This window comes from Candidatus Chryseobacterium colombiense (assembly GCA_029203185.1).
GTDB lineage: Bacteria > Bacteroidota > Bacteroidia > Flavobacteriales > Weeksellaceae > Chryseobacterium > Chryseobacterium colombiense.
The window spans coordinates 2,537,547-2,595,217 of the sequence record CP119310.1; the positions used below are offsets into that span (position 1 = coordinate 2,537,547).

The following is a 57,671-nucleotide window of genomic DNA, read 5'->3' on the forward strand; positions in this document are numbered from 1 at the left end:
CTGTCCGATCTTTCCTTTCACTCCTGCGCCATAACGAAGTGGTGCTACAAAAATCCTGGAATTTTCAAACCAGTAATCAACTGATTTTTGATATCCTAAAATCTGAAATTTATCGGAATGGTACCGTTGTTTTAAATCTTCAGGAAAATCAGGGCCTAAAACGAATACCTTAATATTGTGATTCTTTTGCCAAACCAAAGGCATAATGTTTTCATGCAAAAATTTCACCGCATCAATATTGGGTAAATGATTATATCCGCCAATGAAAAGTATACCTTCCCTTTGTAAAAACTCTACAGCATTAGTAGCATTTACAGGCTTGTGAATATTGCTTACCGTGAAAATTTTATCATATTTCACTCCGTTTTTAGAAACCGTATTTTTTTCTTCGTCGCTTATGGAAAGAACCGCATCAGAAGTATTCATTCCGAAATATTCTTTTTCTTTAAAGAATTCAATTTCCTTTTCTCTTTCTTTTGTGATTACATCAATATAATTGTTCTCTCTTTCCATTCTAAGGTAATGAAGATCAACCATATCGTACACAATTTTCTTCCCAGAAATTTTATTTTTGATTTGACTGTACCAATAATCAAAACCGATAGGACGGAAAATCCAAATGATATCAACAGAATGAATTGCTCCTTCAATTTGATTAACAACTTTTACGATCTTATCTTTTGGAGTAACATAATCCATACAAACCTGTACTCCGATTGATCTGAAAAACTTCACATAAGAACGGTCGGTTAATTCGTCAAAATGTTTTACTGCCAAAATAATTCTGTGTCCATTTTTCTGAAGAATTTTTACAATTTCCAAAAACCTTCTCGATCCTGAATCCTGATCTGGCTTTGGCATATTTTCTTCCAGAAAAAGGAAATTAGGCTTTTTGATTTCATTGGTAAAGTTATTATCCCATTTTTCCAGAAAAGTTATCTTATCTTTTGCAAAAAATTCTTTTTCTATATTCGAAATATTTTCAACATGAACAATTTCTGAAAGAGGCTGATAATAGGTATCTAGTTTTTGTTCATTTTTTAGTCTAAGGCATAAATCTGCAACTCCTGAATCAACAGATAAGAACGCTTCATCCAGAAGATTAATATTTCCTTCCGCATTTAATCTGCTAAATAATAAACTGTTTCCTGAGGAGCAGTCTGCTTTTCTCAGATAATCATATTGAGGAGTGTCAATAGCCTCACCTTTGCCAATATTTACAATTTCTGATTTTTTTAAAATAAGGCATCCAGCTTCTTGTAATGTATTATCTCGCGAAACAATTTTTGACCCTACAGCTCCCGCATTTTCTTTTGTTTTAAAAATCTCTAAGAGATGAGACAAATAATTCTCCTGAACCTCAACATTGCTATTCAACAAATAAATATATTCAGCTTTTGCAGACTTTATCCCTTTATTGATATTCTCTACAAAACCTAAATTTTTGTCACTATTAATAATTGTCAATCCAGGAATTCCTTCTAAAAATTTTACTGTATTTTCCGAATTTTCATTATCGACAATAATAATTTCTTTAGAAATATTTTTATCATATTGATCGACTGTGTAAAGGCAATTTAACGTTTGTCTGATTGAATCTGAGAAAAAAATGACAATGGAAACTTCAGGGCTTTTGGAAATTTCAAAATTAAAAGAATAGTTTTCAAAAAATTTTAATTCAAAATTATTAATCTTAAGCTTTCTTTTATTTCTAATAAAATTTCGGTCCTTGATTTTATTTTTAAAAAACCTTTTAATTCCCATTTTTAATTTATTATTTTGTCGTGCCTTTATTTTTTAGGGAAACGAAATTAAGCATTTTATTACAAATTACTTGGAAATTAGTTTTTCTAAAAGCTACACCAAAAAGAAAAGGTAATTTCAAATTACAATAATATGATAAACTTTTCCGATAAAAAATTACTCTTCTTTTTTCCAGAAAATCCATTTGCCAAACGTGCCGGAAATGTTTTACGCTGCCATACGAATCTTATGCAGCTAAAATCGTTAGGTTTACATATAGATCTTGTAGGTATAGAAGATTATTATAAAAGTTTCGGAGATTCTTATGATAGTATTGATAAAAATATCATTGATGATGTTCTTATTCTGAAAAGCCATCCAGCTAAAAATAAATTATCTTCAGCGCACTGGAAACATAAATTCTTAAGAAAATATGGCAAAAAATATAATAACAGTCCTTTTCATACGCAATATTTTCAAGATACTTTTAATGCTTTTGTTGAAAAGAAAAAGTATGATTATGTTATCATTAATTATGAAGGATGGACGAATCTGATCAGAAATACAGATTTAAAAGGAGCAAAAACAATTGTCGACACCCATGACTGGATAACTTTAAATGAATTTTATTCCAATAAAAATCTAGATCTTGTCGGTAAGAAATTCGGAGAAGAAATTGTTAATTTATCTTTTTATGATAGAGTTGTCACTATCTCGAACGACGAATATTCTGTTTTTAAAAACTTTTTAGGAGATAAAGTCGTCAATATTCCTCCAAGCTTTCCGGAAAACTTTGAAAATAAAAATCTGGAGAAGAAATATGACCTTATTTTTGTAGGATCTGATAATCCGTTCAATATAGAAGCTATTAATTGGTTTATAGATAAAGTATTGCCTCATATTTCAAATACAATCAGCATCTGCATTATTGGAAGAGTGTGTAAGCATGTTCCTGACAGAGAAAATATTGAGAAAGTTTTTTTCGCTGATGATTTAAAAGATTATTATTCCCGAAGCAAAATAGCGATCTGTCCCATGCTAAGAGGAACGGGAATAAAAATTAAAGTAGTTGAAGCTTTATCTTTTGGACTTCCCGTTGTAGGAACAGAAAAGGCAATTGATGGTTTCTCCCGTAAAACAGGAAACGGCTGCTTGGCAACCGATGACGAAAAAATCTTTGCAGATATGATCAAAAATCTTTTGAATAATCCATCTGATTATGAAAAACAAAAACAGGAAGGCATAGATTTTTTCAAGAATAATTTTTCAGAAAAAAAATCTATCGAACTTTGGAGGAGCGCTTTAATTTTTTAGTCTTTTTATATTCCATCTTTATATATTAAAACATTGTATGCAAGATTTAGCAATTATTATTTTAAATTATAATTCTTTTGATGATACTTCTCGTGAAGTAAATAAGTTATTAGATGAAGGCTACTTTGAAAAATCCATTTATATTGTAGATAACAATTCTGATGATAAGGATAAAATTGCAGAGTTCTGCCTGCAAAAAAAAATCAACCATATTATAAGTAATAAAAACGGAGGTTATGCTTATGGTAATAATCTGGCTATTAAACACGCTATAAGTGATGGAAAAAAATATTTCCTGCTCCTGAATCCTGATATCGACATCAACATTTCTTCCATTGAAGGTTTATATAATGATCTACAGAATCAACCCGAAGTAGGAGTTATTGGTCCGAGAATATGCTACAGAAACAATTCAGGCAAAATTTATTCTGATGGCGGCTTACTGTTTCCCGAAAGAGGATTTATGGGAGGACATGTGAATTTTAATATTGATGCATCAGAGGCACAAATGCCGCCATACAATTATGAAATTGATTATGTGGACGGGAGTGCTATTATGTTCAGAAAAGAAGTTTTGGATGATATTGGATTTATGAATGAAAGATTTTTCATGTATTATGAAGAATCGGAATGGTGTCTTAGGATCAAAAGAAAGGCCAAGTGGAAATTAGCAGTAAATACCACTATTTTGGCTTTTAATACTTATAGTGATAAAGGAAGTTTCTATGAATATTATATGACGAGGAACCGATTTTGGCTTTGCAGAATGTATAATGGCAATGTGAAATTTGTAAGAAAAGAACGCTGGAGGCTTGCTAAGAATGCTTTTAAAAACAAACAGTTCTCATTGGCAAAAGCATATTTTAAAGGAATATATAATGGACTTTATTCAAAATTATAATGGAAAAAATTATCTTATTTATAAAGACTTATAAAAACGATTTCATTGTTTTTAAAAAGCTATTGGCTTCAATTATAAAACATAATAAAGACAACCTTCCATTGGTAGTTTCCGTGAATGATGATGATTTTGATTTTTTCGACAGGGAATTCAGAGACAGAAATTTTCAGCTGATAAAAGACAGCCAGATTGATCCATGTACTCTAGAAAATAAATGGGTTTACCAGCAAATCATAAAATCACAGGTACATAGATTGAACATCTGTGAGAATTATGTATGTATAGATTCCGACAGCTATTTTATAAGAGACTTTTATTTTCATGATTTTATGTATTCTGATGAAATTCCGTATACTGTCATTCATGAACAGAAAGAATTATTTGGCTGGAGCAGTAATAACATCAAAGAAATAGGATTTAACCCCAAAAACGAGTTTTTAAATGATCGAAGATATATTATGGATAAACTTGAAAGGAAAGGAAAAATATATGATTTTGGTCCTTCTCCTGTTATTTGGTCTACAAAAGTATGGAGGTCATTTGAAGAAAATTATCTGGAGAAAAACAATCTTACCTTTCAATCCTGTTTTAAAAAAAGACCAAGTGAATTTACCTGGTATGGAGAATGGTTACTAAAAAATACGGTCATCCCTATCTATCCGGCTGAACCCCTTTTTAAAGTTTTTCATTATGAGAAACAGTATAATGATTTTCTTAAACAAAAATTTACTTTAGAATCTTTGGAGGAAAACTATCTCGGTATTGTTTTACAGTCAAATTGGAATAAAAACAAAGAGAAAAAACGTTTCAGGTTTTTCAGGTAAAATAAAAGACACCCTAATAGTAGAGTGTCTTTTTATTTTATGAGAGTAATGATTAAATTTTTAATTGAAAATCATTATTTAGTAAGGCATGCATTAAGTTTTTCCTTATTAAGTTGAAATTCTCTATACTTAAACACTCCCGATTTATAGGCTATTATAGCTCCAAAATCGATGTTATCACTATCCGTATGCATCGGAAAAAAGCAGGATCTGTATGTATTTTGTTCTACAAATGGCTTCTCTAACACTTTAAAATTCAGACCATCTTTAGAATAGGCAAGATAAAGCATATCCGAAGTATATTTTTTAACCTCACCTGCAGCAATACATAAAAAATAATATCCGTCTATATAAGATGCCTGTATATGCCATGGAGCATATTCTGAATTTACTTTTACCCAAGGTTTATTAATAAAATTAACGACCTTGCTTTGTTGAAAATTTGAAAAGTCCAGCCCGTTCTTAGAAGTCCTTTGAATAATATAGGATGGATCATTTCCAGGAAAATTAGGACTTATATTATTTTCTACCTCAAAACTTACATAGTCTTGACCGTTGTACACAATACTAGGTGAAAGAATATGATTATTTTTAGGAGAATAAGGAGGATTACTGGTATAAACGGCTTCTAAAGGAGTCCAAGATACCCCGTCTGTAGAAGTCTGTCTTACAATCGTTCGCTGAGCATTGTATTTTAATTTTTTCAAATTATTTTGGCTTTTAGCACCTCTCTTCTGTAATGCTGTAGCTTTTATAAAACTGCCTCTGTAATATAGCGAAAACTTGCCTTTTTCAAAAGTCCAATCAACATCGGACCAAAAAGTATATTTCGCAGCTCCGTCTTTCTCAGGGAAGGCTTCATTCAACGATGGCGCTTTCTGCAAAGGACCGGTAATACCATTGGGACTGCTCCAGTTTAATCCATCATTAGAAACAACGATGGTTGGGTTTTCATATCTTTCAGATTCACGAACATTTCCTATTACCCCAAAAAAAGGAGTAAAAATCATCCAGTATTTATAACCGTTGAAACCATTAGGAAAATATTGTACATCAGGATGGCAATAGGAAAAATTAGGACTGTTAATGTCCTTTATATAGGAAGCATTATTTATTCCTGGATAATTCCCGTTTGCTATTGCATTAATATTGAGAGTTCCAATATCCGTAAGATAGTTCACCACTCCACCATATTCAATATTGTTATCAGAGACGGCAGGTGTATTTTCGGCTAACAAATTTTCTTCCTGTTGTGAGCAGGAAATAAGAAAAACAATAAGCATAAGCGGTAAAAGCATTAGCTTATTAATATAATGAGACATCCTTAGTGTGTGCATTATTCCTTACTCTCTATCATAATCATCTTCAATCCTTACAATATCATCTTCACCAAAATAAGTTCCCGTTTGTACTTCAATAAATACAACAGGCTTGTCTGAAAGATTCATCATTCTGTGCTTTGCTCCAAGAGGAATAAAAATACTCTCTCCGTATGTTAATTTAATCTCGCTATCATCTAAAACTACAGTCGCATCCCCTTCAATAATGGTCCACTGCTCTTGTCTTTTGTGATGATATTGGTAGGATAGCTTTTGTCCGGGATTTACTTCAATTCTTTTCAGCTTATAATTGGGTTCATCCGCTAAAACATAATATTTCCCCCAAGGTCTTTCTCCAATTTCTAACATAATTCAGTTTTTATAAATAATTTCAGCGAAAATACTTAAAATACTCTTTCAAAATTAAATCTTACATTAAATTTTATTATTTTCACTATTAAATCAATCAATTAACTAATTTTCCTGACTATTATTAGTAACATCTTTTATCATAGTCCCTTTCATTTTCTTAAATTTGCAAAAATTTTATTTGAAATGGATAAAGTAAGAGTACGTTTTGCTCCAAGTCCAACAGGACCTTTACATTTAGGAGGCGTAAGAACTGCATTATATGATTATCTTTTTGCCAAAAATCAGGGTGGTGAATTTGTATTAAGAATTGAAGATACAGATACCGCAAGATATGTGGAAGGCGCAGAGGAATATATAGAAGAAGCCCTTGAATGGTGTGGAATCATCGCTGATGAAAGTCCTAAAAAAGGAGGAAAATTTGCTCCATACAGACAATCTGAAAGAAGAGATATTTATGACAGATATACAGAGCAGATCTTAAAAACAGATTATGCTTATATCGCTTTTGACACGGCTGAAGAATTGGATGCCATTCGTGCTGAATATGAAGCAAGAGGTGATATTTTCTCTTACGACAACAAAACAAGGAATCGTTTAAAAAATAGTCTTACCCTTTCTGAAGAGGATGTTCAGAAACTATTGGATGAAAAAACGCCATATGTGGTAAGGTTCAAAATGCCGGTTGACAGAACTTTAAATCTTGAGGATATCATCCGCGGAAAATCATCTGTTAATACAAATACTTTAGATGATAAAGTTTTGGTGAAAAACGACGGAATGCCAACTTACCATTTTGCCAATATCATTGATGACCACGAAATGGAAATTTCTCACGTGATCCGCGGTGAAGAATGGCTGCCTTCTTTAGGTTTACATACATTATTATATGAAGCGATGGGGTGGAAAGCACCTCAGTTTGCCCATCTTTCTTTGATTTTAAAACCTGAAGGAAAAGGAAAATTAAGCAAAAGAGACGGTGACAAATTCGGCTTCCCAGTTTTCCCTTTGAACTTTACAGATCCTGTAACTGGAAATATTTCTAAAGGATACAGAGAAAGCGGATATCTTCCGGAAGCGTTCATCAACATGGTTGCTCTATTGGGTTGGTCGCCTGCCGATGATAAAGAAATTTTATCATTAGATGAAATGGCAAAAGAATTTGACTTAAATAAAGTTCATAAAGCTGGGGCAAGATTCAGCAAGGAAAAAGCAGAATGGTTTAATCATCAGTATATACAGAGAACATCTGACGAAAATTTATTGAATATTCTTAAAAATTCAGATTTAAACTTTAATCTTTCTGATGAAAAATTATTGAAAGTAATTCACCTGATGAAAGAAAGAGCAACTTTCCCGAAAGATATCTATGAAAACGGTAAGTTCTTCTTTGAAGCTCCGACATCTTATGATGAAAAAGCATCTAAAAAAGCCTGGAATGAGGAAACCTCTGCTATTCTAGGAGAATTGTCTACAAATTTAGAGGGAGCAGATTTCAATGCTGAAAACCTTAAGCAGACTGTTCATGACTTCGCTGAGAATAAAGGATTGGGAATGGGTAAAGTAATGATGCCTTTGCGTTTAGCGTTGGTAGGAGAATTGAAAGGACCTGATGTTCCGGACATCATGGAACTTCTTGGAAAAGAGGAAACTACCCTTAGAATAAGCAATGCTATAAATAATTTTAAATAAAATTACCATAATTTTTCATACATTTGAAAGATTTAATTTACTTCAAGAAATGGAATATTTAAGTTTCGAACTCCCTATAAAAGAATTAATGGATCAATATCAAACTTGTTCTTTAGTAGGAGAAGAAAGTGGTGTTGATGTAAAATTAGCATGCAGCCAAATTGAGGATAAGATTTTAGAAAAGAAAAAAGAAATCTACGGAAATCTTACTCCTTGGGAAAGAGTACAACTTTCTCGCCACCCGAATCGTCCTTATGCCTTAGACTATATCAATGGAATGGCAGACAAGGGCAGTTTTTTAGAACTTCATGGTGATAGAAATTTTGCTGATGACCCTGCAATGGTGGGTGGTTTAATCACTCTTGACGGTCAAAGAGTAATGATTATTGGGACTCAAAAAGGCAGAACAACCAAGGAAAGACAACACAGAAGGTTTGGAATGCCAAATCCTGAAGGATACAGAAAGGCTTTACGATTGATGAAGCTTGCTGAGAAATTCCAGATTCCCATTGTAACTTTAGTAGATACACCAGGAGCTTATCCAGGTTTGGAAGCTGAAGAAAGAGGACAAGGTGAAGCCATTGCAAGAAACATTTTCGAAATGGTTCAGCTTAAAACTCCGATCTTTACTTATATTATTGGTGAAGGAGCCAGTGGTGGTGCATTAGGAATTGGTGTAGGAAACAAGGTTTACATGTTGGAAAATACCTGGTATACAGTAATTGCACCTGAAAGCTGTTCTTCAATTCTTTGGAGAAACTGGGATCACAAAGAAGATGCTGCAAATGCACTGAATCTTACCCCAAAAGATGCTTTAAGAGAAAAATTCATTGATGCTATTATTGAAGAACCACTTGGAGGAGCTCATTATGATCCGGAAACGACTTTCCTGAATTTGAAAAATTCAATTTTACAGAATATCAAAGCGTTTTCAAAATTCACAGGACAAGAACTTGAAACCCAGAGACAGGATAAATTCATTGCAATGGGACAATTCAAAGGTTAAAATATAAAAACGGTTAAGAAAAATCTTAACCGTTTTTTATTTATCGTTCTTTCTTACTTAAGTTTTATTCTCCTATATTTAAAGCAATCTCAATATCTTTATCTATTTTCTTTGCAGTCGTGTATGGTGAGTCGCATACTTTAGTAGACAGCTGATAATCTCCTTTATCTACCATAACATAATTTTCACTTTTTGCAGGAATAATTAAATTATAGTTTTTCTTACCGCTTATTTTCATCTCCATATTACATTTCGATTTATTTTTAACGTTTACATACGCTTCTTTATCACTAATGTCATTATTAAAAAGATGTGTTAACAAGGCCGCTGTTTTCTTTCCGTGTTCGTCCGGTTCTGATTTTTTACTCGTCCCACCTACGCTTGCATAATTTACCGTTCTTGACGGAGCAGCAGATTTAAGACTTGTATTGGATGCTAATGATTTATTCATATCCGATTTCGGAGCTACTTTTTCTTTTGCTACAGACGCTATCATAGGCTTAGATTCAGCAGCAGAAGGTGTAGCCATAATAATATCCATTAGTTTTCTTTTGAAATGATCTGTTTTAGGATGATTGGGATTCTGTTTCAAAAATCCTGCAATCACTCTGGCTTCACTGCTATTCTCGGCATCGGTCTCTGTATAGATAATAGCCGTTTCTTTTTCAACAACTGCTTTAGTTTTGGTTTTCTTTTTTTGAGAAAAGCCTAAAGAAAAAATACATAAAAGTATAAGAAGAACTATTTTTTTCATTAACGAAATATTTAAAAAATTATTAAATAACTAAATAACGTGAAAAGTCATTTTTTAGTTTATCATTAAAATCATTATCTTTGCACTGCTCAAAAATAAACTAAAATTTAATACGAATCTTTAAATAAAAAAATAATAGATATTATGTCTTATACACCAGCTGCTGCAGACGTAGCAAAATTAAGAAACCAAACAGGTGCAGGTATGATGGACTGCAAGAAAGCTCTAGTTGAAGCTGAAGGAGACTTCGAAAAAGCGGTAGACATCCTTAGAAAAAAAGGACAAAAAGTCGCTGCTAACAGAGCTGACAGAGAATCTACTGAAGGTGCGGTAATCGCAAGAGTAAATGAAGATAACACTTTAGGTGCTATTATTTCATTAAACTGCGAGACTGACTTCGTTGGTAAAAACGAAGCTTTCATCGAGCTAGCTTACGAATTAGCTGAAATGGCAATCTTCGCTGCTACTAAAGAAGAATTGTTGGCTACAGATTTCCACGGAATGACTGTTGCTGATAAATTAATTGAGCAAACAGGTGTTATCGGTGAAAAAATCGAGATCGGTACATTCGAAAGAATCGAAGGACCATTCCTAGGAGCTTACATCCACGCTGGAAACAAAATCGCTGCAATCACTTCGCTTTCTGCAAAAGTAGACGGAGCTGACGAAGTTGCAAAATCTGTTTCTATGCAGGCTGCTGCAATGAACCCAATCGCTCTTGACGAAACTAAAGTTTCTCAGGAAACTATCGATAAAGAATTGGAAATTGAAAGACACAAACTTACTGAAGAAGGTAAGCCTGCGAACATCATCGACAATATCTTGAAAGGTAAAATGCAGAGATTCTACAAAGACAACACTTTGGTACACCAGGATTTCATCAAAGACAGCTCTATTTCAGTTGCTGACTATGTGAAGTCTGTAAATGCTGATCTTAAAGTAACAGGATTTATCAGAGTTAGTTTATAATCTTTTTAAGATTTAAAATATGGGTCCCGGTGATTTTTTTCATCGGGATTTTTTTTATTTCACAATTACATGATTTTATTATTTATTAAATAATCATTAAATATTTAATAATATCAACCATCCCAACAATCACAGTTGAAATTTTATGTAAAAAATTGATTTTTAATACTTACATTTGCATCCCTTATTGAAAAAAATGAAAAAATTTCTATTAACCATTTGTACATTTCTTTGTTTATTCTTTAATGCTCAGCTTGATACAGATCATTGGTTTGCTCCAATGGCTTCAAAAGCAGGTTCAAGCGGACTGAGCGGTTATTTATATCTGTCAACCAACGAAACCACTCCGTTTCCTGTACAGATTTATAATAATAACACACTCTTTACTACCGTACAGGTAAGCAAAGGAAATCCGGTTCAGGTAAGCATTCCGAATAATTTTCTGATTACAACCAATCAAACACTCTTATTTACTCCCAATTCTATGGGAATGTATGTAAAAGGTTCAAAAAAATTCTTTGCCAATTATCGGTTTTCTTTACAAAATCATGCTGAAATTATCACCTCAAAAGGTTTAGCCGGATTAGGAACCAAATTTTACGCGGGAGTAGCACCTATGACAGGTACAGCTAATTATGTAAATGCTACCATAGGGATTACTGCAACTGAAGACAATACTTCGGTAGTAGTTTCAGGATACAACTCCAACGTTGTTTTTTCTGATGGAAGCTCCTCTCCTACTAAAACATTTACGCTCAACAAAGGACAGTCTTATATTTTAGATGCAGTAAGTTCGGACTCACCCTATAATTTAGTTGGTCTTGTAGGAGCTAAAATAGAATCTACAAAACCTATTTCTGTTACCAATGGAAATTTCAACGGGATATATACCAATTTAAATTCCACCAACAATGATGTTCTTATGGACCAGGCTGTTCCCGTAGACAGATTAGGAAAGGATTTCGTATTGGTAAAAGGTAATGGAAATATTATTTATCAAATGGAAACGGCTCTTTTGATTGCCACTCAAGATAATACCCAAATTTCATTAAACGGAGTAAACACCGGAATCACTCTGAATGCAGGGCAATATTTTATGGTTCCGAGCAGTAATTACATCAACCAGGGTAATGGAAATTATAATATGGGAATTTCCACTACCAAAAATGTGTATGTCTATCAATTATTAGCAGGAATCACGGGAAGCTCTTCTGTCAATGAATATGCGACCGGTGGTATGAATTTCATCCCTCCTCTAAGTTGTTTTATGCCTAATAAAGTTGACGAAATTGGATTTATCAACCAAATTGGAGCCCAAACCTACAACACAAAACTTAACATCATTACCCAAACAGGAGCAACGGTAACATACAACAATAATCCTATTGCAGCCGCAAACGGTCCTTATCCTGTAACAGGAAACCCGAACTGGGTAACCTACTCTATTCCGAATGTTTCAGGAACTATTACGGTAAGTTCTACCAAATCTGTAACGGCCGGAATTGCTGCAGGAAGTGGAGCAGTAGGATACGGAGGGTATTTTGCAGGTTTTTCATCGGTTCCGGTAATTTCTAAGACAGGAGATTGTTATTTAGGGATCTTATTACAGGTGGATAATACCTATGACAGCTATCAGTGGTATCTTAACGGTAATATTATTGCAGGAGCAACTTCTTATTCTATCAATCCTGAATTATATGGAGCTGGAAACTACACTTGTTTAGTTACAAAAAACAATTGCGAATCCAGGCTGACCACTGTATATAATTACACACTTTGCCCTCCAATCACAACGACAACCTACAATATCGGATCTTGTAATACGAAAACGATTATTCCTGCGTTTACGAACTCTACACAAAATATAGTTCCTGCAAATACGGCGATTATTTCTGCCCCAACTTCAGGAACAGCCACTGTGAATCCTACAACAGGTCAAATCACTTATACTCCTAATGCCGGATTAACAGCAAATACAACAGATTCTTTTATCTACTATATACAAGGAAACGGTAACCCTGCAGATTTTGAATATTTTAAAATTATTATCAATACCAATGTATTACAGGTAAACAATGCTTCGTTGTCTTCTTGTGCAGATGCAAACGGAAACGGAACATTCAACCTTACTACAGCTAACGTATCTTCTGATCCCGGAATTACTGTTACTTATTTTACCAATGCTAACCTGACAGGACAAATTACAACTCCAGCAACCTATACAGGACCTGCCGGAACAGTGTATGCTAATGTCACTTCGCAGTATGGGTGTTCAAAGGTAGCACAGATTGCTTTAACCATCAATCCTTCTCCTAATATTAATACGGCTAATTTTAACGCTACATTATGTGATGATAATTTTGACGGAATCGTCAATGTAAACTTTGCGAATATCACACCACAAATCGTTAATAACTCAGCCAGCTTTACTGTAAGATATTATTTGGTTCAGGCAGATGCCAATGCAGGAAATGCCAATACACTCCCTACAAACTGGACATACACCACCAACACTACAGTTTATGTAAGAGTAGATGCCCCTACGGGAACATGTACAACGGCTTTTGGCCAAATCAATTTTAAAGTCGGCAACAGGCTTACCTTACTTAATAACAATATCAGTGTTGATATTTGTGATAATAATCTTGACGGCTCTGAAACAGCCAATTTGAATGATTATAAAAATCAGTTTACAGCAGATCCATCCGTAACTTTAAGTTTTCATTCTACTTTAGCTGATGCACAAAATGGTGTTAATGCCATCCCTGCATCCCAGGTTATTACTTCTGCGAACACATTCTATATTAGATTCCAAAGTTCTACAGAATGTCCGAATACTGCAGTTTTAAATATTAAGTTAAAATCACCAAAAAAATCAGGTACACTTACTGACCAAGTTATCTGTTCAAACGAAAAAGCAACACTTAATGCCGGAACAGGTTTCACATCATATCTTTGGAGTACAGGAGCAAATACTCAAAGTATTACAGTCGGAACGGGTACTTACTATGTAGATTTAGGATTTAATGGATGTGTTTATCGCCAAACGGTAAATGTCACAACCGCACAGGCTCCAACGATAACAAGAATTGAAACCTCAGGCCCTACAGCTACTATTTATGTTACCGGAGGAACTCCTCCTTACCAGTATTCTTTAAATGGAATTGATTATCAAACCTCCAATATTTTCACCGGATTATCAAGAGGTCCACATAAAGTTTATGTACTGGGGAAAGACGGATGCCAACCGACAATAAAAGATTTCCTGATTATAAATCTTATCAATGCCATTACTCCAAACGGAGACGGTCATAATGATTCTTTAAATTATTCAGATTTAAGAATTAAACAAAATGTTTCCATTGAAGTGGTGGACAGATACGGCGCACTTGTTTATAAATCATCAGACAATAATTATATCTGGGATGGAAAATCAGGAGGAAGAGTACTTCCTACCGGAACTTACTGGTATATTTTAAAATGGACTGAGCCGGATACTAAATTGCCTGTTTCCTACTCGGGATGGATATTGATAAAAAACAGACAATAATTATTCGAATAACCTATAACATCATAACAGCTTCCTTGGAGGCTGTTTTTTTATTCAAATCATTCATAAAACACTATCCATAGCAATAATAAATGGAAAATCAAGATAAAACTAAATTCCAATTAATTATTTCACTAAATGAAGATATTTTCATATTTTTAAAAACTAAATTCAAAATTTAACCATGAAAAAAACAATTTTATTCTTGTTTCTGACATTTATAATGTCTTTGAATGCTTTGAGAGCACAAAACGGAGGATCCGACTACATTATTGTCTTAGATAATGGAAGCTCTATGTCAACACAACGTTTTACATCAATGAAGCTGGGAGCTACCAAACTGATTCAGCAGTTATTGTCATGTAACCCTTTAAACAGAGTAGCTGTAGTACATTATGGTACTGGAATTTACAATGCAAGCAATACCAGCTATAGCCCGAAAATCTACATCGAGTCTGATTTCTCAAACAATACTTTTACGACACTGCAGATTGAGAGGAGGCTTGATAACGGAGACCATTTTCATGAAGCCCTGGCTATTATTGGCAATGCCCTGGATGGAGTTTCCAATACAGAAATTGTAAGCCCGCAGACAACATTAAACAACGATCCTTCGAATCCATTAAAAGTAGTATTATTTGCCGATGCTGAAAGGAATACAGGAAACCTAAGCTTTGGTTCTTACCTTGTCAACTACGATTACCCTACTCCCAACATGCCTGAAGCTTTTAAATATGTAACCGATTTTAAAATTAATAGAAATGCAAAGTTTGCGGTCATCCATATAAGTCCAGACACCCCAGCTACAGAAGCTGCAGCATCTATTTCTAGCCAGGGAGGATCTTACAGCGGAACCGTGGAAACAAATATTGACGATCCCGATTACGGATCCCCAACAAGACTTTACTTCCCAAGAACAAGCTTCGATATGTCTTCATCAGAAGTCGATTACTGGGCACGTTTAGCAACTCAGATTTGTGATACTTCAGGATGGGGAGGTGTCAATTTTAAATATGAACCCAATGGATGTGGAACAGACTTGGTTCAAACCATTTCCGGAAGCTATTCATTACCAGCCGGAGCCACTTTTTCACAGTTTAAATTAGTGGCAAGAGATATTGTTACAGGTCAGGATTATGGGGTTAATTTTAATCCGACAATGACATCTCCTACCGATTTTTATTATGCGCTACAACCTTCGGATTTCAGTTTTCCAGGAATTACAGATGCTAAATTTGTATTTATTTTGGGATTTCAGTATAATTATCAAGGAGGTACTTATGATGTGGCAAGCTGGAACGGATATCCTTATTTTGACTATGATCTTTTACTGACTACATTACCTAATTGCGGAATGAGACAGGCCACACCTTCTGCTTTAGCAATCAATGAAAACTCAATACAGATTACTCCCAACCCTACAAGCGGTGCCATTAAAGTTATTTTAGATCAAAAGAAGATTGAATCTGGAAAAGTTCAAATCATAGATCTTAGCGGAAAAACAGTATATAGTAAAGAATTTAGAGCGCAAAATACTGTAGACATTGATATTCACTCACAAAAAGAAGGCGTGTATATTATAAAAATAGTCTCTGATAAAAATGAAGTATTCGTGGAAAAGGTGATCAAGAAATAGGTATATTATTAAAATAAATTGATATCAATCTAATAAAATTCAAATCCGGGGAAATATTTCTCCGGTTTTTTTGTCAAAATTCATATATATATTAATGCAAAAAGCAAATTAAAAATACAGAAAAAGAACTTGGAAAAGTCTTTTAATACAGCTAATCATCAAAAAAAAGACTTTCATAGTCCGCAAAGAAAAACAACACTTTTCATTTTCCATATAAATTTCAATAAAAATCTGAATATTATTTTTAATTATTATTTATTATTCATAAACAATATTCAAAATAATATTTTAATTTTGTAAAAATCCTAATTCCAACAACTATGAAAAGATTTCTATTCTCTTTCGTATTATTGTTTTTTACATTTAATACCATCTTTGCCCAAAAAGATACAGAGCATTGGATTGCTCCTTATTTTGTTAATACAAGTGTGGGGAGTTTTACAAATACTTTATACGTATCCTCAGACTCAGCGACACCATTTGATGTAAAGGTATATACTAATGATGCGAATGGAGTTCAAACATTATTAACCACACTTAGTGTCAGCAAAAACAATCCTAAAACTTATACTGTTGCCGCCAATGTAATATATACAACTTCAAGTTCTGAAGCAGGAGTTCCTATTCAAAAAGGATTGTACCTACAAGGAACAAAACCTTTTTTCTGCAGTTTAAGAGCAGCACAAAGCGCTCATGGTGAAATTGTAACATCAAAAGGAAAAGCCGGAATTGGAACAAAGTTTTATGCAGCAGCTGCTCCTATTACCTATAGCAGTGCAACTCTAATGGACTTTACAACCGGAGTTATGGCAACTGAAAACGGGACTACTGTTACTGTTACCGGATATGACCCAGGTATAACTTTTATAAACAATTCCAGTACTTCCGGGACTTTTACTTTTAACCTAGAAAAAGGACAGTCTTACCTGATTGCCGGAATTGGAAACACCCCAGCAAATAATACCGGGTTTATTGGTGCAAAAATCACATCCAACAAGCCCATTACCATTACTAATGGAAATGCAAATGCGATGTATGCTACAGGAAGTTTAACTTCAGGATCGGATCTTATTTTAGATCAGTCGGTACCAACTGAACGACTTGGAAATGAATTTGCTATGGTTCGAAGTTTGTCTCCTGCCACTTCGTATGATATGGAGGGAGGAATAGTAATTGCTACGGAAAACAACACTCAAGTTTATCTTAATGATGTTGCAACCCCTGTAGCAACTCTTAATGAAGGACAGTATTATAGAATATTAGATAATTCATATATCAATCAAGGTAATGGACATTACAATATATATGTCCGTGCCTCAAAAAATGTTTACTTATATCAATTGGTAGGATCTACAAGTACAGCCACCGGAGGTTATAATTACATCCCTCCATTAAACTGTTTTTTGCCTAGAAAAATTGATGAAATAGGTAAAATCAACGAAATGCCGGGCTCATCAGGCCCTATTACTTTAAAGCTTAACATCCTTACTGAGGCAGGAGCAACCGTTACATACAGTATTGATGGTGGGGCTCCAATAACACCAACCGCTGCACAAGGGCCTTACAATCTTACAGGGAATACCAATTGGGTAACCTATGCTATTGATGGAATTACCGGTAACCTGGCAATCCAATCCAATAAAGCGGTGACTGCAGGTATTAACGGAGGATATAGTTCCGCAGGATATGGTGGATATTTTGCAGGATTCTCATCAATACCGGTTATCTCTAAAAAGACAGGAGAATGTGCACCGGGTATTATATTGGAAGTAGATCCCGGATACGATTCATATCAATGGTATTGGAATGGCAATATTATTCCTGGAGCAACATCAAATACTTACGCTCCATTAGTTGGAGGAAATTACACCGTTCGAGTAACAATGGGTGCTTGTCAACCTGTAGTAACAATTGCTTATAAAGTTTTTTCATGTTTAAAGCAAACTTCAAAAACTGATGAAACCTGCGGTACAAAAATTATACAACCTACATTTACCACATCTACACAAACGCCAGTTGCTAGTACAGTAACTATCATTACACCTCCTGCTCATGGTACAGCTGTAGTCAATTCAAACGGTACTATCAGTTACACTCCTACTTCAGGATTTGCAGGAACGGATGTATTGGTATATAAATTCTGCGGAAATGATCCTGAATTTGTAGACTGTGAACAGGTTACCCACAGCATTAAAATCGTCCCTCTTATTGGAAAAGAACCAACTATCACAGCTTGCCAGTACGATACTGATCCTACAGCATTGTTTGATCTTACTACGGCAAACGTTACCGACTACCCTTCTCCGGTTACAAAAAAATATTATCCTACTCTTAATGATTTAAATACAAATAATAACGAAATCACTGAGCCTAAAAAATATGCTTCAGCAGGAGGATATGCCTATGTTAAAATAACTGCTGATGGAGGATGTAATGGAACAGCAAAAATTAAATTAGTTCCAATTCCTGTTAAAAGATCTGCAATTTTGGTTGATAAGTTTATTTGTATTGACAGTAGAACATCTCTTGACGCAGGAGCAGGATACGACAGCTACCAATGGAACACAGGGGCTACAACCTCTTCTATCCAGGGAGTTCCTGTAGGAGAATACACAGTCATTCTTGAACACAACGGATGTTTCTTGAAACAGACCGTACATGTGAAAAAAGCTCAGGATCCGGTAATTACTAAAATTGAAATTACAAACAATACTGCTACTGTAATTGTTAGCGGAGGAGTTACTCCTTATAAATATTCCGTAGATGGAATTACTACATGGCAAGACTCGAATGTATTCACAAACCTATCAAGAGGACAGCATACTTTCTACGTGAAAGATGCTTACAGCTGTACTCCTATTTCTGTGGAAGTAACTGTACCTAATTTAATCAATGCCATCACTCCTAATGGAGACAATGTAAATGATTATATTGACTATAGTGAGCTCGCCTACAAGGAAAATCTTTCATTTGTCATCTACGACAGATATGGCAATAAAATCTTCACTGGAGATAAATTCAATAATTATCGTTGGGATGGGAAAGGTTCTGGTAAAAAAGTGGTAACAGGTACATACTGGTATCATATTAACTGGAACGAGCCGAATAAAGCTAAAACTCCAATACAATATTCAGGTTGGATCCTTGTTAAAAACAGAGAATAATTTTTAAAACTATATTTAAAGCCACAATTTTAAAAGATTGTGGCTTTTTTATTATTTCTTTATCATATTTTCTTTTATTTTTTTCAAAACATATCAAATATTCTTTTAATTTTGCAAAAATCCTAATTCTAACGTTTATGAAAAAATTTCTACTCAGCTTGGTATTGATTTTATTTTCAATTAATACTATATATGCGCAGAGAGATACTGAACACTGGATAGCGCCATATTTTGACGTTTCAAGCAGTAGCTATAACAATAGACTTTATCTCTCAACAGATTCCACAACCCCTTTTGATGTAACTATTTACAACAATAATCTTGCTTTAGGAACTGTTACGATCAGTAAAGGAGCTCCAAACACGTATCTTTTACCTGCCAACACGATTGTTGCCACCGCAGATTCCGATGCTTACTCCGTGATCAACAAAGGTGTCTATTTAAAAGGGACAAAACCATTTTATTGCTCTTTAAGAAGCGCAATAAGTTCTCACGGAGAAATTGTAACTTCAAAAGGCAAAGCGGGGATTGGAACTAAATTTTATGCTGCAGCGACGCCAATTGTTAATAGCTCGTATAATTTCACTACAGGAATAATGGCTACCGAAGATAATACGAAAGTAACGGTATCTGGCTATAATCCGAATATACAGTTCACCAACCAAACAGCTCCCCCTTTGACGACTACTTTTGTTTTAAACAAAGGACAGTCTTTCATTTTTACAGGGAAGGGAGGTACAGTACCTAATAATAGTGGTTTTATCGGCGCAAAAATTGTTTCAGACAAACCCATTACTGTAACCAATGGAAACTCCAATGGGAACTTTGGAACCAGTGCGAATAGTGGTTCCGACCTTATTCTGGATCAGTCGGTACCAACAAATAGACTTGGTAATACCTTTGCTATGGTCAAAACGAGATCTACTCTTCCTTCTAACAATATGGAGGGTGCTATTGTTGTGGCAACAGAAAATAATACCGACCTCTATGTAAATGGTAGTACAACACCACTTGCCACTTTAAACGAAGGAGGTTGGTACAGAATTAATGAAACCAATTACGTAAATCAAGGAAATGGACATTCTAATATGTTTATCAGTACTACAAAAAATGTTTATATCTACCAGTTGGTTGGTGTAGGGGCTGCTGATAATACAGGAGGATATAACTATATACCTCCATTGAACTGTTTTTTACCTCGTAAGATTGACGAGATTGGAAAAATAAACGAAATGCCTGTAACTGGGCCAAGCACTGTATATAGTGATTTACTTGTAAAACTAAATATTCTTACAGAAGCCGGTGCAACTGTTTCTTATACTGTAAATGGTGGGGCTCCAACGACACCAACTGCCGCACAAGGTCCATATCCACTTACAGGAAATACAAACTGGGTAACATATGCCATTACAGGTATTGTAGGAAATGTAGCTGTTACATCTAATAAAGCCGTAACCGCAGGAGTGAATGGAGGATATAGTACAGCCGGATATGGAGGATACTTCGCAGGGTTCTCTTCAATTCCTCTTATTTCTAAAACAACAGGAGATTGTATTCCTGGTATCAAATTGGAAGTAGATGACAGCTACGATACATACCAATGGTTTTTTAATGGAAATCCCATCCCTGGAGCCAATGGAAATTCATACACCCCAACACAAGGAGGTGATTATACTGTAAAGATTACTATCGGTAGTTGTCCACCAGAAACAACCCCAGTCTTCAAGGTATTCACTTGTTTGACAAAGTCCACAAAAACAATGAACGTTTGTGATATTTCGCAGACTGTTGTTCCGCAATTTACTGTTTCGACACAGACATATAATCCAAGTTCTGTAACTATTATTACTCCTCCAGCAAATGGTATTGCAACAATAAACCCAGTAACCGGTGTTATTAACTACACTCCAAATGTTAACTTCGTAGGAACTGATACTGTTGTATATAAATTCTGTGGAATAGCTCCTGAATTTGTAGATTGTGAACAAGTAACTTTAACATTTAATGTTTCTGAACTTCCTGTCGTAACAGATGCAACATTGAGAACTTGTTTCTTGGAAAGTAATACAGCTACGGGAGAATTCAACTTAACAATTGCTCCAGTAACTGTACAGACAGGTGTAACAAAAAAATACTATCCTTCACTTACAGATGCCCAAAACGGAACCAATGAAATTTTAACTCCAGATCACTACATTGCTCCAAATGGTGTTGCATTTGTAAGAGTAACAAACGCAAACGGATGTTATAGAATTGCTAAAATTACACTTGTTGTATTCCCTCCTACTAAATCTACAGTATTAACTGATAAGATTATCTGTATGGAAAATAAAACCACATTGGATGCAGGTCCTAATTTCGACGGATATCAGTGGAGCACAGGGGCAACAACACAAACAATATCTGATGTTACTGTAGGTACATACTGGGTAAAACTAAAAACAGGAGACTGTTGGACAAAACAAACGGTAAAAGTTTACGCCTCTGAGCAACCTGTAATTTCAAGCGTTGACATTGCTACAACTACAGTTACTGTATATGCAACAGGAGGAGCAGCGCCATATAAATATTCTATGGATAACGTTAGCTGGCAAGATTCTAATGTCTTTACAAACGTTCCTAGAGGAAGCGGAATGGTATATATAAAAGACGCATATAATTGTAATCCTATTTCTGTAGAAATTACAATACCTAATATTGTCAATGTAATTACTCCGAATAATGATGGTGTAAACGATGTTTTAGATTACTCTGAATTAGGACATAAATCAAATCTGGTAATCGACATCTTTGACAGATACGGAACTAAAATTTACCAGGCAAACAAAGCCAACGGATACAAATGGGACGGAACAACCAACGGAAGCAAGAAAGTTTCTACTGGAAGTTACTGGTTCAGCGTAAGTTGGAATGAGCCAAATGCTAAACAAACTCCGATTAAATATTCCGGATGGATTTTAGTTAAAAACAGAGAGTAAATATTACTTATATTAAAATTTATTAAAAACCACGATTTGAAATCGTGGTTTTTTTATTGTTTTTTCAAGCTAATACTACTTTTTATTATTAAATTTGTGTCAAAAGCCATCCTTGAATGAGAAAAATTCTATCTTTTTTATTTATATTTTTCATTTCCATGTCTACTTTTGCACAGCTAGACAGAGAACATTGGTTTGCGCCTATGATGGATAGAACAGGAAATCCGAATCCCTATCAAAAGCTTTACTTATCCACCAATCGTACTACTCCATTCCCTGTAAATATTTATAATAATAATATTTTAATTGGCACCGTAACAATCAGTAAAAACAATCCTCAGAAGTTTGATGTTCTTAGGGATTATATTATCACAACTCTACAAACTGATCTTTTTACTCCCACGACTAAAGGTCTATATTTAAAAGCAGATTTTCCTTTTTATGCTAACTTGAGATTTTCTGTTTTCAATCACGCTGAAATCATCACTTCGAAAGGGATACCTTCTACCGGAAAAACTTTTTATGCGGCAAACGCTCCTATTACCGTAAGTAATAATATTCTAAACTTCATGACAAGTGTTTTAGCAACTGAAGACAATACGACAGTTACTATTTCAGGATATAAATCGACCGTTCAGTTTTCGAATGGAACAACCGGGCTTACTAATCCCACCATGACCTTTACTTTAAACAAAGGAAAATCTTTCATCATTGATGGTATAGGAGATATTGCAGGAAATTTTGATGGTTTTATAGGAGCAAAAATTGTTGCCAACAAAGCGATCAATGTAACCAATGGTAATTTCAACGGGCAGTATGCAGGCAACTATCCTTCAAGCTCAGATATTTTGATGGATCAGGCTGTACCTGTTGAAAGATTGGGAACCGAATTTGCCTTAGTTAAAGGAAACGGGAGCATTGGATCCAATATGGAAACAGCTTTAGTCATAGCTACGGAAGACAATACCCAAATTTATGTAAACAATGAAATTCCCCCTATTGCCACATTAAATACGGGACAATATTATGTAATTCCTGACACCAAATATATTTTGCAGGGAAACAATCATTACAACTTATATATAAAAACCACGAAAAACGCTTATGTCTATCAAATGCTTGCCGGAGATTCAGCATCCGGAAGCGAAGTTGCAACCGGTGGTTTTAATTTTATTCCTGCTTTAAACTGTTACTTACCTAAACAAATCAACGAAATCGGTTTTATTGACGAAAACTTTGTGCTTTCAAATAATAATCCTACCGGAATCTTAAACATTCCTACCAAATTAAATCTGATTACCCAAAAAGGAGCGGTTGTAACTGTAAATGGCAATACCCCTCCAGCCAATACGGGACCTTTTAATATGACAGGAACCACGAACTGGGTAACCTACGGAATACCAAATACCACAGGAACCATTACCGTTGTTTCCAATAAAGCAATTACTGCGGGAATCAATGCAGGAAGTGATGCAGTAGGATATGGCGGTTTTTTTGCAGGATTCCCTACACAGCCGGTTATTCTACAAGCCGGAGCTGGTTGTGCACCTGGTATTCAGCTTACTGTTGATCCTCTGATCTATGACAGCTATCAATGGTATCGAAACGGGAGTATAATTCCTGGAGCGACAAACTCTACATACAATCCTACTCAAGCTGGATTTTATACCTGTTCTGTAACTATGGGAAGCTGCGCCCCTTTAATTTCTAATGAGATTAAAGTTTTAAATTGTACAAAACAAAGTACTTCTACTTATAATGTTTGTAATACCCAGACAATAACTCCGGCTTTTACAACATCAACCCAAACTCCTGTTCCTTCTACCGTATCAATAGTCACTCCACCTTCTCTTGGTACTGCGACGATTAATCCAACAACAGGAGTGATAACTTATACCCCAAACAACCCAGGAACATTAACTGGCACGGATACATTCACCTATACATTTTGTGGAAATGACACTGTTTTTCCGGATTGTGAAACGGTTACAGTCACTATTCATTTAGAAGCACTTACAACCAATAACGCAACAATTTATGCATGTAATATAAACAATCAGGGGACTTTCAACCTGACTTCTGCCAATGTAAGCAGCAATTCCCCTATTACAGTTACTTACTATCCGACTTTAGCAGATGCTCAAACTGAAAATCCCGCCGCACTTATTACCTCTACTACAGCTTACACTGCAGCAAATGGTACTATTGTCTACGCTGTCGTAAAAAATAATAACGGATGTAAAAGTATTGCTCAAATCACTTTAAACCTTTATAATCTTGCAGTAATAGCTCCTAATTATTCAGGAGTTTTCTGTGATGATAATTTTGACGGTATTGTTACCATCAACCTAATAAACATTACTCCAATTGTTCTTAATAACCCTACCTATTTTACCAATGTAAGATATTATGCAAATATTACGGATGCTAATGCAGGAAATTCAAATACCCTTCCTAATAGCTGGAGCTACACAACAAATACTACAATTTACATCCGGGTAGATTCACCGAACGGATGTGCAGCAGTAGTACAACCATTAAACTTCTCTATTGGGCAACCTATCCAATTATTAACAGATCGTGTTACGACAAGTATTTGTGATGAAGATCTGGATGGCAGCAAGCAGGTAAACCTATTACCTTTTATCCCTCAATTTACAACAGATCCCGGCGTTACCTATACTTTCCACAGCAATTTGCAGGATGCACAAAACGGTACAACTCCAATCAATAGTACTATAAGTCTTTCGGGAACCCAAACTATTTACATAAGATTTGAAAAAAGCGGAGTTTGCCCTGCTATAGGAAAAATAATTATTACGATTAAGACACCAAAAAAATCTGACATTTTATTAGATCAGATCATCTGTGCAAAAACAACCACGACCTTAGATGCAGGTTCAGGCTTCGAGTCCTACGTTTGGAGCACAGGAGCTACAACAACATACATTTCCGATGTTCCTGTTGGAAATTATTGGGTAGATCTTACTTATAATGGTTGTGTTTACAGACAATATGTAAATGTTACAGAAGCTCAGCTTCCGTCAATTCTTTCCATCGATATCAACGGAACAACAGTTACTATAAATGTAGGAGGCGGCTTTCCTCCTTACCAATATTCTTTGGATGGTATCAACTGGCAAAGCTCCAATGTTTTCTATAATGTAGCACGAGGCTCCTACGTGGTATATGTAAGAGATTCTAAAAGCTGTCAAATGGTAGAAAAACCTTTTGTAGTTGTAAAGCTCATCAATACCATCACACCAAGCGGAGATGGATATAATGACCAGATCAATTACTCCGGACTTTCCGATAAAACTAATTTTGAGTTTAGAATTTTTGACCGATATGGTGCCGAAGTTTTCAGAGGAACACCTACCAACAATTATACTTGGGACGGAAGAATGGGAGGAAGAAATGTTCCGACTGCAACCTATTGGTATTTTATCAGTTGGATAGAATCCGGGCTCACTCCCACTACCGTAAAATATACAAGCTGGCTTTTAGTGAAACACAGATAAAAATTTAAAAAAACATATTTATAACAATCATTAACAGTTTTATATTAAAGTTTAATATACTTTAACCCGTTTTTGTAATCTATAAAGTGATAAATTGGCGTATTTCTATGTAATTTTGCCAATTATATGAAGAAACTAATTACTTTAATTTTTTTGATTTTTTTAGCTAAAATCAATGCCCAGCTTTTCTCCGGGGAAGTTTTTTTAAGAGACAATTCTATTTTGTATCTCAATCAGGTATATGTAACCAATCTTACCACCCAAAAAACAGTACTTACTAACTATAATGGTAATTTCAATATTGAAGCTAAGCTGGGAGATGTAATTCGTTTTACCTCAATTATAACAGAAAGAAAAGATTTTAAAGTTACTGAGCAAATGTTGGGAGGCAAGAATCTGATCGAACTTAAGATAGCCTATTATGACATTCAGGAAGTGCTTATCAGCAGATTCAAGCCTACAGGTAATCTTAGGTATGATGTAAATGCGATAAGGAAAGAAGACAAAAGCCTTGCTCTAAAAAAAGTAATTGGGTTACCTACTCCTAAAGGCGATGGTACTTCACCCGAACTTCCGGTTGCCGGTTTGAGAGATGGTGGACTTACATTCAGCCTGGAAAGTATTTATGATATCCTTTCAGGGGACCGCAAGAAAAAGCAGCGTTATTTAGCATATGAAAGAATGAACTCTTCCATTACTCAGATTAAAAATTATTTAGGAAAGGATTATTTTGTAAAGTTTAAAATTCCTGAAAATTTAATTGATAATTTCTTACAGTTCGTTTATACATCAGAAAATGTAGAGCCTTATGTGTTGGCAGGAAACTTCGAAGCCATAAAAATACCTATTGAAAAATATCTTCCTATTTATCAAAAAAGGCTAAAAAGTTCGCATCTGCAGGAGATCGCAAAATAAAAAGTTTTTAAATTTACTTTTTTGAAATAGAGATTGTTTTTAAAATATTTATAATTTTATAACCTGTTTAATGATTAAAGATTCATTGATTACGAGTCCAAAAGCATATATTTTCATGAAGAATTTACTTTTTTTATTGACTGCCCTATTATGTATTAATCTTTCTGCACAAAGCAAAGACAAAGATTATAGTAACATTTTAAAAAGTAGAAACATCTATGAGCTTAATGCTTTCTTGCGGGATGCCCATCCTGATGAACCCCGTCGTTCTATCATAAAACCAAGAGTAATGCAGCTGATGAAGGAATATATACAAAACGCTGCTCCGGGAGATCCAAAAGTAAAAACGATGCAGGAAAACCTGGCACTTTTAAAAAGACGCCCTTCTACAAAGATTACTTTTGATGAAATGAATGCAAAAATAAAGGAAAAGCAAATTGCAAAATATAGAGCAGAGCTAGCTTCGGGAGTATCATCAGTAAAATACACTCCGAGTACTGCTCAAAATGTGTATGTAGCCAATACTGCAGCTACAACGACGAAAGCAGCAATTCCGAATACTGAAGCCGATGAATTCAATATGCTTATGGCCAGTAATCCTGACGAGCATAAAAATAAAACAGTTAAAATATTAAATTCATTATTCGACAATGATCCTAATGCTAAAGAATGTATTGTGATGATTGAGAACAATTCTGACTGTAATATTATCGTAAGGATGGAAGGTGTTGGAAATACCAAATATCGACTTGCCGTACCTGCACACGGAGATAATTCCGTTGTAATTGAGAAAGGAAATTATCTGTTTACAAGCTTGGTTTGCGGAGCACAATATGCATCACAGAAAACTGTTCAAAAACCAATAATGGTTGCCTTAAGCAATCCTAAATAATACGCAAAAAGTCCTCAAAACGATTATAAAAATCAAAAAATAGGTATTTTTTCATTACTTTTGTCCGATTTTATATAGTATGGGCAAAAACAAACTTGCGAGATTCGCAGAAAATAAAATATTACCAAATGTAGTTCAGCCAACAAGAGAAGAAGCACTGAATGGTTTTGAACTAAAAGGAAACTGGAGAAAAGATTTCTTCAAAAATGAAAATCCTATTGTTTTAGAACTAGGTTGCGGAAAAGGAGAATATTCTGTAGGTCTTGCCAAAACATTTCCTGAAAAAAACTTTATCGGAATAGATATTAAAGGGGCTAGATTTTGGTTTGGAGCCAAAGAAGCTGTTGACAATAATATGCATAACGTAGCATTTTTAAGAAGCCAGATCGAACTGGTGGACTGTTTCTTTGCAGAAAATGAAGTCGATGAAATCTGGATTACTTTCCCAGACCCTCAAATAAAATACAGACGTACCAAGCATAGATTAACTCACCCGGATTTTCTAGACAGGTATAAAAAATTTTTAAAACCTGGTGGAATAATTCATTTAAAAACAGATTCGGAGTTCTTACATGGCTATACTTTAGGTTATCTTCAGGGAGCTGGATATGAAATCATAAGCGCCCATCATGATATTTACAGTGCTCTTGAATATGATCCGGGAACACCTCATTTAAGAGACATCAGAACGTATTATGAAGAGTTATTTTCTGCAAAAGGGAAAACAATTACATACATAAAGTTCAGAATAAACTAATATAAAAGGTAAGATTTTCTTACCTTTTTTCGTTTCTATATTTTACATATAAAAAACACCTCATCTATCTTTTAAATCTAATTGCATGAAAAGAAAAATAATTTTAGTAATATCTGTATCTCTGCTTTTAATTAGCTGTAGCACAACTTACCATACAGAGACATCAGCTGCTTCTAAAAGTCCTCAACCTAGAAGCACTGCTCCTTCAATATCCCAAACCGAACAGGAATATAATACCTTAATAAAAACCTACAAACCGGAAACTGCGGATGTATTAACCGATCTATTCAATGATAGCTCAAACAGCCCCAAAACATCCATTACGGTTACCAATAAGTCTCGCTGTAATATGGTATTGACAATCACCGGAAAGAATTACTCAAAAAAGATTCCTATCGGTGCCGGTAAAATCGGATATGCTATGGTTCTTAAAAATCAAAATTATAATTTGTCCGGGATGGTTTGTAATTCGGTTTATAAAAAGACTCAGTTTATTTCATCTTCTTACAGCATTACGCTTTCTAATTAACCGAATTTATAAAATAAAAAATCCGTTAAGTGAATTCTTAACGGATTTTTATATTTTAAAGATAAATCTTTAATTATTCAGCATCGAAATCAGCATCTTTATCAGCAGATACTACTTCTCCTTCTTCTTTAGATTTTTCTTTATCAGCTTTTCTTTGAGACTGACCGTCTTTGATAGATTCTGAAACAATGCTCAAGATCATATCGATAGACTTAGAAGCATCATCGTTTCCTGGGATAACGAAGTCAACTTTTCTTGGGTCAGAGTTTGTATCAACAATACCGAAAACTGGAATACCTAATTTCTTAGCTTCAGTTACAGCGATGTGTTCTCTCAAGATATCTACAACGAAGATTGCAGAAGGAAGACGAACCATGTCAGAGATAGAACCTAAGTTTTTCTCTAAGTTAGCTCTTTGTCTGTCTACTTGTAATCTTTCTTTTTTAGATAAAGTTTCGAACGTACCATCCTTTTTCATTTTGTCGATAGCGTTCATTTTCTTTACAGCCTTTCTGATAGTAACAAAGTTTGTTAACATACCTCCTGGCCATCTTTCTGTAATATAAGGCATATTAAGTTCAGAAGCGTGCTTTGCAACTACTTCTTTCGCTTGCTTCTTAGTCGCTACGAAAAGAACTTTTTTACCTGCAGAAGTTAATTTTTCTAAAGCGTTACAAGCCTCATCCAATTTAACTGCTGTTTTATGTAAGTCTACAATGTGAATACCGTTTTTCTCCATAAAAATGTATGGAGCCATATTTGGATTCCACTTTCTAGTCATGTGACCGAAGTGTACACCAGCCTCTAGAAGGTCTTTTACATTTGCTTTTGCCATGTTTTCTGTTTTTGTTAGTTTACTTTCCGTTTTTTAAACAATCAACAACTTCTTTAGATGGGAGAAGCGTTTGGATGCTAAACGTAACGGGCAATTGGCGTTCTGCTTTTTGCTTGTGGCAATTGGCTTTGCGCCGAGATTAAGTTTAAAAAAAAATTTAATACATTTCTGTAACCAATAGCTATAAGCCATTCGCCAACGAGAAATCTTAACGTTTTGAGAATTGGAATCTCTTTCTTGCTTTTTTCTGACCTGGCTTCTTTCTTTCCACCATTCTTGCGTCTCTTGTAAGTAAACCAGCTGGTTTCAAAGCTAATCTGAATTCAGCATTGATTTCGCATAAAGCTCTTGAAATACCTAATCTGATAGCTTCTGCCTGACCTGTATTACCACCACCGAAAACATTTACGGTAACGTCATACTGACCAACAGTTTCAGAAAGGATGAACGGTTGGTTCAATTTGTAAACCATCACGTCTGTAGAGAAATAAGTTGCAGCATCTTTACCGTTTACTGTAATAACACCAGTTCCTGGCTTTACATAAACTCTAGCTACAGAAGTTTTTCTTCTTCCGATTTTGTGAACTATAGACATAAATTAATTATTTAAATTCGTTAACATTAATTGTTTTAGGCTGTTGAGCTTCATGTTTGTGCTCAGTTCCTTCATATAAGTAAAGGTTCTTCAATAAAGCAGCTCCCAATCTGTTTTTAGGCAACATACCTTTTACAGATTTTTCCAATACTTTTAAAGAATCTTTCTTCTGAAGTTCAGCCGCAGTCATAGACTTCTGTCCTCCAGGGTAACCTGTATGCCAGATATAAGTCTTATCGTTCCACTTGTTTCCAGAAAGAGTAACTTTCCCAGCGTTCAAAACGATTACGTTATCACCACAATCTACGTGAGGTGTGTAGTTCGTTTTGTGCTTACCTCTCAAAATCTTTGCAACCGTAGAAGCTAGTCTTCCCAACGGTTGTCCTTCAGCGTCTACCACAACCCATTCTTTATTAGCAGTAGCTTTGTTCGCTGAAACAGTTTTGTAACTTAATGTATTCACACGTTTTAGTTAAAGATTAAACATAATTTTCCCCTAAAAGGGTGTGCAAAGGTACAAATTATTTTCGGATTGCAAAAACATATTTCATTTAATCTATTGATGTAGGATTGTGCCTCTGCTATTCAATAGACTTATTCAATAATCTCGAATAAGAAATAAACGTTGTTTTTTAATCAATATGAATATTGTATACATTTCAAAAAACAAACAATCATTTTAAAATCATTTATTTTTAAACCCTATTTATTAATTTTATTTAAACATTCATCCAGAATATTATCAATATGATTATTTTATATTCATAATTAATTATATTTGTGCTAAACACTAAAAAACTATGAGCCACGGCAAAACCCGAGATGATAAAACTTGCCTTAACTGCGGACATACCGTTGAAGAAAGATACTGCCCGCATTGCGGACAGGAAAATATAGAACCTAAACAACCATTTCATTATCTTTTCACCCATTTCATTGAGGATTTCACCCACTATGACGGAGAGTTTTGGAAAACAATAAAATATTTATTACTCAAACCGGGAAAACTAACCAGAGAATACCTTGCAGGAAGGCGACAGATGTATGTTGCTCCGGTAAAGCTATACATTTTCATAAGTTTTATTACTTTTTTTCTTCCCCCTCTCATTTCAAGTTCTGAAGAAGAATCAACCGGGCCTGAGAAAAAATCACAAATTGCCAAAGAAATTGAAAAAGAAAAAGCCAAAGATGAAAAAATTGCCCAAATCACAGACAATTTAAAACAAAACCTATCTAAAGAACAGCTGAATAAAGACTCATTAGAATCCAAACAGGCTGTTAAAGATATAAAGGTAACAGAAGTCAACGGAAATGACATTGATACAGACGCTTTAGGAGAAACTAAAGACGGAAAAATAAGTGTTCTCGGAGCAACAAGCATGAAGCAGTTTGACTCACTTCATTCAAAAAACAAAAAAAATCATGCGATCTATGTTTTCATGAAGCCTTTCGCAAAAAAGATCTTTCATATGCAAGAACAGGGTCTGAAGAGAGATCTTATTTTTGCTAAATTCAAGGAAACTATGATTCATACGCTTCCGAAAGCATTATTCATTTACCTCCCTGTTTTCGCCTTCTTCATCTGGATCTTTCATAATAAAAAGAAATGGTGGTATTTTGACCATGGAATTTTTACCCTTCACTATTTCTCATTCCTATTATTAGGAACCCTTATCTTAATATTTCTTGATAGAATTACAGATCTTTTACCAGATTATATTCCTTTAAATTTATTAATTATACTTATTAATATTGCAGCTGTCATTTATATGTTCATCTATTTCTTTATAGCTCACCACAGAGTCTACGAAAGTTCCCGAACGATGAGTATCTTCAAAGGCATATTTTTATTTATGATCAATTTTATCGGAATAATCTTTATGGGACTATTATTAATGTATGCAAGTTTTATAATGATGCATTAATCACGAAGTGATTTGCTGGCTCTGAAACTTGCAATTAAATAGTAAGCAACGAATACGGTAGAAAATTTAAGGATAGACGGAATAGCCAATGCAAGATTGAACAATAGAGCTCCCATTATAACAAGAACTGCCATTGCTAAAAAAGACACCCCTAATTTTTGAGGCAGTGTAAAATTGGGAGTATCCAGATAATAAGCAATTCCCCAGGCAATCCCGAAAGCTAAGGCATAATAGATATCAAGACCAAGATTTTCTGAGCTGTAAAAGAAATAATTGATTAAAAAACTCAAAACAGTTCCCAACGCGAAATATAACAATGCCTTTTTCATACCTTATATAATATGATGCAAAAGTAGAGAAATTAATTTGAGAATTTTAAATCAAATATTGCTTTATTTCTAAACGAATGTTTGTTCCACTGGGGAATATTTTGTCAACAAAACAACAATAACCTTTTAAATAACAACAACTTAAACTAAAACAAGCAGTTGCTATTTTATTATTATATTTGGGAATTCAGAAATTTTCTAGTTTTTTATGGAAACCCAAAAATATACTCCAAAAAATAAAGTAAGAATCGTAACAGCTGCATCGTTATTCGATGGTCATGATGCTGCGATCAATATCATGCGCCGTGTCATTCAGGGAACAGGATGTGAAGTCATCCACCTTGGACACGACAAATCTGCAGAGGAAGTTGTCAATACAGCTATTCAGGAAGATGCTAATGCGATTGCCCTAACTTCTTATCAAGGTGGTCACAACGAATATTTTAAATACATTTATGACCTTTTAAGAGAAAAAAACTCTCCGCAAATCAAAATTTTTGGCGGCGGCGGTGGTGTAATTCTGCCTGAAGAAATCGAAGATATCATGTCTTACGGAATCGACAGAATTTATTCTCCGGACGATGGTCGTGAGCTTGGGTTACAGGGAATGATCGACGATTTGGTGAAAAGATCAGATTTCGCAACAGGAAAAGATGTTACAGCAAACGATTTAGATACCATCAGTTTTGAAAATTCTACAAGCATTGCAAAAATCATCTCAGCGGTTGAAAACTTTTCCGAAGAAAAACCTGAACTGGTTGCAGCTATCGATGAAAAATCAAAAGATTTAAATATCCCGATTATAGGGATCACAGGTACAGGTGGAGCCGGAAAATCTTCATTAACAGACGAATTAGTGAGACGTTTCCTACGTTCCAATACCGATAAAAAAATTGCCATCATCTCCATCGACCCTTCGAAAAAGAAAACAGGAGGCGCACTTTTGGGAGACAGAATCCGTATGAATGCGATCAATGATCCGAGAGTTTATATGCGTTCGATGGCGACGAGAGAAAACAATGTTTCTGTTTCTCCGTTCATTCATTCTGCTTTGAATGTATTGAAATTGGCTCATCCAGATGTTATCATCCTTGAAACTTCAGGTATCGGACAATCCGGTTCGGAAGTTTCTGATTTTGCCGATGTTTCCATGTATGTAATGACTCCTGAATATGGAGCTTCTACGCAGTTGGAAAAAATCGACATGTTGGATTATGCAGATTTAGTAGCTTTAAATAAATCTGACAAAAGAGGTGCTCTTGATGCGCTTCAAGCCGTAAGAAAACAATTCCAGAGAAACCATTTGTTATGGGAACAGCCATTGGATGAAATGCCGGTTTATGCCACAAAAGCATCTCAGTTCAACGACCACGGAACAACTGAATTGTACAACAGATTGGTTTCTAAAGTAAACGATAAATTTGCTGATTTAAATCTACAAGGATTTGTTGAACAGGAAATTACAGACGAAGTAACGATTATTCCTCCGAAAAGAGTTCGCTACCTTTCTGAAATTGTAGAAAACAATAGAATTTATGATGCAAATATTGAAAAACAAGCAGAGCTTGCGAGAAAAATGTATCATATTGATGGCGTTAAGAACATCATCTCCAACGAAGCTTTAGACGCTGAATATCAAAAAGCTGAAAAGGAACTTCAACAGGAAAACATTGACTTCCTGAAAACTTGGGATGATACAAAAAAAGCTTTCCATGCAGAGTTTTATTCCTATTTCGTAAGAGGAAAAGAAATTAAGGTGGAAACCTCAACAGAGTCTTTGTCCCATTTAAGAATTCCAAAAATTGCTTTACCAAAGTATACCGATTGGGGTGATTTGATCAAATGGAAAGGTCAGGAAAACCTTCCGGGAGGATTTCCTTTTACAGCAGGAATTTATCCTTTCAAAAGAACCGGAGAAGATCCAACGAGAATGTTCGCCGGAGAAGGAGGTCCTGAAAGAACCAACAGAAGATTCCACTATGTTTCTGCGGAAATGCCAGCAAAACGTTTGTCTACGGCTTTCGACTCAGTAACATTATACGGACAGGATCCAGCTTTACCACCGGATATTTACGGTAAAATCGGAAATGCCGGAGTATCTATTGCAACATTAGATGATGCTAAAAAACTATATTCAGGCTTTGATCTGGTGAATGCATTGACCTCAGTTTCAATGACCATCAACGGACCTGCACCAATGTTGTTGGCCTTCTTTATGAATGCAGCGATTGATCAAAATGTTGAAAAATATATTGCAGAAAATAATCTTGAAGCCAAGGTTGAGGCTAAGCTTAAAGAAAAATTCGATGACAAAGGTTTAGCAAGACCAAAATATAACGGTGAATTGCCACCTTCCAATAATGGCTTAGGTTTAAAGCTATTAGGAATTACAGGTGACGAAATTATTCCTGCTGATGTGTATGCTGAAATTAAAGCGAAAACGATAGCAACTGTTCGTGGTACCGTTCAGGCAGATATTTTAAAAGAAGATCAGGCTCAGAATACGTGTATTTTCTCAACTGAATTTGCTCTAAGATTGATGGGTGACGTTCAGGAATATTTCATCAAAGAAAAAGTGAGGAACTTCTACTCTGTTTCTATTTCCGGATATCACATTGCGGAAGCAGGTGCAAATCCGGTTTCTCAGTTGGCATTTACATTGGCAAACGGTTTCACATATGTGGAATATTATTTGTCAAGAGGAATGGACATTAATGATTTTGCACCGAACTTATCGTTCTTCTTCTCCAACGGGATCGACCCAGAATATTCAGTGATCGGACGTGTGGCGAGAAGAATCTGGGCAAAAGCAATGAAATTAAAATACGGAGCTGATGAAAGAAGCCAGATGTTGAAATACCACATTCAAACTTCCGGACGTTCGCTTCACGCTCAGGAAATTGATTTCAACGATATCAGAACGACTTTACAGGCGTTATACGCCATCTATGATAACTGTAATTCTCTTCACACCAATGCTTATGACGAAGCTATTACGACACCAACTGAGCAATCGGTAAGAAGAGCAATGGCAATTCAGTTGATTATCAATAAAGAATTAGGGTTAGCGAAAAATGAAAATCCCCTTCAAGGTTCATTTATCATTGAAGAATTGACAGATTTAGTGGAAGAAGCGGTTTATGCAGAATTCGACAGAATCACGGAAAGAGGCGGCGTTTTGGGTGCAATGGAAACCATGTACCAACGTTCAAAAATCCAGGAAGAATCGATGCATTACGAATGGCTGAAACATACCGGAGAATATCCAATCATCGGGGTAAATACGTTCTTAGGAAAAGATGGTTCACCAACGGTTCGTCCGGGAGAAGTTATCCGTTCAACTGAAGAAGAAAAACAATTCCAGATTGAAATGCTTCACAATTTCCAGAAATCTAATGATGATAAATCTGCGGAAGCTTTGAAAACTTTACAACACGCAGCGATCAATCAGCAAAACTTATTTGAAGTGATGATGGATGCCGTGAAATACTGTTCTCTTGGGCAGATTACGAATGCTTTATTTGAAGTAGGTGGTAAGTACAGAAGAAATATGTAGTCCGTAGCCGGACTGGCAATTTTGAAAACAAACTGTTTTAAAAATTATAAATTAAACCTCAAGGAATTTTCTTTGAGGTTTTTTGTATTTTTATAAACTAATCACCAATTTTATCCGTTACTCCAATACCAAATAATTACTATGAAAATTAATATCAAAAGAACCTCACTTTTAATAACTATAAGTTTATCCTTCCTCTTATCAGCGCAAAAACGGACAGAAAATTTTACAATTGGTCTTCCATCTCAAAAAGTAGATAAAAGCTATTATAAAACCATTACAGTTATTGATAACAGAATCGATACAACTTCCATAGGAATTGTTCAGCAAGGTGCCTTGAACGCAAAAGCAAGAGTTGTTCCTACCTCACCTCTATCCAGCCAGTTTCAGAGTGTACTGAATAGTGTAAATGGTGAAAATACAGAAAACGGAAGTCTGGTTTTATATCTTAAACAATTGTATTTTGCTGAAGTTTCTAAAGCATTTACAGAGTTTGGCTATTGTTATTTTCAAGGTTTCCTGTTTGCTAAAAATGAAAATGGAACCTATTCCCTACTCGAAAAAACAGATACAGTTGTAGATCATAAAGACTCGGACGTTACAAAAGACATCTTAAGAAAAGGCAGCGAAATGCTTGGTCAATTTATTGCTAAAAATGTATCCAGAAAACCTGAGACAAACGAGCAATATACTTTTGATCAGATTAAAAAATTCGATGATATTGATAAACAATCTATCAGTCTGTTTAATTCATCTCAACTAAAAGATGGTGTTTATAAAGATTATGCTTCCTTAAAAAATCAGCAACCTCAACAGGAAATCACCAATGCAAAATTTTATGGAAATATGCCAAAGATTGTAAGAATCTACGAAATTGCTGACGGAAAAGAAAAAGAGATCAAAAAAGATGACATCTATGCCATAGTTTATAAAGGTGAACCTTACATTTATCTTCCTATTGAAAATCTTTTTACCAAAGCAGAAAAAAGAGACAACGATTATTATTTCGTAGGAAAATTAAGATCAGGAGGGCCCAATATGGGCAATGTAAGTATTGGATTGTTTTTCGGAGCAGTGGGAGTTTTACTTGCCTCCAATCCCGCATATCCTTTCGAACAGAAAATAGACTACATCAACGGAGCTTTTATTCCTATTAAAGAAATTCAATCTAAAAAATATTAGCACAAAACTGCTTCAATAATTACAAATCAAAACCTCAAGGAATTTTCTTTGAGGTTTTATTTTTTAATTATCTTTATAAAAAACTTTTCTAACTTTTTCAGTTTTTTCAGCATCTATTAAATTTATAGAGGGTTCAAATTAAAATCGGTTGCATATGAAAGAAAATTATGAAATTCAAATAGGATATAAATGTCCGCTTAAATTGTCTAATAATTCCGATTTTATTGACGGTAAAAGATTTTGTGAACTTTGTAATAAGAATGTGTATGATTTAAGAAATCTTTCAGATCAGGAAATTCATGCATTAACGATAGGAAAAGAAAGTATTTGCGGAAGAATTCAAGTTGATAGAGTTTCAAATCTTACTACAAATAATCAAGGATTTTTCAGAAAATTAATGACAAGCTTTGCCTTGTTTGCTTTTATTGGCAGTGTATTTTCCCAAAAAAAAGAAAAGGATACACTACAAACAAGAGAAATAGACGGCTTTACATTAGTTGCATTGAGATCTGATAATAATGACAATGAATATTATTCTCCTAAAAGTCGATTGATCGGAGGGTTCAAAGTTGGAGAAAAATATATTAAAAATACTAAAATTTTAAAATTAAATCAAAGTTCAATTACAGAAGGAAGTATTGATTATATGGGCGAAATCTCTTTTTCCATTGATGAATATTTGGTAAAAAAAGAAAACATTATATTAATACCAACCACAGAGCCTAATACTTATCGATATAAAATCATCAAAAAAGAACAATTTGAAGATCTTATTTACCAAAACATTGACGAAAATAATATCATAAAGGCTGAACTTCCTGAAAAAGATTCAAGTCATAATATATATTTTATTGATGGAGAAAAAGTTGACTATGATGAATTTTCAGAAACAGTAAATGCAAATTCCAGAGATTTCTCTTACTTCCTTTTAAATCCTGAATTAGCAAGTATTTGGTTAGAAGAAAAAAACAAAAAATACTTATACATTGCTTACAGTAAATAATTTTAAATAAAATTTCAATCTAAAATATATTTGATATATCCTTTAAAATTTTGGAGGATTTTTTATGTTTGAGCCCTATTAAATAAAAAACAGAAAGCTCGAAAAGCAAATATTACGAACTGAAATAATAAACAGAATCTCCCTATTTTTGGGAAATTTTTATTTTATCATGAAACCCAAAGCCATCTTCAACTGGAGCAGTGGAAAAGACTCTGCTCTCGCATTATATAAAACGTTAAAAGAGGAACAATTTGAAGTCACATCCCTGCTAACAAGTATCAATAAAGAATTTCAAAGGATCTCCATGCACGGCGTTCATGTTTCTTTGTTAGAAAAACAGGCTGAAAGTTTAGGTTTTCCTTTAATTAAAATGGAAATTCCAAAAGAGCCGACTATGGAAGAATATCGTGAGATCATGGCTAAAACTATGAGTAAGGTAAAAGTTCAGGGAATAACTCACTCTATTTTCGGGGATATTTTTCTGGAAGATTTAAGAAAATACCGCGAAGATCAGTTACAGTCTATTGGCATGACAGGTGTTTTCCCATTATGGAAAATCAACACAAACTATCTCATTCATGAATTTTTAGATCTAGGTTTTAAAACCATCGTGACTTGTGTCAATGAAACGTATTTAGATAAAAGTTTTGCAGGAAGAATTATTGATAAGGATTTCATTAAAGATCTACCCGAAAATGTTGATCCTTGCGGAGAAAACGGAGAGTTTCATACTTTTACTTTTGATGGACCTATTTTTAAAACCGCAATTGATTTTAAAATTGGGGAAACTGTTAAGAAAACATATCCGAAACCCCAAACTGATGACAATAAGGAAACAGGAGAATATGTTTTTTGGTTTTGCGATTTGATCTTACAATAAACCTAACCTGAATAAAAAATTGTTGTTCACCTGCTCACCTTTGTTTTCTATCCCATTGCAATGACCGATAATTTTTTCAACGTTTTTTTATGCTCAAAGAAATTAAGGATTCCAAAAATCACGACTATTTGCGCCAAAAAAGGAAGAATCAAAGTAACCAAACCATATAAAAGGGTTCCCGGTTGATCTGTTTTAAGTAATAAATACGCATATTTCCCCTCTTTAGCAAAAATCTGGGCCATAGTCGTCGTACTCACAACCATAATTCCTATATTCTGCTGATAGATGGAATAGAACGATCTTCCTTTATATTTAAAATCTCTTTTAACGTATTTTCTGATTTTATAATTAAATGCCCAAACCAAAGCAGGAGCCAATAAAAACAATAAGTTCTGACCTCTGAAAAAGTCGGTATACAATTCCTGACTGTTCGATAAATAAATTAGCAAAAGATTGACTGCTAGAGAAATCAATGCATAAAAAAATGATCTTTTTAAAATCTTATTATATTTAGCCTTAACCATCTTCTTCACAATCACAGGAATCTGTTCTGAATAAAATACTGAATAGGTAGTCATTTTAAACTCGCTCTCCCACAATTTCTGAGTTTTCAGAAATGCTTCATCAAAACTTAAGCCCTCATTCTTCTGAATATCCAGGACTTGTGAAGCCATATGATCTTCCACTTCCAATAAAATATCCAGCGGAAGTTTTTGAAAGATAAGATAATCCCTAATGAGATCCAGTTGTTCTTTTTTCATGAGAATAAAACATTGATTTTTTTAGTTCTGAAATATAAAAGCTGAATTTGCACCATTGCAGCATAAATCATAATAATCTGATTTGCCACCGGTTTCCAAAATTCAAAAGTCCCGGAAAAATAGCTTCCAAGAGGAAAAATTAAAACTCCAATTATTATGTTCCGTAATAATAACGGGTGAAAGCTTAGGTTCCGGTATTCTGTGAAGCTCATTTTTTTCCAGATAAAATTATACATCAGAATAAGAATTAAAAATAGCAAAACTCCCATTTCTAAGTAAAAAAACAGAAGTTCCGAAATCAACCCAACCATTCCTAAAGCCACCGAAACGCCCAATGATATATAAATAATTTTTCTAAATCTCGTCTGAAGTATATTTTTTTCAATTCTTGCTATTTTTCTAAACGAAAAAGTGTCGGCTTTTACCATTTCAAGTTCAGACTTCCAATCCCATTTAACCCGAATAAAGGCCTCCTGAAAGTTGATGCTATTTTTAAGCATTAACTCTGAAACTTGCATCACAAAATGATCATACACCTCAACAAATAATGTCAAGCTGAGATTTTTAGAAGCTAAATATTTTTTTATTTCTATAAAATTTTCTTGAGTTATCATATGTTCAGGTTAAAAGTTGAAAGATAGGGTTTCATTTTTTTCATGGATTGTATGAATGCGATTTGCAGTAAAAAGCCAAATGAGAAAAACCATAAAAAGCAAGCCAATACAATAAACGACATCAAACCAATTTTTGAATCTGCATTTATAAAATCATAAATATTCACTGCCATTTTTGAAAATGAACTTCCTCCCATCATAATCAAACCGGGAAGAAATGCTATAATATTTGCACTTTGATAAATATTTATCTTCACTGATTTATTTCGAGTAGTGAGGTTGAACCATCTAAGATTACATAAATAATAGATTCCCGGAATTCCTAAAATAATAAAGAAAAGATAGGTCATTATTTCCTTAAAATCCTGTTTTACAGTGAGCTTACTTAGCAGAAAAACTCCTAAAATAATGATGAGAACTAAAATCAGGCTTTTGAAAAGAATCTTATTTATTTTCCTGTTCTTTATCTTTCTCGCAAGCAAGGGGATTTCGTTACCGTTATAATTTTTAGCCGGTTTCAAGTCTTCTTTCCAAATTATTTTAACATCTTCAAAAGCCACATCAAAAGATTTATGTTCTTCAGCCTGTATATTTTCAATCTGGTTTAAGAAATGATCTTCCACTTCTATCAAAATATCTAAAGAAAGCTTTCTTGACAGAAGATAATCACGGACTTCTTTTTTATGTTCAGCTAACATCATATATCAAAAATAGCTTTAAGGTTAAAAAGATAACTTCTCATTTCGTCTTCCTGTGTCGCCTGCTGTTTTTTACCCTTATCTGTAAGCAGATAATATTTACGGTTTCTCCCGTTAATTTCCTGCAATTCGGAAGTAATAATTCCGTCCGCTTCCAATTTATGTAAAAGAGGATATAGTGCACCTTCCGTCATTTCTAATTCACCTTCCGTAAGCTCTTTTGCACGTTGCGTGATTTGATAACCATACATCTTAACTTCTTTTGAAAGGAGTTTAAGAATTATATTCTGGAGCGTTCCTTTATAGAGACTGTTTTTCTTCATCCCAAAGATTTAAATACCTTACAAATCTATGCATAATTTTCTTATGCATGAAAGAAAAATTTAATTTAAATAAAACATACCTTTGAATTATGAAAAAAATGTACTTCATTGCCATTTATCCTCCTCAAAACATTATTGAGGAAATCAATGTCTTTAAAAAAGATCTGGCCATTAATTTTGCCAATTCTAAAGCTCTAAAAAATGAAGCACACATTACTTTATTTCCACCCTTTGACAGAGAAGCTGAACTTGAAAATGACATTCATGAAGCCTTTCAGAAAATCAATACAGATCTTATTCCTTTTGAAGTTGTATTAAATGGTTTTGGAAGTTTTCCTAATCCGAAAAATCTCGTTTTATTTGTACAGCCCGAAGAAAGTGAAAACTTAAAGCAGCTCCAGCTTCTTGTTAAAGAAAAATTCAATTTCAAAAAATATTCTTTCAATCCTCATGTGACTGTTGGATACAGAGATCTCACTTATGATAATTTTCTGAAAGCATGGGAAATTTATCAATATAAAATCTATAAAACTAAATTCTTAGTTGATAAAATTATCTTACTTCGACATGACGGAAAATGGATTCCTATTGCCGAAAAAATGCTTGTGGGAAAATAATTTTTATTCATTTTTCAACTCGCTGAATAAAGCAGTATCTTTGAAGCAATGATTTCAGCAGAGAAAATAATATTAGGAATTGACCCCGGAACAACGGTTATGGGATTTGGATTGATTTCTGTAAATAAGGGAAAGATGGAAATGGTTTCCATTCATGAATTACTTTTGAAGAAATATCCTAATCATGAAACAAAACTTAAATATATTTTTGATAAAACATTGGCCCTTATTGATGAGTTCCATCCTGATGAAGTTGCTTTGGAAGCTCCCTTTTACGGAAAAAATGTTCAAAGTATGCTAAAATTGGGAAGAGCTCAAGGAGTTGCCATGGCCGCAAGTCTTTACAGAAATATTCCTATCACAGAATACTCCCCGAAAAAAATAAAAATGGCTATTACCGGAAACGGAAATGCGAGTAAAGAGCAGGTTGCTGGGATGCTTCAGAATCTTCTGAAATTAAAAGAATTCCCAACAAAATATCTCGATGCTTCTGATGGCTTAGCAGTAGCCGTATGTCATCATTTTAATTCCGGTACTCTTACGGACACCAAGTCTTATACCGGCTGGGAAAGTTTTTTAAAGCAAAATCCAGATCGGTTAAAATAAATACTATTTTGCTTTATACTCAGCAGGAGTAATGGTAAAGTCTGCCGTTGGCTTTCCGTTTTTATCGGAATAGAAATACTGTAAAGTCACATCATTATTTCTGAATTCTTCCATATCTTCAGAAGTTTTTACAGCTTTGACAGCACCTTCTTTAGCCTGACTCTTAAATCTTTCTATTTCTTCAGGCGTTACACTTTCTTTAACATCATCCGTTAATGTATAATTGTATTTAAAAACTTTATTGGGTAATGCCGAAACGCTATCAAGACGAACTCCATCATTAAGCGTCTGAGGAGTAAGTTTGTTCATATTGGTGGCAACTTCCTTAAGTTCCTGATCAATAGTTTTCTCCTTCTTACAAGAAACCAAAACGAACGCGATACACATGAATGAAAGTTTTGCAGCATTTTTCATAACAATTTTTTTGCAGGTTGGTTATTTAAAGATAAGACTATTTTTACAAATGGATTTTTATCTCATTAAAATCTCTCATAAACATCTTCAATTTCTCTAACTTTCCCTTCCAAAATCTCTTTATAAAGAATAAAAATTTGTTTTAATACTCTATTAAATAAGACTACTTTAAGCATACTTGGTAAAACATAATACTATTTTTAACATTGGTATGATTTTTAGTAGTATTTTTGTATAAATTTTCAATTATGAAAAAAACACAACCAATTATAAATCAAACAGATTATAAGATCAACTGGTTTCAGAAATTCCTTATGATCTGTTCAGGAGGAAATATCCATATTCTAAGAAAAATACCAAGTGAATGGAATAAGTTTTCCGGAATTGGAGGAATTGTACTGTTTACAGCTGTCTTTGCAACACTATCCGCAGGTTATGCTATGTTTACGGTTTTTGATAATATCTGGACAGCGATAGGATTCGGTATCTTATGGGGATTAATGATCTTTAACCTGGATCGTTACATTGTATCATCTATAAAAAAAACAGGCACATGGTGGAATCAGATTTTAATGGCAATTCCTCGTCTAGTATTGGCTACCTTTTTAGGTATTATTATCTCTAAACCACTAGAGCTTAAAATTTTTGAAAAAGAAGTCAACAAACAGCTGAATACCATTATTCAAAGAAACAAAAAACAGCTTCAAGGAGAAATGAACGGACGTATTCTTCAACAGAGTGGACCTTTTGAGACCGAGAAAAAACAAATCTCTGAAAAGATTGTCCAATATCAAAAATCTTATGACTCAGCTTCAGTAGAATTAGAAAAGGAAATTCTCGGCACCAAAACAGGCCTAACCAGCGGAAAAGTAGGTTTTGGAAGCAATGCCAAACGCAAGCAGGAGCTCAAGGAACAGAGACGACAAGATTTAGAAAATTATCAAAAACAGGTAGCTCCTAGATTAGAATATCTCGACAATGAAATTTCAAAAGTATATACCAATCTTGAAACGGAAAGAAAATCTACTGAAACTTTCGAGGATAAATTCAATGGTTTTGCGGCAAGGCTTCAGGCATTGGATGAATTAGGAAAAAACTCAGCTATTATCGGTTTGGCAGCCAGTTTTATCATGGGACTTTTTATCTGCCTTGAAATTTCTCCGGTTTTGGTAAAGCTAATTTCTCACATCGGTCCTTATGACCATCTTCTTGAAAAAACTGAAAATGATTTCCGATTGTATGCCAAAGAAAAAATAGAGAAAGGAAATGCCGCAACAGATTTCAGGATCAATGATTTTAAAGACAAACTCGGGGAATAAATCAATATAATTTTGAATCTTAAGTAAACACTTAAAGTTCATGCAGAAATATTTGAAAAGTTCAGAGCTCGATTAAAAGGAGAGTTTTTAAATCTGGTCATTAAAACAAACTTTAAATTTAAAAAAATCAAATAAAAAAACTCACAGAAAAAATCTGTGAGTTTTTTAGTATAATCAATTATTTATTTACAAAGAATAATTCGGAGCTTCCTGCGTAATAATCACATCATGTGGATGAGACTCTTTTAAGCCGCTACCTGTTATCATTACCATTTTAGTGTCTTTTTGTAAAGCTTCAACATCTTTTGCTCCACAATATCCCATTCCTGCTCTCAGACCTCCCGTCAATTGGAAAATAACATCTTCCAATTTTCCTTTACTCGGAACTCTTCCTTCAATTCCTTCAGGAACGAATTTTTTAGCTTCACTCTGGAAATATCTTTCTTTACCTCCTCTCTTCATTGCGGAAAGACTTCCCATTCCCTGATATGTTTTGAATTTTCTACCCTGGAAAATGATTTCTTCACCCGGCGCTTCATCAGTACCAGCTAATAAAGATCCTAACATTACCGCTCCTGCTCCACTTGCAATTGCCTTTACGATATCTCCTGAAAGTTTAATTCCTCCGTCAGCAATTACGGCAACATTTTTAGTTTTAGCATATTCATAAACATTATAAATTGCAGATAACTGAGGAACTCCAACTCCCGCAACAACTCTAGTTGTACAGATAGAACCAGGTCCAACACCTACTTTAAGAACGTTTGCCCCGGCTTTGATCAAATCCTCAGCAGCTTCAGCTGTTACAATATTTCCTCCAACGATATCCAAATCTGGATATGCTTTTCTGATTTCTGAAATTTTATCTAACACTCCTTTTGAATGACCGTGTGCAGAATCTATTCCGATAATATCCACTCCGGCCTGAACTAAAGCAGCAATTCTATCTAAAGTATCCTCTCCTACACCAACTCCTGCTCCAACGATTAAACGGCCATTCTGATCTTTGTTTGCATTCGGATATTCCAATTGATTGTCGATATCTTTAATTGTGATCAATCCAACCAATTTATTTTCACTATCTACAATAGGAAGTTTTTCAACTCTGTTTTTAAGAAGAATTTCTTTGGCTTTCTCCAGGTTTGTATTTTTATCGGAAGTGATCAGATTATTTTTCGTCATAATCTCTTCAACCTTCATATCAAGGTTTTCCTGATATTTTACATCTCTGTTAGTAATAATACCGATTAATGTATTTTCAGCATCTACTACAGGAAGACCTGAGATTTTATATTTAGCCATTGTTTCTTTAGCCTGCGCCAAAGTATGATCTTTTGAAAGGGTAACAGGATCAGAAATCATCCCGTTTTCAGAACGTTTCACTCTGTTTACTTGTGCAGCCTGTTCCGCAATCGTCATATTTTTGTGAATGAAACCCAAACCTCCCACTCTCGCCAATGCAATTGCCAAATCGGCCTCTGTAACGGTATCCATTGCAGCAGAAACGATAGGAACATTAAGCGTAATTTTGTCGGTAAGTCTTGATTTTAAAGAAACCTGATTAGGTAAAACTTCTGAATAAGAAGGGACTAGAAGCACGTCATCGAAAGTGATGGCTGTCTCTACAATTTTGTTATGAATAGACATCTTTACTTTCTTGCAAAATTAAGACATTTTAGCGAGATACGAAAATCGATTTTAATAGTTTCCATAAAATTTAATAATCAATAACTTAAATCAAAAAAACCGTTCCTTTTAGAACGGTCTGATTGTACAAAATAATAAGTATATGAATATGAAGTGTCTACTTATCCGTAGCTGAAGCAATCATTTTAGAAATATCATCTACCGTAAAGCTTCCTCTAACATCCACAAAAACCAATTCTTTATCGGAGTTCACCGTGATGAGCATATTTTTAATAACATCATCTTTTTGTTTTACACGAATGTTCACATTATCTCCATCATGTTTTATAGTCGCCCAGTCTTCGTAGTTATTGTTATTTAAGTAATTCGTAAAATCTTTCAACATAGCCCTGTCTCCGTTTTCTACGGTCAGTACTTTTATCTTGGAAACTTTTTTGACCAGTTTAATAATTTCATCATTATCTTTTCCGTCTTCTCTCAATGCTTTTTTAATCATTGGCTTTGCCAGAAACATGGGCACATTAATGCTTGTAAATCTCGCTCCTTTAAAATCATTTCCAGAATCTGAAAAGTAAATCATATTTCCTTTTCCGGGAGAAACGATACAAGACTGCATCAGGAGAATCGTACCAACAGTCAGAAAAATGTTCTTTAATACTTTCATGGTGATTGGTTTTTACTATTAGTTAATCTGCTTTAAAGCTCCGCCGGAGTTTTTACTTATATCGGATGTGATTTCCGGATTACCTTTATATTTAATGATACCTCCTGAAGATGCTTTTGCTTTTAATTTATCGGTAACATTTATAGAAAGATTAGATCCTGATGAAGATTCGGCATCTACCGTATTGGCTTTAAAATTTTCTGCCTTACAAAGTGCACCGCTACTCATATCGAAGCTTGCCATTCCCGTTTGTCCCTCAACCGTTGTATTCGAACCGCTTGATCCTTTGAAAGTAAAGTTTTTAGAATTGATATCAATTTTAATATCTGACCCGGAAGTTGCTTCTACCGTTGTATTATTTGAAATCATAAACTTACCTTTCACCACAGAGCCGGAAGACGCATCAATTACCATATTATTTTCTTTCACACCATTAACTGTTGTAAAGGTTGATCCCGAAGAAGTTTTGATATTATCCATCCTTGGAGAAGAAACATTCACGCTGATGTTTTTAAATTTCAGATTTTTCTGCCCTTTATTATCAACATAAACTCTTAAGACTCCATTTTCAACTTTAGTAACGATGTACTGAAGCTTGTCTGCATCTGCGATTACCTTAATATTCGTAGGACTTTCCTGTTTGAAAACTACATTTACACCGGTACTTACCTGGATTCCTGAGAATTCGCCAACATTTCTGGCTTCTCCATTTAAATAGGAAGAAGTAATGTCTGAAGTAATATTGTTTCGGGTATTGGTAACAGGATTGATTTTCGTCTCCGTCGAGCTGACAAGTTTATTAATATCACTCATAGACAATTTGCCATCCAGTTTTACCAGAATACTTTCTTCGCCACCACTGTCGATGCTCAACAGCAAATCATCCAAAATTCCGTTCTTTTCTTCTGCAGAAAGGAATTTTATTTTAGCACCCTTGCTGTTCATTGTCATGATCTCACTATAATTCAGATTGCTTAAATAAGACGAAATATCTTTGCTGATCTGATCCAGCTTCTGACCTTTTACAGAATTTCCATCCTGAGGTTTTTCCGCAATAAATACTTTCAAACCTGTAATTTTTGATAATAAAGGCTTGATCTGGTCAAGTTCCGCATCACCAAGATCCAGATTATTCAGCATCCCAAACATCGGTTTTGCGATTTTTATAGAAGTCACTCCTTCCACTTCCTGATATTTATCAAAAAGCTGGTCGAGTTTATCCTTTTGCCCATACACATTGAAAAAATGTGAGAAGGCCAGTGCGAATACTATGATTATTTTTTTCATGAGTCAATTTTATTTTCTGTCGATTAGAGCCTGATCAGGAGCATAATCTTTAAGGTTAATTAATAATCGTCATTAACGACTTTTGGTTGTACCAGTTTTTCACTGACGTTATTTGCAAATATTTGGAATGAATACTTAGTCACATTAATAGCTTCTTCCACATTTTCAATTCTTTTTCCGTTGACAATGACATAAGAATCTTTATAGCCTGTAGAATCTGAAGCTTTTTTATAAGAGGAATTGTAAACATATTTCAGTTTTCTTTCTTTTTTCAGCCTTCCTCTTTTAGGTAAAATTTCATCTAAAACATCTTTCTCTGCCAATGTATTCCCCTGAAAAACAGAATCCCGTTTAACTCCTGAAATAGAATCATTTGGATGATTCACTGCAACCTGAGACTGATGATCATTATTTTCTTCGATGAAATTGTTTTTTTGCTGTTTGATCTGGCTTTCCACCAAATGAGCCTGATTTTGTATTCCTGAATGTTGATATTGATTAAAAACAAAACCAATACCTACAAGCAAAGCAACACTTGCAGCCATCCAGAACCATTTTGGAAAAGCAGGCTTGTTTTTTCCGATCGGGATAACCGGAGTTTCTTCACTCCCTTTTTCCTCAACATCTTTTCCTTCTGCTTTTTTCAGGAAATCTTCAAAATCCCAATTCATTTTTTCTTCCTTTATATTGTGGAAGATTTCGTCGTATTTATTTTGAAATTTGTCGTTGTTCATAGCTCATCAGTTGTGAGATTTGTTCTTTTACTTTTTGTCTAGCCCGCATCAGGTTTACCCTTACTGCGTTTTCTTCCATTTCCATCATTTCAGCAATTTCTGAAACTTCATATTCTTCTACATCTTTTAAATGGATAACCATCTTTTGTTTTTCCGGAAGCTGGTTAATATACCCGATAATCTGCTCTTTCAGATTATTCACTTCCATACTGTAAAGCTCCGAGCGGTGAAGCTGCATATCTGCAAATCCCAACTTCACATCGTGGTGCTTCAGTCGGTTCAGGCATTCGTTCCGGACGGCTTTCAACGCATAGGATTTTAAATTCCCGAATTGTCCCAACTCTTCCTTCTTCTGCCAAAACCTGATCATTAAATCCTGCACCACATCTTCCGCTTCATCACTGCTCATGACGAACCTTTTCGCAAAGCGATACATCTCATCTTTGAGAATGAACACCGTATCCTTAAAGGTCTCTTGGGTCATAAGTTTTGTTTCTATAAGTAAGACAATTAAAAATGAAATCTTATTACATCAAAAACAAAAAACTTCAAAAAAATTTTGAAGTTTTTTTTATACATCACATTAATAGGTATCAAAAATATGTTTAAAAATAGCCTTATCCTCATCCGTCAAAGGTATTTTTCTTCTTGCCATTGCTTTTTCTGCCACTTCGTAGGCTTTGTCTAATTTAAATCTTTCATCACCCTTAAAACCTCCCCATGAAAAATTATCGATCAAATTCGGCGGAAAACCTTCCTTGAAAATGTTAGAAGCCACTCCAATCACAGTTCCTGTATTTAACTGCGTGTTGATTGCTGTTTTAGAATGATCTCCCATAATTAACCCTGCAAACTGCAATCCTGTATCTTCGAAAGCTTTGGTTCTGTAATTCCAAAGTTTTACGTGACCGTAGTTATTTTTAAGGTTCGAAGAATTGGTATCTGCTCCCAGATTGCACCATTCTCCGATTACAGAGTTTCCTACAAAACCATCATGACCTTTATTAGAATATCCAAAAATGATAATATTGCTCACTTCACCTCCTACCTTAGAATGAGGACCGATAGTTGTTGCCCCGTAAATTTTTGCTCCCAGATTAAATTTCGATTCTTCACAAAGTGCAATCGGACCACGAAGATTACAACCTTCCATGACTTCAGCATTTTTTCCGATGTAGATTTTCCCTGTTTTTGTATTTAAAGTAGAAAACTCAACTTCTGCTCCTTCTTCTATGAACAAATCTTTTTTATCGCCCAAAAATCCATTGGTATAGGAAAGTTCTTGCGAAGCTCTCCCTTTGGTAAGGAGATCAAAATCAAAATCAATGGCTTTATTATTATAGGTAAAAAGGTCGGTAGGCTTTTTAAAGAAAATAAGCTCTTCTTTTATATCCGTCATTTTCTCAATTTGATGAAGAGAAAAATCTTTCATATTGATTTTAGCTGCGATCAATTCATCTTCATATACTAAAGCTTCTCCTTGTTTCAATTCTTTGATCTGCTGAATTACAGTTTCAGTTGGCAAAAAATTGGTAACCAGGAAAAGGCTTTCTTTTTTTTCCGGCTCTCTGAATTTTTGTTGAAGATAAACCTCCGTAAAATAAGAGATCTCTGTGTTCTCTAAAATTTTCTGCCATCTTTCAGAAAAAGTAAGAATCCCGCATCGCATTTCTGCAATAGGACGTGTAAAGGTAAGCGGAAGAAAGTCTTCCCAATATTGCGCATCTGAAAATACTAATTGCATTTCTATAGAAGTTAGAAGTTAGAGGCTAGAAGTTAGAGGATGAAAACCGGAAACTCAAATATTTTATTTAAGGTAACTTTTAATTCAGCTTCTCATTTCTAGTTCCAACAAAATTACAAATAAAAAAGTCTTCCGGAAACCGAAAGACTTTTAAATATTGTGATAGCAAAAAATTACTTAGCGAATTTTTTGTATTTGTTCATGAACTTATCAACTCTACCTGCAGTGTCAACTAGTTTAGTTTTTCCTGTGTAGAAAGGGTGAGAAGTTGAAGAGATTTCCATTTTGATTAGAGGGTACTCTTGTCCTTCGTACTCGATAGTATCTTTAGTTTCTGCAGTAGACTTGCAAAGAAACACTTCGTCGTTACTCATATCTTTGAAAACAACAAGTCTATAATTTTCTGGGTGGATTCCGTTTTTCATAATACAATTTTTAAAAAATTAAAGTTTTGCTTTCGAAATAGTAATGGTATTTCTCTGCTAAATTTTAGGTTGCAAAAATACAATATTTTTTATAATATACAAATACTCCTTCAATAATTTTTCAGGAATAAGAAATTCAAAGTATTTTCGTTACATTTGAAGTTTAATAAACTTTAATTTCAATGAAATTCAAATTATTACTTGCTTTTTCTTTTTGGGCGCTTCTTCTGGCGGTATCTTGTAATAAAGACGACATTACATTTGATGACCCTACACAGCCTTTAAGCTTCTCCAGAGATACCGTATTCTGTGATACCGTATATCATCAGGTACGTTCAGAAACTTATGTGGTAAAAGTATATAATAATGAAAATAAAGATGTCATTATTCCAAGAATCAATCTGGAAAAAGGAGCTTCTTCTTTATATAGAATCAATGTAGACGGGAAAGCAGGATATGATTTCAAGGAGGTTCCTTTGAGAAAAAAGGACAGTCTTTATATTTTTGTAGAAATTGCCCCGGAAGCAACAGGTCCGGAAGCGATTGCCGAGGATAGAGTCCTTTTCACAAGTTCAGCAGGGCAACAACACGTGACTTTATTTTCTGTGGTACAGGATGCTGAATTTTTCATTAAAACGCCTACCAATCCCAACGTAATTGACGTCAATACTACCTGGAGTAATAACAAAGCTAAAATTATCTATGGTGATCTGACTATTAATCCAGGTATAAAACTTAACATACAACCCGGAACAAAAGTATATTTCCATTCCAACAGCGGAATGAAGGTTTCTGATGCAGCCACTTTAAATATAAACGGAGCATTAAATAATGAGGTTATTTTAAGAGGAGATAGAAATGATACCTATTATGATACAATTCCTAACAACTGGAACTCTATCAGGATGGAAACCAATTCCATTCTCAATATGACTTATGCAAGATTATTTGGTGGAAAGAGAGGTTTAGATATGAAAAAAGCGACTGCTACCATCAATAATGCATTTATTCATACTTTTCAGGGATATGGAATTTATGCGGTAGGCTCTACCGTTAATGCCTCCAATCTTGTCATGAATAACTGCGGGGAATCTTGTATCGGAATTTTCAGAGGCGGTTATCATACTTACACACACGCTACTATTGCCAATTACTCTAAAACATTAGGTTCATTTACAAGAAGTGGAATATTTGCAGCCAATGAGTGGAAAAACGATGTAACGGGCCAAACGGAACAAGGGGCTTTACAACTGCTCAGCATTCGAAACAGTATCGTATATTCAGATAAAGACAATGCTGTTTTCTTTGAACAAACACCGGGACAGCAGTTTGAATTTTTAATACAAAACTCTTTACTCAAATACTCCGGAACTTCTCAGGCAGGATTTCCGTTTGACAACAATGTAAATGTTGTTCAGAGTATTAAAAATGATGATCCTCAATTCATCAATTATTTTACAGCAAAACAAAATCTAAGAGTAAAGTCTACCTCTCCTGCAAGAAATAAAGGAAATCTTTCTGTTGCAGCAAGTGTTCCTAACGATATTGTAAATGTCAGCAGAACTGTTTCTCCTACTCTTGGAGCCTATCAATAAATCTTATAAACATAATCAAAGCTAAGAATGGAATTTAATTTTATTGAGAAATTACCTTTTTTATTAGCCCTTTTAATTGTAATCGCCTGTTATCTGGCGATAAGGAGCTTCTTTAAAAAAATTGGCAACTATACTGAAAATTCAGGAAAATCGGCAGATTACTTAGAAGAAATAAAAGAAGAACTCAAAGTATTAAACAGTAAAATCAGTTCTTTGGAAGAACAGCTTAACAATAAGTCATAATGGAAATTACAAGTCTGCAGCATCAGGTTGATGAATGGATAAAAACAATTGGTGTCCGTTATTTCAATGAACTTACCAACATGGCAATGCTGACGGAAGAGGTAGGTGAAGTAGCAAGAATCATTGCCAGAAGATATGGAGAGCAAAGCGAGAAGGAAAGTGATAAAAGCAAAGATCTCGGTGAAGAATTGGCGGACGTGCTATTTGTAACGTTATGTTTGGCTAATCAGACAGGGGTAAACTTGCAGGAAGCTTTTGATAAGAAAATGAAAATAAAAACTGATCGCGATAAAGACCGTCATCAGAATAATGAAAAACTGAAATAGTTATAGAAATGAGTTATGAATTAATTTAAACTCATCATCCCAATTTAATGTAGAAATAAATAATGAAGTTAGAAAAATCAAAATTAATCGGAGACAATACCATACAAATCAGCGGTTCGAAAAGTATTTCGAATCGTTTGTTGATTTTAGAAAATTTGTTTAAAAATATACAAATTGGTAATTTGTCTAATTCCCAGGATACCCAATTACTGAAAAAAGCTTTATCGGAAAATACTGAAACCGTAGATATTCACCATGCCGGAACTGCAATGCGTTTTCTTACTTCTTACTATTCTATTGCGGAAGGAAAAACCACTATTCTTACAGGTTCGGGAAGAATGAAAGAACGTCCTATAAAAAACCTGGTTACTGCTTTACAAAATCTGGGCGTAGAAATCGAATACCTGGAAAATGAAGGATTTCCTCCATTGAAAATTCATGGAAGAAAAATTACGGAGACCAAAGTAGATGTTCCCGCTAATATATCAAGCCAGTTTATTACTTCTCTCTTGTTGATTGCCGGTAAGCTGGAAAAAGGACTGGAAATAAATCTTGTGGGTGAAGTCACTTCGAGATCCTATATCGAGATGACTTTAGATATTCTGAAAAAATTCGGAATTCAGGCAAGTTTTGTAGGAAATTTAATTAAGGTGCAACCTTTTAATGAAAACAACCAATCCTCTGTTATAAACTATGAAGTGGAAAGTGACTGGAGCTCAGCTTCATACTTCTACTCTTTTGCAGCACTGGGAAGAAAAACGATTCATTTAAAAAGCTTTTATAAGGAATCCACTCAGGGAGATTCTGCCATCGCTAAAATTTATGAAGAGTTTTTTGGAATAAAAACAATTTTCACAGAAGCAGAACATAAAATTACACTTCACCCGGATCCAAATTTTCAATTCCCTGAAAAAATCGTTCTGGATATGAATAACTGTCCGGATATCGCACAAACACTTTGTGTAACTGCAGCCGCTTTGAAAATTCCTTTCAAAATTTCAGGTCTGGGAACATTAAGAGTGAAAGAAACTGACAGATTGCTGGCTTTATATAATGAATTACAGAAACTGGGAACTGAAACAGAAATCACAGATACTACGATACAGTCAATCCGGTTCAACGACCCGCAAGAGAATATTTCAATAAAAACCTATCAGGATCACAGAATGGCAATGAGTTTTGCGCCGTTTTGCCTGATTAAAGAATTAAATATTGAAGACGAAATTGTAGTCGAAAAATCTTACCCGATGTTTTGGGAAGATCTGTCGAAGATTTTAAATAAAGACTAAATGAAACTTTTTCTTTCTTTGCTCTCCTTCATTACTTTTACTCCTTTCCCATCACAGGAATTGAAAGATTTTTCTGTTCCAAAAGAGTATGAAAAAGTGCTGGAAGTAAAAGGTGATCTGGATAAAGACGGAAAAGAAGAAACAGTTATTGTATACAACACTCCTGAAAAAATTGAGAATCAAGGGAACAAAAGGAAATTCTATATTTTAAAAAGCACTCAGGGAAATTGGAAAATATGGAAGGAAAATACAACGATCCTCAATTCAAGCGGGGCTGGTTTTTATCCTGAAGACAATAAGCTGGAAATACAGATAAAGAATAATTGCCTTGTCATTTCCCAGTCCTTGTATTCCAATTCAAGGCATACGGATACAAGCAAATATACTTTTCGTTTTCAAAACGGGGATTTTTATCTCATTGGCGCATTCAATCAATTTGAAGATACCTGTGAATTCAGCTTTACCCACGATGTAAATTTCTCTACCGGGAAAGCCATTGTTGACGAAACGTATTCTGAATGTGACGGAGATGAAAACAGAAAAATTCCAAAAAATGATCACAAAGAATTTATTCATAAATTCGACACGCTTATAAAAATGAACGACTTTAGGATCGGTGAAAACAAATTCAAGATTCCTAATTTAAAAAAATATTTTACTTACTAATGTCAAAAACTATTATCATAACGGGAACGTCATCAGGAATCGGTTTCGTATTAGCAGAATATTTCGGAAAGAAAGGTCATAAAGTCTATGGTTTGAGCCGAAAACATACCGAAAGTCAATATTTCACATCTATTCCGACTGATGTTACAGATAACGATGCGGTACAAAATGCTATCGCCCAAGTATTGACTAGAGAGACGAGAATTGATGTTCTGATCAACAATGCCGGAATGGGAATGGTAGGAGCCGTAGAAGATTCTACTAAAGAGGATATCTTAAAATTATTCAACCTGAACCTCGTAGGAGCCGTTCAGATGATGAGTGCCGTAATGCCTAAAATGCGTGAAAACAAATTCGGGCAGATCATTAATGTTTCCAGTATCGGAAGTGAAATGGGACTGCCTTTCCGCGGGTTTTACTCTGCTTCAAAGTCGGCTTTGGATAAAGTAACTGAAGCAATGAGATACGAAGTGTACCCTTGGAATGTACATGTCTGCTCACTTCATTTGGGAGATATCAAAACCAATATTGCTGAAAACCGCGTAAGAACAAAGGTTTCCGAACCATACAAAAATGTGTTTGATAAGGTATATGCTTTGATGAATTCGCACGTAGGAGATGGAACTGAACCTTTGGAAGTTGCAGAATATGTTGATGCTCTTTTAAATAAAAACAAATGGAAAGCTCATTATTATTTTGGTAAATTCGGGCAGAAAATAGGAGTTCCTTTAAAATGGATCCTTCCGCAGGGAACTTATGAGAATTTAATGAAGAAATATAATAAACTTGCATAAAAAGAGTTGAATGATTGGATGCATTGTCATTCTGAACGGAATGAGATGCAGTGAAGAATCTTTTTGTTATAAAGATTTTTCCATATTATACATTCAGAATGACAAATTGAAGTTAATTTTAAACATATTTTTTATCCTTCTTTGCGTTTTTACCCAAGCGCAGAAAAAACATTATTGGCTTATAGATTCTGAAACCAATGCAAGAAAAAAAGTAAAAGATTCAGCTTCTGCGGTCAAATTTTTAGATTCCCTGGCTCAAAGCAATTATTTTCTGACGCAGCTAAAAGATGTAAAAGTAAAAGGTGACAGTACCGAAATCTTTTATGACAAAGGAAAAAACTTCAATGAGACTTTTATTGATCTTTCCGATTCTTTAGCGCTCAAATTAAAATCAAAGAAAGAATTTTTTACAAAAAATCTAGATTCTACCAAGAAAAGCATCAACAAAATATATATTGATGAAGGGTATTCTTTCAGCAGGATCAAAGCAAAATATAAGGGGCAAAAAAACGGCTATCCAATTGTAAATCTTGAGATTAATAAAAATGACAAAAGAACAATTGACGGTTTTGTTATGAAAGGCTATGTAAAAGTTCCCAAAAGGTTTATGAAAAATCTTGAAAAGGAATTTAAAGGCAAAACCTATGATGATAAAAATCTTTTAGCTATCAATAAAAATTTCCAGAGCCATCCGTTTCTTTCCCTGGAACGGCAGCCGCAAACACTTTTTACGAAAGACTCTACACAGATCTATCTGTTTTTAGAAAAGAAAAAGACGAACACCTTTGACGGAGTTATCGGTTTTGGAAATGACAAAACGGATAAATTTACCTTAAACGGAACTTTGAACGTTAATTTCAAGAATATGTTCAATGGTTTTGAAACTGTCAATTTATACTGGCAAAGAAATCCGGATAAAGGACAGACTTTTGATCTTCAAACAGATATCCCATATCTTTTTAAATCTAATGTTGGGATGAATATGAAAATCAATATTTTCAGACAGGATTCTACTTATGCTAATGTAAAAATGCTGCCGGCTTTTTATTACCACATTAATAACAGAAATAAAATAGGGTTTCGAGGAACTTTTGAAACATCAAGCATTATTGATACTCTATACATCCAGGGGAAAGATTATAATAAAAAAGGGCTAGGTATCTGGTATGAAATGACAGAACCGACTGATATTGATCTCTTCCTTTATAAAACAAGGATCAATGCAGGATATGATTTTCTAGCTACCACATATTCAAAAGACAATATTAAAGCCAACCAGAACCAATTCTATTTTTTTGGTGAGCATAACTATCACATCAACGGAAATCATTTCCTTAATATAAAAGCAGAAGGAGCGATGATGGATTCTAAGGTAGAATTTTCGGCTAATGAATTGTACCGTTTCGGAGGATGGAATTCCATGCGGGGATTCAATGAAAATTCCCTTGCCGCCGACTTTTATTATTACGGAAGTCTAGAATACCGTTATTTGATAGGAAGCCAGGCCTTCTTTGATGTTTTCGGGCAGTATGGTCAGCTCAATAACAAATCTTTAAATGTGAAACCCAAACTCTATAGTGTTGGCTTCGGTTTCAATTTCTTTATTCCTATCGGACTCATGAGCTTCCAGCTTTCGAATGGTAATGAATTTGGAAATCCATTCAAGTTTAATGATATTAAAATTCATTGGGGAATCTTGAGTAGATTCTAATTTTTATCACAAGAAAATACATCTTTATATATACAGAAATTCACTGTTTAATGATT

The 57,671-nt window shown here is 34.4% G+C and carries 50 protein-coding genes (1 of these 50 only partly in view); 30 read left to right on the forward strand and 20 right to left on the reverse strand.

Features of this window, described 5'->3' with window-relative positions; all coding sequences use genetic code 11:
• A protein-coding gene (locus tag P0Y62_11325; GenBank protein ID WEK68450.1) for a glycosyltransferase crosses the window boundary here: on the reverse strand, positions 1 to 1,764 show its 5' portion. Its footprint begins 255 nt before the window's first position; the window shows 1,764 of its 2,019 coding nt (coding positions 1-1,764); the start codon lies at positions 1,762 to 1,764; its stop codon lies off the left edge, out of view.
• A gap of 132 nt (positions 1,765 to 1,896) precedes the next feature.
• Here P0Y62_11325 and P0Y62_11330 point away from each other — a divergent pair, with 132 nt between their 5' ends.
• The 3 genes from P0Y62_11330 to P0Y62_11340 are packed head-to-tail and all read left to right on the forward strand — an operon-like array spanning position 1,897 to position 4,782.
• Positions 1,897 to 3,057: a glycosyltransferase family 4 protein gene (locus P0Y62_11330; protein ID WEK68451.1), complete on the forward strand. Its 1,161-nt coding sequence runs from the start codon at positions 1,897 to 1,899 to the stop codon at positions 3,055 to 3,057.
• 37 nt (positions 3,058 to 3,094) lie between these two features.
• Positions 3,095 to 3,958, forward strand: a complete 864-nt coding sequence (locus P0Y62_11335; GenBank protein ID WEK68452.1) for a glycosyltransferase family 2 protein — start codon at positions 3,095 to 3,097, stop codon at positions 3,956 to 3,958.
• Positions 3,958 to 4,782: a DUF6492 family protein gene (locus P0Y62_11340; GenBank protein ID WEK68453.1), complete on the forward strand. Its 825-nt coding sequence runs from the start codon at positions 3,958 to 3,960 to the stop codon at positions 4,780 to 4,782. The genes P0Y62_11335 and P0Y62_11340 overlap by 1 nt, the downstream gene beginning before the upstream one ends.
• Before the next feature lie 74 nt (positions 4,783 to 4,856).
• Here P0Y62_11340 and P0Y62_11345 read toward each other — a convergent pair whose 3' ends face one another.
• Positions 4,857 to 6,119, reverse strand: coding sequence for a hypothetical protein (locus P0Y62_11345; protein WEK68454.1), 1,263 nt, complete (start codon positions 6,117 to 6,119; stop codon positions 4,857 to 4,859).
• Between the two features lie 6 nt (positions 6,120 to 6,125).
• Positions 6,126 to 6,470, reverse strand: a complete 345-nt coding sequence (locus P0Y62_11350; GenBank protein WEK68455.1) for a phosphomannose isomerase type II C-terminal cupin domain — start codon at positions 6,468 to 6,470, stop codon at positions 6,126 to 6,128.
• Between the two features lie 186 nt (positions 6,471 to 6,656).
• Between P0Y62_11350 and gltX the strand changes: the two genes are divergently transcribed.
• Complete coding sequence (gltX, locus tag P0Y62_11355) at positions 6,657 to 8,162, forward strand: glutamate--tRNA ligase (protein ID WEK68456.1); 1,506 nt, start codon at positions 6,657 to 6,659, stop codon at positions 8,160 to 8,162.
• 49 nt (positions 8,163 to 8,211) lie between these two features.
• Positions 8,212 to 9,168, forward strand: a complete 957-nt coding sequence (locus P0Y62_11360; protein WEK68457.1) for an acetyl-CoA carboxylase carboxyltransferase subunit alpha — start codon at positions 8,212 to 8,214, stop codon at positions 9,166 to 9,168.
• A gap of 64 nt (positions 9,169 to 9,232) precedes the next feature.
• Here the strand turns inward: P0Y62_11360 and P0Y62_11365 are convergent, their stop codons facing one another.
• Positions 9,233 to 9,922 carry a hypothetical protein gene (locus P0Y62_11365; GenBank protein ID WEK68458.1) on the reverse strand — a complete coding sequence of 230 codons (690 nt, stop codon included), beginning with the start codon at positions 9,920 to 9,922 and terminating at the stop codon, positions 9,233 to 9,235.
• 144 nt (positions 9,923 to 10,066) lie between these two features.
• On the opposite strand from P0Y62_11365, the gene tsf reads away from it, so the two are divergent.
• The 10 genes from tsf to P0Y62_11415 all read left to right on the forward strand — a co-directional run bounded on the left by tsf (position 10,067) and on the right by P0Y62_11415 (position 28,833).
• Entirely contained in the window at positions 10,067 to 10,891 is an 825-nt protein-coding gene (gene tsf, locus P0Y62_11370; protein ID WEK68459.1) for a translation elongation factor Ts, read from the forward strand.
• 196 nt (positions 10,892 to 11,087) lie between these two features.
• The gene (locus P0Y62_11375; GenBank protein WEK68460.1) at positions 11,088 to 14,441 is read left to right on the forward strand and encodes a gliding motility-associated C-terminal domain-containing protein; all 3,354 of its coding nucleotides are present in this window, start codon (positions 11,088 to 11,090) and stop codon (positions 14,439 to 14,441) included.
• Positions 14,442 to 14,625: 184 nt separating this feature from the next.
• Positions 14,626 to 16,077 (forward strand): T9SS type A sorting domain-containing protein, encoded by a 1,452-nt coding sequence (locus P0Y62_11380; protein ID WEK68461.1) that lies wholly within the window; start codon positions 14,626 to 14,628, stop codon positions 16,075 to 16,077.
• 320 nt (positions 16,078 to 16,397) lie between these two features.
• Complete coding sequence (locus tag P0Y62_11385; protein ID WEK68462.1) at positions 16,398 to 19,241, forward strand: gliding motility-associated C-terminal domain-containing protein; 2,844 nt, start codon at positions 16,398 to 16,400, stop codon at positions 19,239 to 19,241.
• Between the two features lie 137 nt (positions 19,242 to 19,378).
• Positions 19,379 to 22,219: a gliding motility-associated C-terminal domain-containing protein gene (locus P0Y62_11390; protein WEK68463.1), complete on the forward strand. Its 2,841-nt coding sequence runs from the start codon at positions 19,379 to 19,381 to the stop codon at positions 22,217 to 22,219.
• Between the two features lie 116 nt (positions 22,220 to 22,335).
• Positions 22,336 to 25,740, forward strand: coding sequence for a T9SS type B sorting domain-containing protein (locus P0Y62_11395; protein WEK68464.1), 3,405 nt, complete (start codon positions 22,336 to 22,338; stop codon positions 25,738 to 25,740).
• Positions 25,741 to 25,866: 126 nt separating this feature from the next.
• Positions 25,867 to 26,655: a hypothetical protein gene (locus P0Y62_11400; GenBank protein WEK68465.1), complete on the forward strand. Its 789-nt coding sequence runs from the start codon at positions 25,867 to 25,869 to the stop codon at positions 26,653 to 26,655.
• 115 nt (positions 26,656 to 26,770) lie between these two features.
• Complete coding sequence (locus P0Y62_11405) at positions 26,771 to 27,547, forward strand: hypothetical protein (GenBank protein WEK68466.1); 777 nt, start codon at positions 26,771 to 26,773, stop codon at positions 27,545 to 27,547.
• 79 nt (positions 27,548 to 27,626) lie between these two features.
• The gene (gene trmB, locus P0Y62_11410) at positions 27,627 to 28,304 is read left to right on the forward strand and encodes a tRNA (guanosine(46)-N7)-methyltransferase TrmB (protein WEK68467.1); all 678 of its coding nucleotides are present in this window, start codon (positions 27,627 to 27,629) and stop codon (positions 28,302 to 28,304) included.
• Between the two features lie 85 nt (positions 28,305 to 28,389).
• Positions 28,390 to 28,833 carry a competence protein ComL gene (locus tag P0Y62_11415; GenBank protein ID WEK68468.1) on the forward strand — a complete coding sequence of 148 codons (444 nt, stop codon included), beginning with the start codon at positions 28,390 to 28,392 and terminating at the stop codon, positions 28,831 to 28,833.
• Positions 28,834 to 28,906: 73 nt separating this feature from the next.
• Here P0Y62_11415 and rpsB read toward each other — a convergent pair whose 3' ends face one another.
• The 3 genes from rpsB to rplM form a co-directional block, all read right to left on the reverse strand.
• Entirely contained in the window at positions 28,907 to 29,668 is a 762-nt protein-coding gene (gene rpsB, locus P0Y62_11420) for a 30S ribosomal protein S2 (GenBank protein WEK68469.1), read from the reverse strand.
• Positions 29,669 to 29,876: 208 nt separating this feature from the next.
• Positions 29,877 to 30,263 (reverse strand): 30S ribosomal protein S9, encoded by a 387-nt coding sequence (rpsI, locus tag P0Y62_11425; protein WEK68470.1) that lies wholly within the window; start codon positions 30,261 to 30,263, stop codon positions 29,877 to 29,879.
• Positions 30,264 to 30,270: 7 nt separating this feature from the next.
• A complete protein-coding gene (gene rplM / locus P0Y62_11430; GenBank protein ID WEK68471.1) occupies positions 30,271 to 30,726 on the reverse strand; it encodes a 50S ribosomal protein L13 in 456 nt (151 codons plus the stop codon).
• A gap of 337 nt (positions 30,727 to 31,063) precedes the next feature.
• On the opposite strand from rplM, the gene P0Y62_11435 reads away from it, so the two are divergent.
• Positions 31,064 to 32,188: a DUF3667 domain-containing protein gene (locus P0Y62_11435; protein ID WEK68472.1), complete on the forward strand. Its 1,125-nt coding sequence runs from the start codon at positions 31,064 to 31,066 to the stop codon at positions 32,186 to 32,188.
• Here the strand turns inward: P0Y62_11435 and P0Y62_11440 are convergent.
• Positions 32,185 to 32,517, reverse strand: a complete 333-nt coding sequence (locus P0Y62_11440) for a hypothetical protein (protein WEK68473.1) — start codon at positions 32,515 to 32,517, stop codon at positions 32,185 to 32,187. The two genes, P0Y62_11435 and P0Y62_11440, sit on opposite strands and share 4 nt — an antisense overlap.
• A 208-nt stretch (positions 32,518 to 32,725) precedes the next feature.
• On the opposite strand from P0Y62_11440, the gene P0Y62_11445 reads away from it, so the two are divergent.
• The 4 genes from P0Y62_11445 (at position 32,726) to P0Y62_11460 (ending at position 39,138) form a co-directional block, all read left to right on the forward strand.
• A complete protein-coding gene (locus tag P0Y62_11445; protein WEK68474.1) occupies positions 32,726 to 36,073 on the forward strand; it encodes a methylmalonyl-CoA mutase family protein in 3,348 nt (1,115 codons plus the stop codon).
• A gap of 141 nt (positions 36,074 to 36,214) precedes the next feature.
• Positions 36,215 to 37,255 carry a hypothetical protein gene (locus tag P0Y62_11450; GenBank protein WEK68475.1) on the forward strand — a complete coding sequence of 347 codons (1,041 nt, stop codon included), beginning with the start codon at positions 36,215 to 36,217 and terminating at the stop codon, positions 37,253 to 37,255.
• 154 nt (positions 37,256 to 37,409) lie between these two features.
• A complete protein-coding gene (locus tag P0Y62_11455; GenBank protein WEK68476.1) occupies positions 37,410 to 38,258 on the forward strand; it encodes a hypothetical protein in 849 nt (282 codons plus the stop codon).
• A gap of 169 nt (positions 38,259 to 38,427) precedes the next feature.
• Positions 38,428 to 39,138 (forward strand): diphthine--ammonia ligase, encoded by a 711-nt coding sequence (locus tag P0Y62_11460; GenBank protein WEK68477.1) that lies wholly within the window; start codon positions 38,428 to 38,430, stop codon positions 39,136 to 39,138.
• Between the two features lie 47 nt (positions 39,139 to 39,185).
• Here P0Y62_11460 and P0Y62_11465 read toward each other — a convergent pair whose 3' ends face one another.
• Genes P0Y62_11465 through P0Y62_11480 form a run of 4 tightly spaced genes read right to left on the reverse strand, consistent with a single transcriptional unit; the run spans position 39,186 to position 41,534 of the window.
• Positions 39,186 to 39,899 (reverse strand): hypothetical protein, encoded by a 714-nt coding sequence (locus P0Y62_11465; protein WEK68478.1) that lies wholly within the window; start codon positions 39,897 to 39,899, stop codon positions 39,186 to 39,188.
• Positions 39,896 to 40,513 (reverse strand): hypothetical protein, encoded by a 618-nt coding sequence (locus P0Y62_11470; GenBank protein ID WEK68479.1) that lies wholly within the window; start codon positions 40,511 to 40,513, stop codon positions 39,896 to 39,898. Before P0Y62_11470 ends, P0Y62_11465 begins: the two co-directional genes overlap by 4 nt.
• Entirely contained in the window at positions 40,510 to 41,214 is a 705-nt protein-coding gene (locus P0Y62_11475) for a hypothetical protein (protein WEK68480.1), read from the reverse strand. Before P0Y62_11475 ends, P0Y62_11470 begins: the two co-directional genes overlap by 4 nt.
• Positions 41,211 to 41,534, reverse strand: coding sequence for a PadR family transcriptional regulator (locus P0Y62_11480; protein WEK68481.1), 324 nt, complete (start codon positions 41,532 to 41,534; stop codon positions 41,211 to 41,213). Before P0Y62_11480 ends, P0Y62_11475 begins: the two co-directional genes overlap by 4 nt.
• A gap of 89 nt (positions 41,535 to 41,623) precedes the next feature.
• Between P0Y62_11480 and P0Y62_11485 the strand changes: the two genes are divergently transcribed.
• A complete protein-coding gene (locus P0Y62_11485) occupies positions 41,624 to 42,151 on the forward strand; it encodes a 2'-5' RNA ligase family protein (protein WEK68482.1) in 528 nt (175 codons plus the stop codon).
• Between the two features lie 51 nt (positions 42,152 to 42,202).
• Complete coding sequence (ruvC, locus tag P0Y62_11490; protein ID WEK71801.1) at positions 42,203 to 42,757, forward strand: crossover junction endodeoxyribonuclease RuvC; 555 nt, start codon at positions 42,203 to 42,205, stop codon at positions 42,755 to 42,757.
• A 3-nt stretch (positions 42,758 to 42,760) separates the two neighbouring features.
• Here the strand turns inward: ruvC and P0Y62_11495 are convergent, their stop codons facing one another.
• The gene (locus P0Y62_11495; GenBank protein WEK68483.1) at positions 42,761 to 43,171 is read right to left on the reverse strand and encodes a hypothetical protein; all 411 of its coding nucleotides are present in this window, start codon (positions 43,169 to 43,171) and stop codon (positions 42,761 to 42,763) included.
• A 248-nt stretch (positions 43,172 to 43,419) separates the two neighbouring features.
• On the opposite strand from P0Y62_11495, the gene P0Y62_11500 reads away from it, so the two are divergent.
• Entirely contained in the window at positions 43,420 to 44,490 is a 1,071-nt protein-coding gene (locus P0Y62_11500; GenBank protein WEK68484.1) for a DUF4407 domain-containing protein, read from the forward strand.
• A gap of 186 nt (positions 44,491 to 44,676) precedes the next feature.
• On the opposite strand, the gene guaB is transcribed toward P0Y62_11500, so the two are convergent.
• From guaB to P0Y62_11535, 7 genes are all read right to left on the reverse strand, one after another.
• Positions 44,677 to 46,137, reverse strand: coding sequence for an IMP dehydrogenase (gene guaB, locus P0Y62_11505; GenBank protein WEK68485.1), 1,461 nt, complete (start codon positions 46,135 to 46,137; stop codon positions 44,677 to 44,679).
• Positions 46,138 to 46,294: 157 nt separating this feature from the next.
• A complete protein-coding gene (locus P0Y62_11510; protein ID WEK68486.1) occupies positions 46,295 to 46,801 on the reverse strand; it encodes a DUF4252 domain-containing protein in 507 nt (168 codons plus the stop codon).
• A gap of 18 nt (positions 46,802 to 46,819) precedes the next feature.
• The gene (locus tag P0Y62_11515) at positions 46,820 to 48,088 is read right to left on the reverse strand and encodes a DUF4252 domain-containing protein (GenBank protein WEK68487.1); all 1,269 of its coding nucleotides are present in this window, start codon (positions 48,086 to 48,088) and stop codon (positions 46,820 to 46,822) included.
• A gap of 59 nt (positions 48,089 to 48,147) precedes the next feature.
• Positions 48,148 to 48,822, reverse strand: a complete 675-nt coding sequence (locus tag P0Y62_11520) for a hypothetical protein (GenBank protein WEK68488.1) — start codon at positions 48,820 to 48,822, stop codon at positions 48,148 to 48,150.
• Positions 48,797 to 49,306, reverse strand: coding sequence for a sigma-70 family RNA polymerase sigma factor (locus tag P0Y62_11525; protein ID WEK68489.1), 510 nt, complete (start codon positions 49,304 to 49,306; stop codon positions 48,797 to 48,799). Before P0Y62_11525 ends, P0Y62_11520 begins: the two co-directional genes overlap by 26 nt.
• 99 nt (positions 49,307 to 49,405) lie before the next feature.
• Positions 49,406 to 50,566, reverse strand: a complete 1,161-nt coding sequence (locus P0Y62_11530) for a GlmU family protein (protein WEK68490.1) — start codon at positions 50,564 to 50,566, stop codon at positions 49,406 to 49,408.
• 173 nt (positions 50,567 to 50,739) lie between these two features.
• Positions 50,740 to 50,991 carry a type B 50S ribosomal protein L31 gene (locus tag P0Y62_11535; GenBank protein ID WEK68491.1) on the reverse strand — a complete coding sequence of 84 codons (252 nt, stop codon included), beginning with the start codon at positions 50,989 to 50,991 and terminating at the stop codon, positions 50,740 to 50,742.
• 182 nt (positions 50,992 to 51,173) lie between these two features.
• On the opposite strand from P0Y62_11535, the gene P0Y62_11540 reads away from it, so the two are divergent.
• From P0Y62_11540 to P0Y62_11570, 7 genes are all read left to right on the forward strand, one after another.
• The gene (locus P0Y62_11540; protein WEK68492.1) at positions 51,174 to 52,586 is read left to right on the forward strand and encodes a hypothetical protein; all 1,413 of its coding nucleotides are present in this window, start codon (positions 51,174 to 51,176) and stop codon (positions 52,584 to 52,586) included.
• Between the two features lie 27 nt (positions 52,587 to 52,613).
• Positions 52,614 to 52,829, forward strand: coding sequence for a hypothetical protein (locus tag P0Y62_11545; GenBank protein ID WEK68493.1), 216 nt, complete (start codon positions 52,614 to 52,616; stop codon positions 52,827 to 52,829).
• The gene (locus tag P0Y62_11550) at positions 52,829 to 53,155 is read left to right on the forward strand and encodes a nucleotide pyrophosphohydrolase (protein WEK68494.1); all 327 of its coding nucleotides are present in this window, start codon (positions 52,829 to 52,831) and stop codon (positions 53,153 to 53,155) included. Before P0Y62_11545 ends, P0Y62_11550 begins: the two co-directional genes overlap by 1 nt.
• Before the next feature lie 62 nt (positions 53,156 to 53,217).
• Positions 53,218 to 54,444, forward strand: a complete 1,227-nt coding sequence (locus P0Y62_11555) for a 3-phosphoshikimate 1-carboxyvinyltransferase (GenBank protein ID WEK68495.1) — start codon at positions 53,218 to 53,220, stop codon at positions 54,442 to 54,444.
• Positions 54,445 to 55,110, forward strand: a complete 666-nt coding sequence (locus P0Y62_11560) for a hypothetical protein (GenBank protein ID WEK68496.1) — start codon at positions 54,445 to 54,447, stop codon at positions 55,108 to 55,110. It begins immediately after the preceding gene.
• Positions 55,110 to 55,904 (forward strand): SDR family oxidoreductase, encoded by a 795-nt coding sequence (locus tag P0Y62_11565; protein ID WEK68497.1) that lies wholly within the window; start codon positions 55,110 to 55,112, stop codon positions 55,902 to 55,904. Before P0Y62_11560 ends, P0Y62_11565 begins: the two co-directional genes overlap by 1 nt.
• A gap of 10 nt (positions 55,905 to 55,914) precedes the next feature.
• On the forward strand, positions 55,915 to 57,615 hold the full coding sequence (locus tag P0Y62_11570; GenBank protein WEK68498.1) for a hypothetical protein: 1,701 nt from the start codon (positions 55,915 to 55,917) through the stop codon (positions 57,613 to 57,615).
• The last annotated feature ends 56 nt before the right edge of the window (positions 57,616 to 57,671 follow it).

What these genes read in the sequence shown, in the direction of transcription:
- P0Y62_11330 (WEK68451.1), top strand. Translation starts at nt 1,897, where the DNA reads ATGATAAACTTTTCCGATAAAAAATTACTCTTCTTTTTTCCAGAAAAT.
- P0Y62_11335 (WEK68452.1), top strand. Translation starts at nt 3,095, where the DNA reads ATGCAAGATTTAGCAATTATTATTTTAAATTATAATTCTTTTGATGAT.
- P0Y62_11340 (WEK68453.1), top strand. Translation starts at nt 3,958, where the DNA reads ATGGAAAAAATTATCTTATTTATAAAGACTTATAAAAACGATTTCATT.
- P0Y62_11345 (WEK68454.1), bottom strand. Translation starts at nt 6,119, where the DNA reads ATGCACACACTAAGGATGTCTCATTATATTAATAAGCTAATGCTTTTA.
- P0Y62_11350 (WEK68455.1), bottom strand. Translation starts at nt 6,470, where the DNA reads ATGTTAGAAATTGGAGAAAGACCTTGGGGGAAATATTATGTTTTAGCG.
- gltX (WEK68456.1), top strand. Translation starts at nt 6,657, where the DNA reads ATGGATAAAGTAAGAGTACGTTTTGCTCCAAGTCCAACAGGACCTTTA.
- P0Y62_11360 (WEK68457.1), top strand. Translation starts at nt 8,212, where the DNA reads ATGGAATATTTAAGTTTCGAACTCCCTATAAAAGAATTAATGGATCAA.
- P0Y62_11365 (WEK68458.1), bottom strand. Translation starts at nt 9,922, where the DNA reads ATGAAAAAAATAGTTCTTCTTATACTTTTATGTATTTTTTCTTTAGGC.
- tsf (WEK68459.1), top strand. Translation starts at nt 10,067, where the DNA reads ATGTCTTATACACCAGCTGCTGCAGACGTAGCAAAATTAAGAAACCAA.
- P0Y62_11375 (WEK68460.1), top strand. Translation starts at nt 11,088, where the DNA reads ATGAAAAAATTTCTATTAACCATTTGTACATTTCTTTGTTTATTCTTT.
- P0Y62_11380 (WEK68461.1), top strand. Translation starts at nt 14,626, where the DNA reads ATGAAAAAAACAATTTTATTCTTGTTTCTGACATTTATAATGTCTTTG.
- P0Y62_11385 (WEK68462.1), top strand. Translation starts at nt 16,398, where the DNA reads ATGAAAAGATTTCTATTCTCTTTCGTATTATTGTTTTTTACATTTAAT.
- P0Y62_11390 (WEK68463.1), top strand. Translation starts at nt 19,379, where the DNA reads ATGAAAAAATTTCTACTCAGCTTGGTATTGATTTTATTTTCAATTAAT.
- P0Y62_11395 (WEK68464.1), top strand. Translation starts at nt 22,336, where the DNA reads ATGAGAAAAATTCTATCTTTTTTATTTATATTTTTCATTTCCATGTCT.
- P0Y62_11400 (WEK68465.1), top strand. Translation starts at nt 25,867, where the DNA reads ATGAAGAAACTAATTACTTTAATTTTTTTGATTTTTTTAGCTAAAATC.
- P0Y62_11405 (WEK68466.1), top strand. Translation starts at nt 26,771, where the DNA reads ATGAAGAATTTACTTTTTTTATTGACTGCCCTATTATGTATTAATCTT.
- trmB (WEK68467.1), top strand. Translation starts at nt 27,627, where the DNA reads ATGGGCAAAAACAAACTTGCGAGATTCGCAGAAAATAAAATATTACCA.
- P0Y62_11415 (WEK68468.1), top strand. Translation starts at nt 28,390, where the DNA reads ATGAAAAGAAAAATAATTTTAGTAATATCTGTATCTCTGCTTTTAATT.
- rpsB (WEK68469.1), bottom strand. Translation starts at nt 29,668, where the DNA reads ATGGCAAAAGCAAATGTAAAAGACCTTCTAGAGGCTGGTGTACACTTC.
- rpsI (WEK68470.1), bottom strand. Translation starts at nt 30,263, where the DNA reads ATGTCTATAGTTCACAAAATCGGAAGAAGAAAAACTTCTGTAGCTAGA.
- P0Y62_11435 (WEK68472.1), top strand. Translation starts at nt 31,064, where the DNA reads ATGAGCCACGGCAAAACCCGAGATGATAAAACTTGCCTTAACTGCGGA.
- P0Y62_11440 (WEK68473.1), bottom strand. Translation starts at nt 32,517, where the DNA reads ATGAAAAAGGCATTGTTATATTTCGCGTTGGGAACTGTTTTGAGTTTT.
- P0Y62_11445 (WEK68474.1), top strand. Translation starts at nt 32,726, where the DNA reads ATGGAAACCCAAAAATATACTCCAAAAAATAAAGTAAGAATCGTAACA.
- P0Y62_11450 (WEK68475.1), top strand. Translation starts at nt 36,215, where the DNA reads ATGAAAATTAATATCAAAAGAACCTCACTTTTAATAACTATAAGTTTA.
- P0Y62_11455 (WEK68476.1), top strand. Translation starts at nt 37,410, where the DNA reads ATGAAAGAAAATTATGAAATTCAAATAGGATATAAATGTCCGCTTAAA.
- P0Y62_11460 (WEK68477.1), top strand. Translation starts at nt 38,428, where the DNA reads ATGAAACCCAAAGCCATCTTCAACTGGAGCAGTGGAAAAGACTCTGCT.
- P0Y62_11465 (WEK68478.1), bottom strand. Translation starts at nt 39,899, where the DNA reads ATGAAAAAAGAACAACTGGATCTCATTAGGGATTATCTTATCTTTCAA.
- P0Y62_11470 (WEK68479.1), bottom strand. Translation starts at nt 40,513, where the DNA reads ATGATAACTCAAGAAAATTTTATAGAAATAAAAAAATATTTAGCTTCT.
- P0Y62_11475 (WEK68480.1), bottom strand. Translation starts at nt 41,214, where the DNA reads ATGATGTTAGCTGAACATAAAAAAGAAGTCCGTGATTATCTTCTGTCA.
- P0Y62_11480 (WEK68481.1), bottom strand. Translation starts at nt 41,534, where the DNA reads ATGAAGAAAAACAGTCTCTATAAAGGAACGCTCCAGAATATAATTCTT.
- P0Y62_11485 (WEK68482.1), top strand. Translation starts at nt 41,624, where the DNA reads ATGAAAAAAATGTACTTCATTGCCATTTATCCTCCTCAAAACATTATT.
- P0Y62_11495 (WEK68483.1), bottom strand. Translation starts at nt 43,171, where the DNA reads ATGAAAAATGCTGCAAAACTTTCATTCATGTGTATCGCGTTCGTTTTG.
- P0Y62_11500 (WEK68484.1), top strand. Translation starts at nt 43,420, where the DNA reads ATGAAAAAAACACAACCAATTATAAATCAAACAGATTATAAGATCAAC.
- guaB (WEK68485.1), bottom strand. Translation starts at nt 46,137, where the DNA reads ATGTCTATTCATAACAAAATTGTAGAGACAGCCATCACTTTCGATGAC.
- P0Y62_11510 (WEK68486.1), bottom strand. Translation starts at nt 46,801, where the DNA reads ATGAAAGTATTAAAGAACATTTTTCTGACTGTTGGTACGATTCTCCTG.
- P0Y62_11515 (WEK68487.1), bottom strand. Translation starts at nt 48,088, where the DNA reads ATGAAAAAAATAATCATAGTATTCGCACTGGCCTTCTCACATTTTTTC.
- P0Y62_11520 (WEK68488.1), bottom strand. Translation starts at nt 48,822, where the DNA reads ATGAACAACGACAAATTTCAAAATAAATACGACGAAATCTTCCACAAT.
- P0Y62_11525 (WEK68489.1), bottom strand. Translation starts at nt 49,306, where the DNA reads ATGACCCAAGAGACCTTTAAGGATACGGTGTTCATTCTCAAAGATGAG.
- P0Y62_11530 (WEK68490.1), bottom strand. Translation starts at nt 50,566, where the DNA reads ATGCAATTAGTATTTTCAGATGCGCAATATTGGGAAGACTTTCTTCCG.
- P0Y62_11535 (WEK68491.1), bottom strand. Translation starts at nt 50,991, where the DNA reads ATGAAAAACGGAATCCACCCAGAAAATTATAGACTTGTTGTTTTCAAA.
- P0Y62_11540 (WEK68492.1), top strand. Translation starts at nt 51,174, where the DNA reads ATGAAATTCAAATTATTACTTGCTTTTTCTTTTTGGGCGCTTCTTCTG.
- P0Y62_11545 (WEK68493.1), top strand. Translation starts at nt 52,614, where the DNA reads ATGGAATTTAATTTTATTGAGAAATTACCTTTTTTATTAGCCCTTTTA.
- P0Y62_11550 (WEK68494.1), top strand. Translation starts at nt 52,829, where the DNA reads ATGGAAATTACAAGTCTGCAGCATCAGGTTGATGAATGGATAAAAACA.
- P0Y62_11555 (WEK68495.1), top strand. Translation starts at nt 53,218, where the DNA reads ATGAAGTTAGAAAAATCAAAATTAATCGGAGACAATACCATACAAATC.
- P0Y62_11560 (WEK68496.1), top strand. Translation starts at nt 54,445, where the DNA reads ATGAAACTTTTTCTTTCTTTGCTCTCCTTCATTACTTTTACTCCTTTC.
- P0Y62_11565 (WEK68497.1), top strand. Translation starts at nt 55,110, where the DNA reads ATGTCAAAAACTATTATCATAACGGGAACGTCATCAGGAATCGGTTTC.
- P0Y62_11570 (WEK68498.1), top strand. Translation starts at nt 55,915, where the DNA reads ATGATTGGATGCATTGTCATTCTGAACGGAATGAGATGCAGTGAAGAA.